This is a genomic window from Paucilactobacillus nenjiangensis (assembly GCF_005405445.1).
GTDB classification, from domain to species: domain Bacteria; phylum Bacillota; class Bacilli; order Lactobacillales; family Lactobacillaceae; genus Paucilactobacillus; species Paucilactobacillus nenjiangensis.
Genome location: NZ_BJEB01000010.1, coordinates 1 through 42,780, shown reverse-complemented (window position 1 = coordinate 42,780; position 42,780 = coordinate 1). Strand labels below are relative to the sequence as shown.

Genomic DNA, 42,780 nt, shown 5'->3' with positions numbered 1-42,780 from the left:
ACCGCCGTATACGGAACCGTACGTACGGTGGTGTGAGAGGTCGGTAGCTGAACTAATCAACTGCCTCCTACTCGATTTTAATATTAGTTAATTATTTTGTAAGTACTCGTTGATTGAACGGTTTGGGGGCGCACTCTTATCCGAAACGTGTTCCCAATTCAAACTTCTCACTTAACTCACATAAGCAAATTACCAAGTGCAGGTAATCCGCTTATGTTTTGTTAATACTCGAAGTCTGACCGAATTGGCTCACACTCTTATTTTAGCAGTGGCATCACAATATTCGTCCATGCCCAACTGATGGGCATGATAACGACCATGGCGGGAATCATATCGGCAACGGGGAACATTTTAAGATTGAGAATCCGAAAACCAGTGGCGAGAATTAAGATACCACCGACCGCCTTGAAGTCTGCAATCATGTCTGGCGTAGTCAGTGGATAAATGAAGCCGGCTAAAAGAAACAGTAAAAAGAAAATAATAAAATTAGGCACTGAAATGGAACAGACGACAAACCCGAGACTGGCCGCAAAAATCATGGCGGTAAAGAAATCGAGGGCCGATTTAGCAATCAAAATCGATGGGTCGCCAGTCATACCTTCGTACAATGAACCATAAATTCCAGTTCCACTCGCACAAAAGAGCACCAATACGGTGACAAATATTTGAATGAATTCAGCTTCACCAATTTTATTTTGACTATGAGGCATGATTTTATTCATCCCCTTTTGCATTTGCCCAGCACCCTTAGCAATCCAGTCACCAAAGTGAATAATCAGTCCAAATGCAGTCCCGATGATTAATGAAAAAATCACGGCCGGCATACTTTTCATTGGTGCGATTAAGTAAATTCCCATCGCTAATGAAGCTGAGCCGAAAATAGTTGTGAGTTGCGTTTTGAAGCTGTCGGACATTTTGCTTCCAAAAAATCCACCTAATAAGCCACCAATTAAGATGGACATTGAATTAAAAATAACACCTGTTGGCATATGATAAGTTCCTCATTTCGTAAGTTTGTTTCTAGCAGTGAATCGTTCATAGCTAATGAAAATAAAAGGCACACTTATGAATTGAAGAAGAATTAAAATTGCAATATGAATTCATACTTTCCCTCTAAACATGTAATTAATTACAGTAAACAAGATTATTATACGCTCATCAAAATAAAAAGCACGCTCAATTTTGAGGGTGCTCTTGGTCAAATTAAATTATTTTTTTTCCCACCAGTCGTTATGCATCAACATCCATCCGGCTGCCACACAAAGGACAACCATGATTAGCAGAGTTAGTTCCCAACCAATTGGCGATTTCTCGAATGGCACATGCACGTTTTGCCCAAAGAAACCAAAGACGATTGCCGGAATCGTTAAGACAATTGAATAGATGGTCAAAAACCGCATTGTGTTATTTAGTTCCATGTCCAGAACTTTGGAGTAGGAAGAAGAAACTCGAGCAGTCATATCAGAAGTCATTGTGGCCATTTCTAGGCCCTGTTGAGCTTCGACAATAACATTGTCTAACATTTCCCCTTGCGCGGGGGTTAAGTCGGTTGAGTGGCGTTTTAATTCATTTAAGAGTGAAACGTTGCCTTTGACTGAGGTTAAGATGTAAACTAATCCAGTTTCAATAATCATAAACTCATTAATTGCTTTACGATTGGTTTTTACCCTAAGTTCAGCCTGGATTTGCTGCCGTTTTCGGTCGGCCAGTCTGATTGGTTTGAAATAGGCGACTGATAAACGATACAATAGGGGCAGTACTAAACTGAATTGATTATCGATGGCGGGATTAGGGCCTAATTTTTTGAGTTGTCCCTCAAACATTTCACGCACAAATTTGGTATGATCACCGGTAAATGAAATTAAGGTACCCTTGGTCAGCATGATGCCAACGGGCACTGTTTGGGCCTCATTTTCTTCGTCACCTTCATAATAAACATCAAAAATAATTAAGGTGATATTTGAGTTTGGGTCCACTTCAACACGGGCACGTTCGTCAGGATCCAAAACGTACCCTAGCATTTCACTAGTTACACCATATTCGTTGATTAATGTGCTGATTTCCGCTTCGGAAGGCGAGAGCACATTAATCCAAGTAAATTCATCATTTAAAGCTTGCGTCGTTAACATAACTGTTTCCCCCAGGTGTAAATTCAATTTAACCATACCATTTTTCAATCTTGTTGTGTAGTTTAAGGCGCTTATAGAACGGAGGTATCAGCATGTGTACAAGCATTTATCAAGTCGCAATTGACGGCACACATGTTTTGTCACGAACGATGGACTGGCCTACTTTAGAGTCGAGTCCGGTCTTTATTCCAAGAAATTTCAAGTGGCATTCAGTCTATGATCATCACGAATATTCAAATCCATATGCATTTATCGGTGGTGGAAAAGTCACGCCGAATCGATCTGATGTCTCAGATGGGGTGAATGAATATGGATTGTGTGCGCAAAAATTAACCTTTGCCAATGGCACTCAATATAGCGAACAGCGCAATGACAGCAAAATTCAACTAGCGTCATTTGAATTTGTTTTCTGGGCGTTAGGTCATTTTAAATCAGTGCTTGATTTAGAACAAAACATCGAGCAAATTGAATTGATGACGGAAACTTTTAGTGATTTGAAATATGGTAAGCCGGAACTACACTTTGCATTTACCGATACGACCGGACGAACCATTGTACTGGAGCCAACGCAAATGCCAATGAGAATTATTGAAAATCCATTGGGAATTGTGACCAACGTGCCTCATTTTGAACGCCAAATTGAACGCTTAAAAGATTACGTCAATTTTACTGATGAATTTAATCAGGGTCAGGTGCCGTTGAATACAGCGAAAGTCACGACGGGTAATTTATCTGGGAAATCAATTCCACCGGGGTCATATTCACCTGGTGCGCGATTTATCCGGGCAGCTTATTTTAAAGAACGGGCCAATCAACCAATTGATGAAACCCAAGCGATTGTCAGCAGCTGGCACTTGTTAGATAGCGTCAGCGTACCACGGAACACGGAACATCAATCGACATATTCAGTCTATCGGGCCGCTACGGTTGCCGAATCAAAAAGTTATTATTTTCAGTCCTATCATCGAGAAGGGATTGTTAAATTAGTTTTGCGACCAGAAATGCTCTCATGGACCGAACCTAAAGTCTATGAAGTTAAAGATGAATTAGCCGTAAAAAAATTAAATTAAGTGAGAATGATATGTCAGCAAAACATTACACAATTGAAGAATCCATCACTGGCTTACAAATGCCAATGGCATTACGTGAACTGTTAGAAAAAGTTTGGTTATTGCCTAAAAAATATGTCCATTTTTTGCGCATTCGAGAAAACGTGACGGTGAATGGTAGTTATCAGACGATGAATTCCATCGTGAACAATCATGATGTGGTGCGAATGCATTTTTTAGGGGATGAATTTCGGACACCAACTTCGAATTATCAAATCGATGATCGTTTGGAGTTACCAGTTATCTTTGAAAATCGTGATTTGATGGTGGTAAATAAACCGGCAGGTATTAAGAGTCACCCGAACCAGGCGGATGAAAGGGGCACCTTAATGAATTTTGCTGCGGCATATTTAGCCCAAACCGATGAGGCACCTTTTATGGTTCATCGAATTGATCAGCAAACTAGTGGTGCAGTGATTATTGCTAAAAATCCAGTGGTCGTGCCAATTTTAGACCGACTGATTAGTAGTCATTTAATTAAACGTTCTTATTTAGCGATTGTGGATGGCCAGGTGGAACCAAAAACTGGCCTAATTAATGGCGCGATTGGTACTGATCCAATGGACGTCAGAAAAAGGAAAATTAATGGCGAAAATGCCCAAACGGCCGTGACGCATTATCATGTGCTTGCTGCCAACAAATTGCATTCCTTGGTGCGCTTAGACCTAGAAACGGGACGGACTCATCAAATACGGGTTCATTTGGCGTCAATTGGACATCCAATTGTGGGCGATCCATTGTATAATAATCAGCCACAATCTGGTGAAATGTTGTTACATGGATTTGAATTACAATTAGTAGTACCATTTAAAAATACTCAGCAAAAAATAAATGTTAAATATCCGGACTATTTTTATCGAGATATAGTACACTATAGTCTTAATTAAAACACGTAAGTGGAGGACGTAAATTGTCACTTTTAGGGAAATTATATGGGCCATTCTTTGATTTAGATAATTGGGCTCAAGTTATAACTTCGGGTCAAGATTGGTTGATAATTTTGTCATTAATCTTGATTGAATGTTTGTTGTCCGTTGATAACGCAATTGTGTTAGCAACACAGGCACGAGTTTTGCCAATCTTAAGACAACAAGAAAAAGCTTTGTTATATGGTTTGATTGGATCGTATATCTTTAGGTTCTTAATTATTGGAGTGGGTGTCTACCTAATTCATATTTGGGAAATTAAAGTTATCGGTGCGGCTTATTTGATGTATCTTGTGTATAAGTTCTTCAGCAGCAAGCTCCGTGGTAAGAAAAAAGAATCCAACGTAAAATTAAAAACCGATAGTAAACGATCACTATTTTGGACAGTCATCGCACAAATTATTTTGATGGATATCATTTTTTCAGTTGATTCCGTGTTGGCTTCACTGGCCATTTCAACTAACCCTGTGATTGTGTTGATTGGTGGACTGGTGGGAATTCTTGCGATGCGGGGAATTGCAGTGGTCATTATGAACTTGATGCGTAAAGTGCCAGAATTGGAACCCATGGCATACGTCTTGATTGCCTTAATCGCGGTCAAATTATTCTTAACGATTCCAATGATTGATATCGAAATTTCATCAGGGGTATTTGGAGCCTTCGTGCTAGTCATGTTCCTGATTACGTTTATCATTCATTTCATTCGCCAACGTGCTAAAGGAGACGATTCAGATGGCAACGATAGCAACTAAAGAAAATTTTAGCGAAGTAACCGCCGGCCCAATTACCATTGTTGACTTTTGGGCTCCTTGGTGTGGACCTTGTAAAATGGTTGATCCAATTTTAGAACAATTAGAGCCCCAATTTGCCGACAAAATTAATTTTGTTAAAATGAATGTCGATGACAATCAAGAATTGGCTGAGCAGTTCAAAGTAATGAGTATCCCCAGCTTAGTCGTGTTTAAAAACGGCGTGGCTAAAGAAAAAATTACTGGTGTTTTCCCCAAAGAAAAACTAGAAAGATACTTTGAAAAGAAAATTGAAGAATAAATTCAGAGCGTGAAACTTCCCGGGAGATCACGAGCACTAACGTGGCTACGAGCAATTGCGAAAAGCAATTGGAGTAGGTAAGTTAGGCGTAATGAGGTGGGAAGATGAGCGTATTTAGACCAGAGCGCGAAGCTTCCCGGGAGCTCACGAGCACTAACATTGCTACGAGCAATTGCTAAAAGCAATTGGAGTAGGTAAGTTAGGTGTAATGAGGTGGGAAGATGAGCGTATTTAAATCAGAGCGTGAAACTTCCCGGGAGCTCACGAGCACTAACAATTTAAATATATTAATTTTGAGAGAATAGCTGACATGTTATTCTCTTTTATTATGTGGTCGGTCCAATTTTAAATAATTATAATTAAATCCGGAAATGATAGATATTTATCGTTAATAATTTATAAAATAATATGAAAATATTAACAAATTAATTATATTTTTTATCCATAATCCTTGATTTTAGGTTAACGATTGCCGTAAAATCAGATAAAATAATGAAATCAGGGATGGATTATGTTAAATTATCGGCAACAAGATAAATGGGACAACGGCAATGAAGGATTCCAATCACCAATCAGTCTAATTTACGATGATGTAATTAATAATCAAACTGATTGGCAGTTCGACATCAAAAGTCCGATTCTGGGGCAGTTGATTGAAGATTCAAATAATACGTTTAGAATTACTGGTACAGGCAATGTGACAATCAATCAAATCAATTTTCAATTTCAAGAATTGCATTTTCATGCGCCATCAGAACATTTAATTGATAAACAACAGTATCCAATGGAATGGCATTTTGTCTTTAAAACCAATGCTATGCAAACGATGGTGATTGGTAAAATGGCAACGGAAGGTAAAAGCAGTCCCGTTTTTGACATTATTTTGGACGAGTATGTCTCTGGTGAGCAAACTAAATTATCCAAACATATCGATTTAACTCCTTTCCTACAAGGATTAGACCATGTTTACCATTATCAAGGTTCACTGACTACACCACCACTCACTCAAGGAGTAGAATGGTATGTAGATAAAGATCCGTTTTCCTTATCAGAATTGCAAATTGAACGTTACCAGGATATATTTGCTTTACCAAATAACCGAAAAATACAGCCGATGAAGCACCGGCCGGTCAGTTTCGGAAAAATGTAAGGAGTTTTTCAAATGAAAATTGGATTCGTAGGCACGGGCGTAATGGGAACAGGGATTGTTAATAACTTTCTGAAGGCTGGGCATGAAGTGACGGTTTACAGCCGGACAAAGTCAAAGGCACAACCTTTAATTGATAACGGCGCCAGTTGGGGTGATACTCCAGCAGCCGTTACGAGTGGACAAGATTTTGTCTTTACTATGGTTGGATACCCGAAAGATGTTGAAGATGTTTATATGGGTGAAAATGGCATCTTTTCCACCGCTACACCAGATCAAGTGCTGATTGAAATGACGACTAGCACACCTAGCTTGGCTATTAAATTGGGCCACTATGCGGACGAACACAATTTAAAAATTATCGATGCTCCTGTTTCCGGTGGGGATGTCGGTGCTAAAAATGCCACATTAACAATTATGGTTGGTGGGACTGATGCTGCTTTCCAGCAGGCACTTCCAGTGTTGAAACAAATTGGGCAGCAAGTGAAACGCTTTGGTGATTATGGTAGTGGACAGCATACGAAGATGGCTAATCAAATTATGATTGCAGGCACGATGACTGGATTAACAGAAATGCTGGTCTACGCGAAAGCTGCTAAGTTAGACTTATCCGAAGTTTTGGATACACTTAGTTCTGGTGCAGCCGACAATTGGAGTATGGATAATTATGTCCCTCGAATTTTAAAACAGGATTATACGCCAGGGTTCTTTGCCAAACATTTTTTAAAGGATTTACGAATTGCTTTGGATGAAGCCAACAAGATGGATATTCCGTTGCCTGCCACTGAAAAAGCTAAAGAACTCTATGAACAACTCGTTGATGAAGAAAAATTAGGTAATGATGGGACTCAAGCACTCGTAAAACTGTGGTGGAGTTAATAATTATTTAAGAGACAGCAGCTGTTAATTCAGGGCTGTTTTTGTTTTGTAAGGATTAATTAAAATTGGAGCAAACCAGTTTACGTTTGAAAGATTATATATTAATATAAGTCGATTAAGAGTAACTATGGAATTAAGGGGAATGGATTGAAACATAAATCAAGTCTAATGTGGCTCGCAGTTGTTTTAGGATTCATTTTTCTGCCAACCATAGATAATGACAATACAACTTTGGGAAAAACTGTTGAAAAATGGAATTCAGAAATTAATACCATTTTCACAGATATTAATGCTCGATTTAGTTCGACGGGCGTGATTAATCAAAATTCAGTTTCATCGAGTAAAGATTCATCGAGTGATGAAACGCCAATTGAAACAAATGTTCAAGGAAAGACGTTATCGAATACGTATTATTACCACTACGATAAAAACGTGTCTCAAGCGGTTAAGGACCAGTTCAATCAAGCTGTGAAAATTTACAATCGAACTGGGATTGTTAAGCTGGTTAAGGGTGATGGTACCGATGAACAAAATCAGATTGAATTTTCGGTCTATCAAAAGACAATGGAAACTTCAGCTCTTCAAAATTCAATCGAGCTTGGTCATGGTGGGCCGGCCATTATTCAGCGAACTGGATGGGGTGCTTATACTGCCAACCATGCAATTGCAAGTTTGAATATTAAATATGCCAACTCAATTAAGCTATCAGTGGCAGTCCATGAGTTGGGCCATGCCTTAGGTTTGGATCATTCTAAGGATATTCAATCAGTCATGTACCCAACTGACCAAGGACGAACTACTTTGACGAATGCTGATATAAATGGGCTCAAAGCAATCTACGCAAAATCATAGAATGAAGGTGGATCTAGATGGAAATTTTATTAACGCCACTTGCCATGTCTGACGGTGCTAAATTTGGTATCGCAGCTGGTGTAATAGTGTTTATTTTGTTGTTTATTAAATTGATAATTGGATTCATAAAATTTTGTTTTCGGCATCCAATTTTGTTCGTCTTACTATTAATATTCGGTGGGCTTGGGATTGCCTTTAACGTGTTACTGGCAGGAATATTAATCGTGGCAGTAATTGCCGGTTTTGGGGTTCTGTCGTTGTTTAATGTATTCAATTTATAACAAATATCAAAAGGAGATTAGACAATTTTGCCTAATCCCCTTTTCTAATCGAGTTCAAATGATAAATCTAGTGGTATGACGTGATTGGTTAAATAACCTAATGAGATAAAATTTGCGCCGCAATGAGCATATGTTGCCAAATTATCTAACGTAATCCCGCCAGAAACTTCAATTTTAATGCTGTCGGGTACGCTTTGTTTCCATTCGCTGACGGTGGCTGGAGTTTGATTATCAAACATAATGATATCAACTCGGCTTTCAACAGCTAATTGTAATTCTGCTAGTGTTTCAACTTCGACTTCAATCGTTTTCGTTGGGCCAATTTCAGTACGAATTTGTCGAACCGTTGTGGGCAAATCGTTGATTAATTTCCAATGATTATCTTTGATCATCACCGAATCGTATAGTCCCATCCGATGATTGATGCCTCCGCCAGTGTGAACGGCGATTTTATCAAAGTACCGCAAACCAGGTGCGGTCTTTCGAGTGTCTAAGATTCCGATCGAAGAATCGTTTAATGTGTCAATTGCGTGTGAAGTGGCGGTTGCAATGCCGCTCATTCGTTGCATTAAATTTAGAATTAAACGTTCAGAGGTCAATAATGTATGTGCAGGTCCACTCACTTTTCCAAATACGTCACCAGAATTTAACCTTGTGCCATCGGTGAGAAGTGGCGTGTACTCAACATCGTCGGAGAGTAGTTGGTAAATTGTACTTGGCAAAAATTGACCGGCTAAAATTCCGTTTGACTTAGCAATGAAGTACCCAGAGACAATCGGGTTTGGAAGTGAAACTACTGATAAGTCGCCGGCACCAATATCTTCTTGGAGAAAGTTCAGTAAGATGCTTGTTTCATATGATGAATTATTTTGCATTCGCCAAGTCCTTTGCATAGGCATCGTCTTCTTTTGAAATTCCGGTCACTAGGATTAGAACTCCTACAATTAAAATTGCCACAAAACCTAACCAGATACTGGTAATGGAGAAATTAAATTCAAGTGCCATCCCCACGAGAAATGGGCCAACCACGGCACCAACCCGGCCAACAGCTTGGGCAGTGCCCATACCAGTTCCCCGAATTTCTTGAGGAAATTGACTTGGTGTTAAGGCAATCAATGTTCCCCAGGTACCGAGCATGAAGAATGAAAGGAACGCACCACAGACTAATACCATGGTATTGCTGACGGCAACACCAAATGCCAGGGCACTAACAATGGTACCAAGTAAGTAAATAAACAGCACTCGTTTGCGACTTAATTTATCCAGCAGGTAAACAGCAAAGAAATAGCCAGGCAATTGCGCGAAACTAATTAAGAGCGTGTAACCAAAGCTATTGACGATTGGCAATCCACGCAAGACGAGCACACTAGGCAACCAGAGAAACATGCCATAATAACTGAGCATGACGACGAACCAAAGTGCACCTAACACAATTAATGGACGATGATGTTCTGAGCGCCAGAGTGAACGCAGTGTTTGTTTTGATTTTTGAGGTTTAAGTGGCTCATCGGATAAATGACGCCGCATAATAAAGGCAAAGATAACAGTGATTGAAGCGACGATGATGGTATAGCGCCAACCAATTTTGGGCATGACGAAGAAGGATAGTAGGGCCGCGATAATCCAACCAATCGCCCAAAAACTGTCAGCAACGACCAACATCTTAGCTTGCTTTTTCCCTTGAAAACGGTCGGCGACAGCGGTTGCGGCGACGGGTAATTCTCCGCCTAACCCAATCCCAGTGATAAAGCGAATCGCGATGAAGGCGGAGACATTTTGAGTTAAGGTCAGCAAGATATTGCTCAATGAAAATAGGATCAGCGTGCCAATTAACACGTTTTTACGACCATACTTATCAGCCAGCAAGCCACACAATGGGGCACCAACAACCATCCCCAGTGAAGTTGAAGCACTGACTAAGCCTAGTTGACCAGCAGTTAAGGACCATTCGACCTTTAACAGCGGCATGATAAATGATAATAAGGCAACATCCATGGCATCAAATAACCAGGCAGTACCGATGATAGCCATGAAGTAACGACTTGAACGTGACATTGAAATTCCTCCTATGATTGCTCTTTCTCTTAATAAAAGTAAAAAATACTTTTATTTGAATAAATAAAAAAGTACAATGTACTTTTATTGAATACACCATACCACTGTCAATCTGAGGAATCAAGCTGGAAGATAAGCTAATTGATATTTACGTGCGGGCCGCCCGGGACGATTACTAGTCGTGATGCCCACTTCAACAAATAAATGTTTATGATTTTTTTTGAAATTTGAATTATCAATTTGGTTGACATCTTTTTTCAAAAAAGCCGCATATACGCGCCGCGCTGATTTTAGTGTAAAACTGGTCCCCAGCATTAAGAGAATATTGGGTTGATAGTCCAGCTTATTTTTAATCCGGTCACATGCCACCTTTAAAATCCACGAATGATCAAAGGCTAATTGATTGTCCGCAAGTTGATGCGCATCTAATTTGGCATAATATGCATCATGGTTTGTGTCAGCAGCGGTCGCAAATTGTTGGTCACCGTTTGAAAAAAGATACTGACTCTCGTTGGATGACATCGCAAACCAACGGGCGTCGGTGGTGCCATAACCAGGATCCAATTTGGGCATATCAGGTAAGAAGGTCATGTAAGAAAGTGATAGTGACCGACTACCCGGATAACGTGTCTGATGCGTGAAGGTGGCTAATTGTTCAGTATGAAAATCAGCTAACTCTAGTCCAATTTTTTCTTTAACGAGCCTTAACGCAGATTCGTCAGCATCTTCATTTGACCTTAAAAAAGTATCTGGCAAGGCCCAGCGATTTTCAAAGGGCCACTCTGACCGTTTGACTAGTAGCAAATTGACGCAATTTGAATCGTGGTCGAAGCTCCAGATTAAGTTAGTAATATTAATATATGGTCGTTCATTGACGGAAGTTTCTGTTGCCAAGTTATATGTCCACTTCTTTCGAGTATGATAAATTAATTGTAGCACATCAAAAATGGAAATCTGCGTTGAAATTAACATTTGGATTAACGGCCATAGACGTATGTTATCATACGTTGCAAGGAGGAGTTCTTAATGACTAAAAAATTGAGTTCTTATATCAACGCCTATCAACAACAATTAATGCAAGGAGATATTGAAGTGGCTTACGTGGCCTTACAGAAATATATCCGCTCGTTAAAAACTAATTTGGCAAAAGCATTATCGTCAGAGTATCAATTCGGTAATATTTCGCCGGGTAATTTAGATTATACTTATTTTCCATTTTTCACTCATCAGATGCGCGCGGATAAATTACGATTTGGACTGGTGTTGAATCATCAAGCCATGCAATTTGAGCTGTGGCTGATGGGTCAAAATGAACAAGTCCATCTGCAGTATTGGGACCTTTTAAAAGCTACTCCATGGAATGCCGAGCGCACTAGCATGCCGCGGTACTCGGTCCTAGAAGTGACTGTCAGTGAACAGCCTAATTTTGATGACTTAGAAACATTAACGACAGAAATTATTAATCATACTGTCAGTAATAGTGAGAAAATTTTAGCAACCCTCAACGAAATCAACCATGCCAAATGAAAAAGCTAATCATTCAAAATTTGAATGGTTAGCTTTTTGCGTTGAGCCGTGAAGCTCAGTTATTTATGAAAACATCTTTTTAGTGGCACGAGCTAAAACTCTTGGATCCTTGTCAAAGCGAGGGTTCTTGACGAGTTTTTCCATTGGCACCCCAGCGAAATGGTATGCGCCAATTTCACCAGAACGGACGGCACTTTGTTCAGTGAAGATCATTTGGTAAGGTTGTTCAACAAATTCACCAGTGAATGCTAGGTTAGTGGAGTGACGGGGAATCACTTCAGGACGATCAGTCTTCGCACGATTATTGAAGAGCGCCGAAGCATATGGCATGTAAACGGGAATGTTATTAATTACACTGTCAAAAATTTCTGTTTTCTTTTCCAAAATGTTGTGTGGACCTGGATCAACCTTTGCTAGTTGACCAACTAATTCTTCTAGCATTTCTTTACCAGTCATTTTGATGTACTGCTTGTCGACAAACTCACCGGTCCGGCGAGGATAAAGGAAGTATCCCCAGATAACCGTTTCGTTTGGTTTTTGAGTCGTGAAGTGGGGTTGATGGTGAACCACAATCGACATATTGATGTCTTCATGACCTAAGGAAGTGATTGGAGTGGTCGAAAGGAATGAATTTAAGGCATTTCCGGGTACTTGAGTGGTAATGCGTGTAACTTCATTTAATAAAATGTGGTTATTGGTCGTTAAGGTAAAGCTGACCCATTCGCTGGCATCTCTGTCGGCAAAAAACTTGTCAGGATTACCAAGGTTGTAGAAACGTTCGGCTGCTTTCTTCCACAAACCGGATGCAGCACCATAATCCATATTTTCACTGACAGGCGTGTTGTAATCACCCATGGTAGCAGAATCCGTAATTGAACCATTTGTGAAGAAGACGGCTGTGTCTGGGTCAACTTCAATGGATTCATTTTCATCAGTTTCAGTGTTAACTATTTCTAAACCAGTCACTGTAATCTCATCTTGCATTTGGGTGTCTAAGAAATCAAAATCAGTGACGCGCCGATTCAAAACAATCTTGCAGCCTTGGTCTTTCAGATAGTTGATAATTGGGAGCATGATACTTTCGTATTGATTGTAACGAGTCCGGTTGACCCCAACTAAGTGCTCAATTTGAGTAAATTCGTAAATCATTTGATGCATGTAGCGCCGTAATTCCTGAACGGAACTCTTGGTTCTAAATGCAAAGGTGGTTTCCCACATGTACCAGAAGTTAGTTTGGAACATATGAGGATCATTCTTAAAATATTCCGCGATGGTAATGTTATCTAATTTTTCTTCGTCCTTGTCGGGCATCATGACTAATTTTGATAACAAGACCCGGTCTTTGTTATTTAAACCTAAATGACCACCATTGATGATACCTTTGCCACCTTGTAATAAACGTGCTTTATCAAACGTCCGGTGTTTACCATCAAAATCAAGGGTATCTTCGGCCGCGGTCATCCCATCCTCAGTTGCAGAAGGAATCCGTTGAAGTAAGTCCATCAAATCAACGTAGGTTCTGTAGTTGAGCATCCGACCACCACGAGCGACATAGCCCGTCGTATTAGCCATTTCTTGATTCTTGTTCCAATATTCGTCAGTTGTTTCGTCGGTAGGGGCACCGTCATTTGAACCGTGATCATCAAGTGAATAAAAGGTGATATTCTCTCCAGACCAGTGACCTTCTTGAATCAGATAAACCGCTGCAGACATGTTTGCGAGACCTGCGCCAATCATTATTGCTTTATGTTTAATCATGATATTGACCTCCTGAATATGAAATTGAATTCGGGTTTAGTATAAAACACGCATTTGTTAATTGCAATCATTATGTACATCAACCATTTCATGCAGTTAATCATTTACAAGGGTTTAACATCAACCTTTGGCACTGGTGAAACGAGATAGCTACCACCAACATTACAAATAAAGAAACTACCCAACTAGTGGTTTAGTTAGGTAGCCATGTTTTATTCTTCGAAGTACGAATATAATTTTTCCGAGGTGAGAGCTGCTTTGTCATTCCCGGTTAAATCGGCGACAATTTTGCCATCGGTTAGCACAATCAAGCGATTACCGTAAGTCAAGGCATCTTCTAAGTGATGCGTAATCATTAAGGCGGTCAGATGATCTTCGCGGATTCGTTCATCCGTCGTGATTAACAGTTGACGGCTGGTTTTAGGATCAAGCGCAGCCGTATGTTCGTCCAATAGTAGAATATCTGGTTTTTTCAACGTTGCCATCAAAAAACTTAAGGATTGGCGTTGCCCACCAGATAGATTGCCGGTGGCGGTATTCATCCGTTTTTCCAGGCCGTTTTTCATTTTACCTGCAAATTCAGTGAGTTCAGGCAGTTGTTGTTTTAACTTACGAGAACGAAGACCGTGTGAATCACCACGCTTTTTGGCGAGCAATAAGTTTTCGGCGACGGTCATTCGGGGTGCGGTGCCTAGTTTAGGATCTTGGAAAACGCGACTCAAAAAGCGAGTGCGAGACTCTTCGGATTCCTTTGAGATATCCTGCCCGTGCAATAAGATTTGACCACTATCAAGCGACAAGTTACCACCAATGATATTAAAGAGGGTGGATTTACCGGCACCGTTAGCACCGACGATTGTAATAAAATCACCTTCGTTAATTGTTAGATTTAAAGCTTTTAAAATTTGTGTTTCAGAAGAAGTCCCTTTGTTGACCACGGTGGTGGCATTTTTAATTTCTAAAATTGGCTTAGTCATTCACTTTTACCCCCTTTGATATAACCGTATCAAGATGGAGTGCTTTGCTCAATTGTGGTAACATCATGCAAATTGCGAGCACGATAGATGATAGGAGGTTCAAATCGTTGGCGCTGAATCCAATTTGGAGGACGGCCAGTAATAAGAGCCGATAAATGATACTACCAAGGGTCACAGCGACTAACCGTTGCGTTAAAGTTAATTCGCCAAACACCACTTCACCAATAATGATGGAAGCTAAGGCAATGACGATGGTCCCAATCCCCATATTGATATCAGCGTAACCATTACTTTGAGCAATGAGAGCACCACAACCGCCGACCATGGCGTTGGACACCATTAGTCCCATGATTTTCATGTTATCGGTGTGAATCCCTAATGATTTTGCCATTTTTTCATTATCACCAGTGGCAATGAAGGCTTGGCCTAAATCGGTTTGGAGGAAAAAGACTAGCAATAAGGTGATGACCGCAATCACGACCATCCCCAACACTACACTGTCATAGTAAGTTGGTAAACTCTTTAAAAAGTCAGTTTTCAACAGCGTGTCATGTCCCAAAAGGGAGGTGTTTGATTTACCCATGATCCGTAAGTTGACCGAATAGGCAGCGGTCATGACTAAGATTCCGGCGAGTAAAATTGGAATCCGGCCTTTGGTATATAGTAAGCCGGTAATTAATCCAGCAGCCATGCCTGCCAACATAGCTAATAAGGTCGCCACGATGGGTGACATTCCGTTAACAATCGCAGTTACTCCAACGGCGGCACCGAGTGGAAAGGTTCCTTCAACCGTCATATCCGCAATATCCAGTATTCTAAATGTTAAAAATAATCCGAGTCCTAAGATAGCCCATAACAGGCCTTGCCCAATGGCAGATACAATTAATCCCATTATTTGAAGACCTCCCCATCAGTTTGTGCTTCTTTCAAGAATTTAGCAGGAACAGTAATTCCTAATTTCTTGGCTTGTTTCAAATTTACCGTGGCATCCCCATGACGAATATAGTCAATCGGGGTGTCTTTAGTGGTAATCTTACCCTTTAAAATTTGGCCGGCAATTTTACCACCACGAACGCCTAATTTATATTGGTTAATACTATAGGTTGCTAAGCCACCGTCTTTAACCATCGTATCGACGGTTGGAAAGATTGGTTTCTTGGCTGCATTAGCGTTGTTGACCAGGGTTTGCATGGCGCCGGCAATTGTATTGTCAGTGGGGACAAAGACCGCATCCACTTCAGTCAACATTTGTTGGGACACCTGATTTAAATCATTACTATTGGAAATTGAATAAGTTTTGACATTGACATTTTCTGCTTTACAAATGGCGACAAACTTCTTTTCCTCCGTCACTGCGGAACTATCACTCGAAGTATAGATGACGCCAAGAGTTTGCATATTGGGCATGAAATCTTTAATCAGTTGTAATTGTTCTTTCAAAGGTGCTTGATCAGAAATCCCAGTGATATTTCCACCTGGCCTCTTGTTGTTTTTGACTAGTCCGGCATCTTTAGGGTCGGTCACGGCACCAAGGACAATAGGAATCTTACTGGTAGCATTGGCAAGGGCTTGAGCCGCCGGGGTCGTGATTCCAATTAAAATATCTGAATTTTCGTTGACCAGTTTTGAACTCATCGTCTTTAAGTTACTTTGATCACCTTGGGCATTTTGATAATCAATTTTAATGTTTTTGCCATCGGTGTAGCCTTCGTCTTTTAAGCCCGCGACTACTCCTTTATGAATTTGGTCGAGCGCAGGATGATGCATTAAGGTCAAGATGCCGACCTTAGGTGTTTTATTCGTGGCAAAACCACCACCTTGAAAATAACCAATTCCAAGTAAAACAAGAATAATAGCAATAAAACCGTACATTCTTTTCATTAGTTACGTTTCCTCCATTATATAAATAGTGTGTGACAACATCCGGGAAACACCGAGCATTAGCGAAAAAATATAGAAGCTTCGGTAAGGAAGCGAGATATTTAAAGTTAAGAGAGGTGGTTGGATGGTGGAGCATGATTCAAAATAGTGTGTGACAACATCCGATAAGCACCGAGCATTAACGAAAAAATATAATTGCCTAAGACAGTAGAAAAGCCTACCGGTTAACCCGAGGTAGGCACATGAATTATTAGTAGGAACATTAGCAATTTTAATGTTGTCTTAATCAATTTAATTATAAGGAATGAAAGAGAGAGTGTCAATTTGGTATCTTTCAGATTATAATTTATATAATAATACGTTATAAAAATAATTATATTGGTTAAAATGGCTGCTAAAGTAGAATTTTATTGTGTTTTAATAACAATATAAAAATTATAAATATATTTATGAAATTAATTTTATGTAAGTCAAACGTTGACCTGATAGGGATATTGAGCCTTTTTTGCAAAAAATCGCCAATCTGCAGATTGCAATAATTTGTCACCCCAGTATGATAGTAACAAATCAATTAAGACAGGAGAACGAGAATGACAGTTTATAACTTTTCAGCCGGCCCTGGCGTAATGCCAATAGAAGTAATTAATCAAATTCGGGAAGATTTACCTTCGTATAAAAATAGTGGAATGAGTGTGATGGAAATTAGTCATCGTTCTCCACTGTATGAAGATTTAGAACTTGAAGCGGAACAAGATTTACGTGATTTAATGCATATTGGTGATGATTATGCGGTTCTTTTCCTACAAGGTGGAGGAACCTTACAATTCACGAGTGTGCCACTAAACTTAGCCACCCATTACCACAAGGTGAGGTACGCGAATTCAGGCTATTTTTCAAAAAAATCGATTGAAGCAGCAAAACGAATCCAAGGCTTAGATGTGCAAGTAATTGAAAATGATGAAGTGGGTAGCAAATTACCAACCATTCCAACCACCATTGATGATCAGTTAGATTATTTATATTTGACGACCAACAATACTATCGAAGGAACCACTTATCATCAAGCACCCAACGTCAACCAACCATTAGCAGTTGATATGTCATCTAATATTTTGGCGGAACCATACAATGTAAATGATTTTGATTTAATCTTTGCCGGCGCGCAAAAAAATATTGGGCCAGCGGGGATGACCGTCGTCATTGTGAAGCGAGAAAAACTTGTTGAACAACAATTACTCTCTGATGTGATGGATTATCGGATTGAGGATGCTAAGCATTCATCATTTAATACGCCACCTGTTTTTAATACTTATGCGGCAGGACTTACGTTTAAGTGGTTGAAGAAGTTTGGCGGGGTAGATGCCATTTATCAACAAAATTTAGATCAAGCAGCTATGTTGTACGACTTTTTAGATAATTCAAAAGTCTTTCATAACGATGTACCAGTGGCGGAACGTTCAATTACTAATCCGGTCTTTAAAACGGATAGTAAGGCATTGGATCAAGAATTTATTGCGCAAGCTAAGGAACATGGGTTAGTTAACTTAGGCGGTCATCGAATTATCGGTGGGATGCGGACAAGTTTATATAATGCCATGCCAACTGCTGGTGTAAAGAAATTAATTGAAGAATTAAAACAATTTGAATTGACTCATGGGGGAAAATAGAATGTATCAGATTAAAACTTATAACGTAATTTCAAATGTTGGATTAGCTGTCTTTCCTAAAGATAAATATGAAATTAATGGGGTTGCTGAACCAGATGCCCTCTTGATTAGAAGCCAAAATCTACATCGTGGGGTCTTTCCAGTCAGTTTGTTAGCGATTGGGCGTGCCGGCGCGGGTGTTAATAACATTCCGCTGGATAAAGCCAGTGAAAATGGAGTGGTGGTCTTTAATGCTCCTGGTGCAAACTCTAATGCAGTGAAGGAACTAATCATTGCAGTGCTGATCATGGCTGCCCGGCCAATTATTCCAGCGATTAATTGGGTCAGCACCTTAAATTCAGGTGAAGATGCTGACGTGACTTTGCAAGCTGAATCTGGCAAAAACCATTTTCGCGGAACTGAACTGGCTGGCAAAAAGTTGGGCGTGATTGGCTTAGGTGCGGTTGGCTCAAAGGTGGCCGATACGGCTCAACAACTGGGGATGGACGTGATTGGTTATGATCCTTACATTTCGGTTGAACATGCATGGCAAGTTTCAAGCGACATTCCTCGGGCCAGTTCTATTGAAGATGTGCTTAAAGATAGTGATTATGTGACGATCCATATCCCATATACTGAAAAAAATAAGGATTTAATTAGCGCAAAAGAATTGTTAACGATGAAAAAAGGTGCTGTCTTATTAAATTATTCTCGAGATGGCATTGTTGAAGAAGCACCTGTCTTGGCAGCCTTAGAATCTGGCCAAATTAGTCAGTATTGGACTGATTTTGCTTCAGATGCACTCGTTGCTCACGAAAAAGTTGTGGTTACTCCCCATCTGGGTGGAACCACACAAGAAGCTGAAGATAATTGTGCGGAGATGGTGGCACATACTTTACGGAAGTATTTGGAGACTGGAGAAATTGAACATTCAGTCAACTTCCCCGCAGTTTATATGCCATTTAACTCTCCATATCGATTAACTTTGTTACATCAAAATGTACCAAGCATGGTTGGTAAAATTACAACCGTTTTGGCTGAATTAAATATTAATATTGCCAACATGATTAACTCTTCAAAAGGTGATTATGCCTACACGATGATTGATGTTGACGCGATGGATGAAGGCCTATATGCAGATTTTGAACAAAAATGTTTAGATATCGATGCCATCATTAGGGTCCGTGGATTGAAAAAAACGGTTAACGATTAAAAACAAATGAAAAAATGGCGTTGACATTTTAATAAAGCATTAGGTATAATGTAGTCATTGATTTAATAGATGAACGCATTGATGGATGGAATAGTTAGTAGTGAATTTTTTAGAAAGCATCGTTGCTGAAAAGATGTAAATTCCTGTCTACGAAAGATTTATCGATTTCTTAATCTTTTTCGAGAGATTATGGGAAGACACCCATTATAAAGTCAGAAATTTATTGCTTACTGATAGATCTTGATAAGTTGGTACATGTGAATGTGCCAAAAACATGGGTGGTAACACGCGAAAGCGTCCTTGTCGTATTTATACGATGAGGACGCTTTTTTATTAAATCAACATAGCAAAATGAAAACACATAATAACAACACATATTTAGTAAACATACATAGCATCAAACATAGGAGTACCATATTCAGCACACATATTTAATTTAAAACAAAGGGGATAATTCAATGACATATAAAACAACAAACGTAAATTGGCCCCATTTAATGGTGCTGTTTGAAACATCACAACAATTCGTGTTATTGTAATTTATGAGAAGATATAGCTGGTAGATATTATTCTGCCAGCTTTTTTTGTAGTAAAAAGTTAAATTAGTTTAGTGAAATTAATGATTTAAACAAAACCGAGATACTTTATGCAATAATAACAAAATAGACATACCAAAATTAGAAATCAAAAATCAAAGGAAATGAGCTGGATAAAATGGTTGAATCAATTAACACAAAAGTTGAACTTGTCGAAAAAGCCACATCCTATTTGGGTGCGGGTACGTATGGCCAATTGATGGTTGGTGACAAAGGATTTGAATTTTTTAACGATAAAAATGTGCGGGACTACATCCAAATTCCTTGGGAAGAAGTTGATTCAGTTATCGCTTCGGTCATTTTTGGTGGGAAGACAATCCCACGCTTCGCTATTAAGACCAAGGCCAACGGAACATATACCTTCTCTTCAAAGGATGCGAAGGCCACATTACGTGCCATTCGAAATCATATGGACCCAAATAAAATGGTACGCTCACTGAGTTTTTGGGACGTAGTCAAACGCTCCGTAAGTAATATATTTCACAAGAAAAATAAGAACAAATAAATGAACATAAAATTAAAAAATGATCAGATTGACAAACAACACGTACGACTGTAAAATGAAAGCGTATTCAAAAATACCAACAATTTGCGAGTTTACTAAAATTATTTTATTCTTATCGCAAAAATAAGCATTTTATATGTTTACCATGCGGTTTCGTAGCTCGTTTCTTGTTGAAGCTGTCAATTTGAAAAGGAGGTTAGTAAGGATGGTTGGAATAATCATTACAAGTCATGGCGCTTTTGCAGAAGGGATTCTTCAATCTGGAAATATGATTTTCGGAGAACAAGAAAATGTTAAAGCAGTTACACTGCAACCCAGTGAAGGCCCAGATGATTTTAAAAAGAAGCTTGAAGATGCTATCAAAAGTTTGGATAACACAGATCAAATTCTTTTCTTAGTTGATTTATGGGGTGGCACTCCATTTAATCAAGTTAACAACCTATTTGAAGCCCACAAAGATACTTGGGCTGTTGTCACAGGTTTGAATTTGCCATTATTAGTTGAAGCATACGGTGCTCGTATGTCTTCTGAGAGCAGTCACGACATTGCTGCTCAAATTGCCCCAGTGGGACAAGATGGTGTTAAAGTTCGTCCTGAGGAATTACAGAAGGCTCGGACTGCTGCACCACAAGCTGTATCAACAGCTAATGCAGGTGCACCAGGGAAGATGTCTTATGTCTTAGCACGAATTGACACCCGGTTGTTACACGGTCAAATTGCCACAGCTTGGACGAAAGCAGTTAATCCAACACGGATTATTGTTGTTTCAGATGCAGTTGCGAAAGATGACTTGCGGAAGAATTTGATTCAACAGGCTGCACCAGTTGGCGTGCATGCACACGTTGTGCCAATCGACCACATGATTGAGTTGGCTAAAGATGATAAGCACTTCGGTAACGAACGTGTGATGTTACTCTTTGAAACACCTCAAGATGCTTTGAGAGCAGTTGAGGGTGGAGTTGATGTTGGAACAATTAACGTTGGTTCAATGGCTCACGCAGTTGGTAAAGTTCAACCAAATAAAGTGCTTGCTTTTGATCAAGACGACATTGATACTTTTGGAAAACTAGCCAAAGACGGCATCAAGTTTGATGTTCGTAAAGTGCCTGGTGACTCAAAAGATAATATGGATGAAATCTTGAAGAAGGCACAAAACGAATTAAATAATGAGAAAAAATAGGAGAAAAGAAGGAGGTTCAACATTATGAGTTTGAATTTTATTCAAATTATTTTAGTAATATTTGTATCTTTCTTAGCTGGTATGGAAGGTATTCTGGATGAATTCCATTTCCATCAACCAGTTATTGCCTGTACATTAATTGGATTAGTTACTGGACAATTATTACCATGTTTGATTTTAGGTGGTACCTTGCAACTAATCGCTCTTGGTTGGGCAAATATTGGGGCCGCTGTTGCTCCCGATGCTGCTTTGGCCGCTGTTGCATCCGCAATTATTTTAGTTTTGGGTGGCCAAGGAAAAGCCGGAGTTAACTCAGCTATCGCTATTGCCGTTCCTTTGGCTGTTGCTGGTTTACTTCTTACAATCATCGTTCGTACGATTGCTACTGCGATTGTGCATTTGATGGATAAAGCTGCTGAAAATGCAAACTTCAGAGTAATTGAATTTTGGCACATTTTTGCCATCTGTCTACAAGGACTTCGTATTGCTATCCCAGCCAGCTTAATCTTAGCTGTTGGTGCTGGCCCAGTGAAATCAATGCTAAATGCTATGCCTGGTTGGTTAACTGATGGTCTTGCCGTTGGTGGTGGTATGGTTGTTGCTGTTGGTTACGCAATGGTTATCAACATGATGGCAACCAAAGAAGTTTGGCCATTCTTTGCAATTGGTTTCGTATTTGCCACAATCACTGATTTAACATTGATTGCTTTAGGTACAATCGGATTAGCCGTTGCATTAATTTATCTGACACTTTCTAAAACTGGTGGTAGCAGCAATGGAGGCGGCGGTGCAAATACCGGCGATCCGTTAGGCGATATCATCGATAAATATTAAAAAAATCGAAAGGAGGAATAACAACATGGCTGATAACAAAATTAAATTAACAAAAAGTGATCGTCTTCACGTATGGTGGAGATCAACATTTATTCAAGGATCATGGAACTACGAACGTATGCAAAACGGTGGTTGGACTTATGCAATGATTCCAGCAATCAAGAAATTATATACTTCCAAAGAAGATCGTGCTGCTGCTTTGAAACGGCATCTAGAATTCTTTAATACTCATCCATACATTGCATCTCCAATTATTGGGGTTACCTTGGCTCTTGAAGAAGAAAGATCAAACGGAGCTCCTGTTGATGATGTAACTATTCAAGGGGTTAAAGTTGGTATGATGGGTCCTCTTGCTGGTATTGGTGATCCAGTGTTCTGGTTCACGGTTAAGCCTATCTTAGGTGCCTTAGCCGCAACATTAGCAATGAGTGGAAACATTCTTGGACCAATCATTTACTTCGTTGTTTGGAATTTGATTCGTATGGGATTCATGTGGTATACACAAGAATTCGGATACAAAGCTGGTTCAAAGATTTCAGAAGATTTGTCTGGTGGTTTACTTCGTGATGTTACCAAAGGTGCTTCAATTCTAGGTATGTTTATCTTAGGATCGCTGGTTAACCGGTGGGTAACAATTACTTGGACTCCAGTTGTTTCTGAAACTAAGCTCTCAAAAGGTGCTTATATTGACTGGAACAGTCTTCCATCTGGTGCCAAAGGTATTCAAAAAGCCTTGGAAGGCAAAGATGCAGGTCTTGCATTGAGCGCAACAAAGACTACTACGTTACAAGATAACTTAGATAGTTTGATTCCTGGATTATCTGCACTTCTATTGACACTCCTATGTATGTGGTTATTGAAGAAGAAAGTTTCTCCAATCATCATCATCCTTGGTTTGTTCGTAGTCGGTGTTGTATTCCACTTAATCCACTTAATGTAATTATTGCTTTAACAACAAAGCTCTCAGCAAATTTGCTGAGAGCTTTTTGAGTGGAAATTAAAAATGTTCTCATGGCAGATTTGTAAGTCAAAATCTAGGAATCAAAAAAAGATTGAGCAAATAGTTCACTCAATCTTGAAGGTAATTATTATTTAGTTGCAGCTAATGATTGTAATGAAGCATCAATTTTTTCAGCACACATACGTCCTTCGAGAATGCCCCAAATAACAAGACTTGGACCACGATGAGCATCTCCGGCAACGTAGAGTTGTTCATCATTGGTAGCATATTTAGCAGTGACGTCAGTGATTCCTAATTCATCAAATAACCATTGTTCAGCACCTGTAAAGCCCATGGCTAGTAAAACTAAATCAGCTTTAACACGTTTTTCGGTTTCTGGAATGGCTTTGAAATTTTTCACATCGCTGATATCAACTTCAGAAACATGTCCGTCAGTTCCGTAAAATGTGGTGACGGTGGAATCATATTTAGTCACGTTATTACCAAACAACGCTTTGGCTTCTTTTTGTCCGTAGCCATTTTTTAAAACATTGGGCCATTCCGGCCATTGGTTGTCAGCAGAGCGTTCCTCAGGTAATGCGGAGGCAATTTCTAATTGCGTGATGCTAGCACATCCTTGTCGAATTGCGGTACCAATACAATCATTACCAGTATCTCCACCGCCCAGTACCAAAACATGTTTTCCGGCTAATGCATTGGTAGCCGCTGTACCATTTTCTAAAACGGACTTAGTCGCTTCAGTTAAATAGTCGACGGCTTGGTAAATTCCGCTTAAATTACGGCCAGGAGCCTCTAAATCACGCGCAACTCGCGAACCAGAGCAAACAACGATACGATCATACTGTTCTTTTAGCTCTTCACCTGAAATGTCTTTACCAACTTCCGTGTTCGCGATTAATTCAATACCAACTTCACGCATCGCATTGATTCTGCGTTCAACAATTGATTTATCGAGTTTCATATTTGGAATACCATACATCAAAAAACCGCCAAACCTGTCGGCACGCTCATAAACAGTCACTGTGTGTCCAAGCTGATTTAGACGCCAAGCTGCAGAAAGACCAGCAGGGCCGCTACCAATGACGGCAATTTTTTTGCCAGTGCGGCTGATTGGTTTACCTGATTCTACAACCCAACCATTTTTAAAAGCAGTTTCGATAATGTATTTTTCGTTGTCACGAATGGTAATTCCTGGTCCGTTTAGATTGTTTGAACAAGAGGCTTCACAAGGGGCGGGACAAACACGGCCTGTCATGTCTGGTAAATAATTTGTCCGTGTTAAACGTTCAAATGCTCGTTTCATTTGTCCTTGATAAATGGCATCGTTCCATTCAGGGATTAGGTTATCATTTGGACAACCACTCACGCCCCGCTTGCCGCCATAGAAAACACCATGATGACAAAATGGAATACCACAATCCATACATCGTGCAGCTTGTTCCTGTCGATCTTGTTCGCCCAAATCGAGTTCCATCACGTTAAAATCTTTCACACGTCGCATGACCGGACGAGTCGGATTATTTTTTCTCGCGTATTTAAGATATCCTTCTGGATCTGACATGTGGATGCTCCTTTCTTGAGTTACATAGTTATTTATTATTTGTTAGTCATTGAAAGCATTCGTGGTTTTCAGCACTCTGATTTGAAACGTGCTTTTTTAACCAATTTGTTCCGTCTAACTCAATAATTCTGATTACTAAGTACGTAATCACTCATTATTTTGTTAGTACTCACAAATAATTCGGTTAAAGCCGCACTCTATTTTGAAACGTGCTTTCAACCACCGCTTTCTGCGTTTAACTCGATTATCACGTAAGCAAACTCACTTACGTTAGATAATCTTTGTTAATCCTCAAAAGCATTCGTGGTTTTCAGCACTCTGTTTTAGTGTGCCGTTGCTTTATAAAATGCTTTTTCAATTGCTTGATCTTCGGGGGTACCAGCTTCACGGAACTCGGAAATCAAGTCACGCATACGGTGGTAATCGCGAGGATAGACTTTGACGAAGTTTTTCTTAGCGGTTTTCCAATTGTCTAAAATATTTTTTGCAGCTTCAGAGCTGGTAAAGTAATAGTGCTTTTCAAGCAAGTCTTTCAAAACGCTATCGTCGCCAGCTTCATCTAATTTAAACAAGTCAACTAATTCGGGGTTAACTTGATGTTTGAAGTTGTGATCAACGTCATAAACATAGGCGATACCACCAGACATCCCAGCGGCAAAATTACGGCCAGTCGAACCAAGAATGACAGCAACTCCACCAGTCATGTATTCGCAACCGTTATTGCCGACGCCTTCTGCAACCAAATGCGCACCAGAGTTTCGAACGCAGAAACGTTCTCCAGCACGACCGTTAAAGTATGCTTCGCCAGCTGTAGCACCAAAGCAGGCAACGTTGCCGACAATTGGCGTTTGCGTGTAAATTTGACGAGCGGTCTCTGGTGCAGAAACAATCAAACGTCCACCAGATAAGCCTTTACCGACATAATCATTGGCTTCACCATTTAATTTTAGTTCCAAGCCTTGGGTGGCAAATGCTCCAAAACTTTGACCGGCGACGCCAGTATAGTTAAATTTCAGCAAACCAGGTTTTATACCGTCATTACCAAATTTCGTGGCAATCCAGCCACCCATTCTGGCACCAACAGTACGTTGTACGTTATTAATAGGCAGGTTGACGGAAATTGGATTTCCATTTTCCAAACTAGTTTGCGCAAAAGTATCCAAGTCTGGCCAATCATATTTTGCTTTAAATGGATCGGTGACTTTACGTTCAATGGTAATAGTTTTACCAATCATGCGATCGTAACTTAAGGTCTTAGCTTTTCCAGCTGGGACATAACGAGGAGTTAAATGTTCGCCGTGGCCCACCATTTCATCAATGGTACGGTAACCTAATTCTGCCATTTGTTCGCGTAAGTCTTGAGCTAAAAATTCCATCATATTAATTACGTGTTCTGGTTTTCCAGCATACAATTTACGTAATTCTGGATTTTGGGTGGCAATTCCTATTGGGCATGTATTCAAATTACACTTGCGCATCATAATGCAGCCAATTGACACCATCGTCAGCGTGGCAAAACTGAATTCTTCACCACCAAGCATAATGGCAACTGCTAAATCGCGGCCAGTCATCAATTTACCATCAACTTCAATGGTAGTTCGTTGACGTAAACGGTTCAGTGCCAAGGTTTGGTGGGCATCAGCTAAGCCCATTTCCCAAGGTAAACCACTATCTCTGGTTGAGTTTCGTGGAGCAGCACCTGTTCCGCCATCGTAACCTGCGATTACGACTTTATTCGCTCCCGCTTTGACAACTCCGGCTGCAATCGTACCAACACCAGTTGAGGAAACTAATTTGACGTTAATAGCTGCATAGGGATTGACTTGCTTTAAATCGTAAATGAGTTGAGCTAAATCTTCGATTGAGTAGATATCATGATGAGGTGGTGGGGAAATGAGTTGCACCCCGGCAATTGAACCGCGAATATCGGCAACCCATGGATAGGCCTTTCCAGCAGGTAACTGGCCACCTTCACCAGGCTTGGCACCTTGGGCCATTTTGATTTGCAATTCTTCAGCACTCATTAAATATTCGGTATTTACACCAAAACGGGCAGTAGAAACTTGTTTGATTTTACTATTTCGATTGTCACCATTGGCATCTGGTGAAAAGCGGCGACGATCTTCGCCACCTTCACCAGTGTTACTTTTAGCACCAATCCGGTTCATAGCAATCGCGATTGTTTCGTGAGCTTCTTGCGAAAGTGAGCCAAAACTCATCGCCCCAGTTTTAAAGCGTTTAACGATTGAACTGACCGGTTCAATCTCGCTAATATCGACTGGTTCGTTGTTGCCAGCATGAATTTCCCACATTGAACGAAGGGTAGTGGGGTTATCCAGTGCATCGTCATTCATTTGGTTAGCATATTTTTTATATTCTTCATAATCGCCACTTCGGACAGCTTTTTGAAATTGATAAATGGAAGTCGGATTGTAAAGATGGTGTTCACCGTCAACTTTGTACTGATAGCTACCACTAGAAGGAATATCGTCAATGGCATGATTACTATATGCCAGTTCATAACGTTCATGGTATTCATTTTCAATTTGTTCTAATGAAATACCACCAATTCTAGTTGGCGTTCCAGTGAAGTATTGCGAAACGACGTCGTCAGCGAGACCGACTGCTTCAAATAGTTGGGCACCATGATACCCAGCAACGGTTGAAATTCCCATCCGGCTCATAATTTTGACAATTCCCTTAGTAGCTGCTTTACAAAAGCTATCTAAGTCGGCCGCTAATCCACGTTCCGCTAGTGTCGCGAAGGCACCATATGGGTGAATGGCGGCAGCTCCGTAACCGACTAAGCAGGCAAAATGATGAATCTCACAGGCTTCAGCCGTATCAGCTACGATTGAAGCCGAGGTTCCTTTACCTTGACTGACGAGGTAATTATGCAAGCCTGCAACAGCTAATAAAATTGGAATCGCCATTTGTCCTTGTTGTGGATTACGATCACTGAGAATGATAATTGAAGCACCATCATCGATGGCATTTTCAGCTTGCTTAAAGACATTTTCTAAGGCGTGTCCGAGCCGATTAGGGGTGTCGTCCAAATCATAGACAATGGAGACTGTTTCAGCTTTCAACGTTGGCACCGCCATTACGGCCAATTTAGCAAAATCTTTATCGCTGAGGATGGGGCTAGCAATTTTTAATTTAGCGCAGTTACCAGCGATATCTTGCGTAATATTGTCATCCCGGCCTAAAAATAAGGTCGTGTCAATGACCACTTTTTCGTGTAAGGGATCAATTGGTGGGTTAGTAACTTGTGCAAATGATTGCTTAAAATAGGTAAATAAAGATTGCGCTTTGTGACTTAAGACGGCTAATGGTGAGTCAAAACCCATGGCAATGACCGGTTCACCGCCATTTTTGGCCATGGGGACTAACGCGGTTTCAATCACTTCATGAGTATAGCCATTTCGACGCCATAACTTTTGTAAATTATCACCATTGATTCTGACATCAGTTTTAATTTCAGGTAATTCACTCAAGGTTTGACGATTGACGGCCAACCATTGTTGATAAGGATGAGAATCAGCATAACGGTCCCGCAACTCATCAGATTTAGTGATGGTCCCGTTACTGGTATCAACGAGCAGCATTTCAGCAGGTTTCAAAATTCCTCGTTCGACGACATCAGCAGGATCGATATCGACAATCCCGGATTCTGAACCTACTACTAACACGTTATCTTTAGTCAATGTAAACCGAGAAGGACGCAACCCATTACGATCAAGAAACGCACCAACTTGGATACCATCAGTAAAACAAAGTGCAGCTGGGCCATCCCATGGAGCCATAAAACTGGAATTATATTCGTCAAAGGCACGCTGTTGATCAGATAAGTCTGCATCTTCACCCCAAGCCTCGGGGACCATCATCATGAGGGATTGTGGAATTGACCGACCATGTCGATATAAGTATTCCATACAGTTTTCGAGCTTGGCAGAATCAGAATCGTCTTCATCGTAAATTTCAATGCCATGACTCGTCATCCAGTTTTCCGCACCCTTAAGAGTATTAATTTCGCCATTATGGGCTAAAAAGCGAAATGGTTGAGCCCGTTCCCAACTAGGAAAGGTATTAGTGGAAAAGCGTGAATGAATCAGGCAAATGGCACTTTGCATACTTTCACGATGTAAGTCAGCATAAAATAAACCAACTTGATATGCGTGTAACATTCCCTTGTAGACGATAGTTTGACTCGATAGGGAGCAAATTGAAAAAGATTGGTGACCAAATGTTTTCTCTAATTGACGTCTGAGACTATATAAACTGTCTTCAAATGGACGACCAGCTTTGACGTCAAAGGGTCGTTTAATAATAATTTGTGTAAAACCTGGCATGGATTTTTGAGCAGCAGGTCCACAGCTTTCATAAATGAAAGGCACGGCACGAGTGGCCAAAACTGGGAAACCAGCATTGCTGATTTCGTCGACAATTACCTTCAACATGGCTTCTTTTTCAGCGCGGTCATGTGGTAAAAATAATTGAGCCACTGCATAATTACCTGCTTTAGGTAAAGCGAAGTCATTGTCTTGCATATATTCTCGGAAAAATTTATCTGGCATGGCCATTAAAATACCGGCCCCATCACCAGTATCTGGTTCAGCGCCTGTTCCACCACGATGATTCATGCGTTGCAACATAGTGAGAGCTTTTTCAACTAAATCATGACTAGCAATGCCATCAACTTGCGTGATAAAACCCATCCCACATGCATCCTTTTCGAATTCAGGGGAGTACATTAATTTTCCAGTGGGCATTTGTGAACTCATTTAATCACCTACATCCTTTTTTTTATAGTTCAGAAATCACTCTGAATTTTAATCTATCAAAGTGCGTGTAACTCAAGCACTACATAACTTTATAAAAATAACGGCTAATAAAAGTCAATTTATCATTATTAATATCTCATCTTATTTTAATTTATATTACAAAGCAATGTTAGATTTTATAAAAAATGTCAATGCACTTGGTTACTATGCACAAACAACTTCACATAGTGATGGTACACACGGGTGAATTATAAACAGTTTAGAACCATTCTAAAGTAGAAAAATAAGGCCAAGAAAGTCAAGGATATCAACGAACTAGCGCTATTTATAATCCCGGTTGAAACTATCCAATTTATCGGTTAAGATTAGTTGGTAAATTTGTGAAACATGGGTTATAATTTAATCCAATTTTAATTCTTAATATTGTCAGGCATTTCTCGAGGGCAGTCGAAAATTATGGTGGTTAATATATATGCGTTCATTACATATTCATATGCACAGACTGGCAATTTACTAACATAGAGGAGGTTGACGTTCATATGTCAACATTAGAAGTTAAAGATCTGCACGTTGCAATTCATGATGAAGAAGAAAAAACCACCCGAGAAATTTTGACAGGGGTTAATTTAACGGTCAATACTGGGGAAACCCATGCCATTATGGGACCTAACGGAACGGGTAAATCGACACTCTCCGAAACTATCATGGGTAATCCAGCCTACGAGGTGACTCAAGGCGATGTTTTACTAGATGGTAAAAGTATCTTAAGCGATACAGTCGATACGCGGGCTCGTGCAGGGTTATTTTTAGCAATGCAATATCCTGCTGAAATCAAAGGAATCACCAATGCTGAATTCATGCGTGCCGCAGTCAATGCGCGCCGCGGTGATGATGATCCAATTTCAGTTCGTGCGTTCTTAAAAGAATTAGATAAAAATCTGGAAACATTAAACATGTCTGAAGAAATGTCAGAACGGTACTTAAACGAAGGCTTTTCTGGCGGTGAAAAAAAACGGAACGAAATTTTACAATTGATGATGATTAAACCTAAATTTGCAATCTTAGACGAAATTGATTCAGGCCTTGATATTGATGCTTTACAAGTGGTTGCTAAAGGTGTAAATGAAATGGCCAGTCCAGATTTTGGCACGTTAATGATTACTCATTATCAACGCTTGTTAGACTATATTGTGCCTGACCAGGTCCACATTATGATGGGCGGTCGCATTGTTAAAACTGGGGATGCTTCATTAGCTAAAAAGCTGGAAGCAGAAGGTTATTCTGCACTTCGTGATGAATTTGGCTTAGATGTTGAATTAGTTGACGAAGGTGTCGCTGGCAGAAACGGAGATGAATAAGTATGGCAATCCGTTCAAAAACTTTGCAATTAAATGAAACAATTGTGCAAAACGCGCAATTTAACAATGAACCGGAATGGTTTAACGCTCTCCGACAAAAAGCGGCAGACTTGGTTCCTACACTGGAGTTACCAACCATTGATAAGGTTGATTTTCATCGCTGGCCTTTGTTTGATTTTGCTGAAAATGAAGTTGAAACAACTGAAATTCCAACTGAAGTTCAAGACGAATTAGTTAATTATCAATTCGCCAGTGTCGGTTACCAAACATTGAAAAGTGAATTACCTGATGAAATGACTGCGCAAGGAGTGGTGGTGACTGATTTTCAAACTGCGTTAGATGAACACGCTGATCTGGTACGCGATTATTTTATGACTAAAGCCATCCAATTAGATGAAGATCAATTGACGGCGGTTAATACGGCGTTAGTTAGTAGTGGAGCGGTGGTTTATGTACCCAAAAATGTGCATTTAAAAACGCCAATTCAATTATTACAAGTCCAAGATAGTCGCAGCAAACAAAACTTTGTTAACCATACATTAGTCATTGCAGAAGAAAATTGTAGCTTTCAATTGTTGCAACGAACTTTTACGGTTGGTGAAGAACAAAATCCAGCTCACGTCACGGTGGAAGTGATTGCTAATCCAGGTAGCCATGTGCGTTTTTCGTCGTTGGATTCAATGAGCGAAAAAACGAATAGCTACTTTAATCGCCGCGGTAATTTAAGTCGGGATGCACAAATTGATTGGACGTTAGGCGTTTTGAATCATGGAAACACTGTGGCGGATTTTGATAGTGATTTGAATGGTAACGGTTCGCACGCAGAAGTACAATCGGTGGCCATTTCTACTGGTAAGCAAGTTCAAGGAATTGATACTCGTGTCACCAACCGAGGAAAACATTCGGAAGGTAACATTTTGCAACGTGGGGTGATTTTAGATAAAGCCACCTTGGTCTTTAATGGGATTGGAAAAATTATCCATGGTGCTCACGGTGCCAAGGCACAGCAAGAGAATCGTATTTTGATGCTGTCTGATGAAGCACGTGGGGATGCTAACCCAATTTTGTTGATTGACGAAAATGATGTTATTGCCGGGCACGCAGCTAGTGTGGGCCGGATTAATCAACAACAACTTTACTATTTAATGAGTCGAGGATTACCTAAAGAAGTTGCACAACGTTTAGTGATTCGTGGCTTCTTGGGAGTGATTTTACGCGAAATTCCTAGTGAAAATGTGCGTCAACAAATGGTAGATATGATTGAAAGGAAGCTTATTGATGGACAACGGACTAAATAATACACGCAAAGATTTTAAGATCTTAGACCAAATCGTCAATGACGAACCTTTCGTTTATCTTGATAATGCTGCAACCACGCAAAAGCCAGCAGCTGTTTTACAATCAATCATTAATTATTATGAACACGATAACGCCAACGTTCATCGTGGTGTACATACGTTAGCTGAACGAGCTACGGCAGATTTTGAAGCTGCTCGTGACAAGGTGGCCGCGTTTATTAATGCGCCTTCACGTAAAACAATTGTTTATACGCGTTCAACTACTGAAAGCTTAAATTGGATTGCCTCAAGTTTTGGGAATATGGTTGTCGAGGCGGGTGACGAAATTGTCATTTCCCAAATGGAACATCATAGTAACGTGGTGCCTTGGCAACAAATTGCAGCTAAAAAACATGCGGTGTTAAAATATATCGATTTGACCGCTGATGGCGAATTAGATATGGACCACGCTCGCCAACAAATCACGCCTAAAACTAAAATTGTCTCAATTGCCCATGCTTCAAACGTGATGGGAGTGGTTAATCCAATTAAAGAATTAGCCAAATTGGCCCATGCCAATGGTGCCTATATGATTGGTGATGGTGCGCAAAGTACACCGCATCTACCCGTCGATGTCCAAGATTTAGATGTTGATTTCTATGCACTGTCAGGACATAAAATGCTTGCTCCAACTGGAATTGGTGTATTATATGGCAAACAAGAGTTACTTGAAGCCATGCCCCCCGTTCAATTCGGCGGTGAGATGATTGATTTTGTTCATCATCAAAATGCTTCATGGAAAGAATTACCATGGAAGTTTGAAGCGGGAACACCAAACATTAGTGGGGCAATTGCACTGGGAAGTGCGATTGATTACTTGAATGATCTAGGCATGCAAAATATTCATGCGTACGAACAAGAGTTAGTCAACTATACCCTTCCCAAATTGCTCGACATTGAAGGCTTAACGGTTTATGGACCACATGATCCAGCTAAACATACTGGTGTGCTTGCCTTTAATCTGGATGATTTACATCCCCATGACGTAGCTTCCGGCCTTGATATGGAAGGCATTGCCGTTCGTGCCGGTCATCACTGCGCACAACCATTAATGGAATATTTGGATGTTGCCGCTACCGCCCGCGCCAGTTTTTATTTCTACAATACTAAAGAAGATGCAGACCGTTTGGTGAATTCAATTCAAGCGGTGAAGGAGTTCTTCGCTAATGGGACTATCTAAATTAAATTTATTATATAAAGAAACTGTGTTGGATCATTCTCAACACCCACGACATCACGGTCAATTACCTGATGCGACTGCTCACTTAGAGTTACGGAACCCGACTTGTGGGGATGTCATTGACGTGCAAGCGCAAATTGAGGACGACAAAATTATCGATTTATCATTCGACGGCGTTGGTTGTACAATTTCTCAAGCTTCTGCCAGCATGATGACGGTCGCTTTGATTGGTCAATCAGTGAAACGAGCTCGCGAATTAATTACTGATTTTTCGAAACTGACGATTGGTGACGAAATTTCTGATCAAGCAGATGAAGAACTTGGAGATGCCGCAATTTTAGGTACAGTTGCCCAATTTCCAGCACGCATAAAATGTGCTGCACTGCCTTGGCATGCCTTAGATGAATTACTTGAAAAAAGGGAGGTCGAAAAAAATGACTGATATTAATGATGTCTTAGATGATAAAGAATATGAATTCGGCTTCCACGATGATGTTAAGCCGGTGTTTACCACTGGCCGTGGATTAACGGAAGATGTTGTCCGTCAAATTTCAGCGGAAAAAGAAGAACCTGAATGGATGCTGGAATATCGTTTGTCTGCCTACCATGCATATTTAAAAATGGAAGATCCAGAATTTGGTCCAGACCTCAGTGGTTTAGATTTAGATCACATGAATTATTATCAAAAGGTGACGGATAAAAAATACCGCGACTGGAATGATGTGCCGGAAGAAATTAAAGACACGTTTGATCGACTGGGGGTACCAGAAGCTGAACGTAAGTATTTGGCAGGTTCTTCGGCCCAGTATGAATCCGAAGTGGTTTACCATAACATGCGTGAAGACTTTGAAAAGCTCGGCATCGTGTTTACCGACACAGATACCGCCTTGAAAGAATATCCTGAACTATTTAAAGAATGGTTCGGTAAATTAGTCAAACCGACTAATAATAAATTTGCTGCCCTCAATAGTGCTGTTTGGTCAGGTGGGAGTTTCATTTACGTACCTAAAGGAGTCACGTTAACGACGCCAATCCAATCCTATTTCCGATTGAATAATGAAAATACAGGTCAATTTGAACGAACTTTGATTATTGTGGATGAAGGGGCCCATGTGGAGTATGTGGAAGGCTGTACTGCACCTTCTTATGACTCAGACAGTTTGCATGCGGCCGTTGTTGAAGTCAACGTGCTCAAAGATGCATATTGTCGCTATACGACGATTCAAAACTGGTCAAACAATGTCTACAGTTTGGAAACTAAGCGTGCGCAAGCCTTAGAAAACGGTGTTATGGAATGGGTCGATGGTAATTTAGGTTCTAAAATCACGATGAAATATCCGTCAGTTTATCTGAATGGTGAAGGTGCTCGTGGGACGATGCTGTCGATTGCCGTTGCCGGTAAAAATATTGATGCCGACACTGGTGCCCAAATGATTCACAATGCTAAAAATACGTCTTCATCGATTGTTTCTAAGTCCATTGCTAAAGATGGTGGGGCGGTCGATTATCGTGGGAAAATTCGGTTTGGTCGTCATTCTGATGGCTCCTTTGCTCACGTAGAATGTGACACAATCATTATGGATGATGAATCTTCTAGTGATACGATTCCATATAATGAAATTTTGAATAGCAATGTTTCGATGGAACATGAAGCTAAAGTCTCAAAAATTTCTGAAGAACAACTCTATTATTTAATGAGTCGCGGAATCAGTGAAGCAAAAGCGACCGAAATGATTATCATGAGTTTCGTTGAACCTTTTACCAAAGAACTTCCAATGGAATACGCTGTCGAACTAAATCGTTTGATTAGTTTTGAAATGGAAGGAAGTATAGGTTAAAGAAGTGCGACGATACTCGGTAGGCATCGTAGTATAAGACGGAATATTGTATTTACGTAGTTTGTAAATAAATATTTTGGTTTATACAATAGATGGCTGAGTATAGGAGCACGCCACCAAAATCATGCTATAATTAGACGAAATACAATTAGGAGGCCAACCATGGCAAATCAAGTAGCATTCAACGAACGTGTCTTAGGGGCATTAGAAAATGTGATTGATCCTGAACTTGGGATTGATATTGTGAATCTTGGACTCATTTATGGAGTCGACATGGATGAAACAACTGGAGTTTGCACGGTCACAATGACGTTAACAATTGCAGGTTGTCCTTTATCAGATTACTTAAATGATGCGATCGAACAAGAAGTCAGTGGATTCGACGAAGTTAATGAAGTTAAAATCAACCTAGTTTGGGAACCCGCTTGGTCAATTGAAAAAATGTCTCGTGAAGCCCGAATTGAATTGGGTATTCACTAATAACAGTGTGCGACTCTCCACGGGAGCAATCGCGTACTAACAAAATTAACCGGCTAATCTGATTTATGGATTGGGCGGTTAATTAGTTAGATAAGATTGTTGTGGAGATGAGCATGATTAAAACAGTGTGCGACTCTCCACGGGAGCAATCGCGTACGACAAAAATAACCACTAATTTCAGTTTGAACTGAAGTTAGTGGTTATTTTTGTGATAACATGGAATCATTAAATTTAATTATGTAAGAGGATAAATGAATGTCTAAAAAATTACAAGATCCTGATATTGAAGCCTTAGCTAAGAAAAATATTTTTGACAAAGTCGCTGATGGAGATTGGTATAAGTACTCGCAAGAGCCAGAAATTCAAGCAATTGTTAAACACAGTGCTCAGGTAGTGCAACAAATTAATGATGTGGCAAAAACTGATTTGGATAAAGCAACTCTCATGTTACGTGATTTCTTGCCAAATGCCAGTCAATCTGCGGATATCTACTTTCCGTTAACTTCAATTGAACATCCAGCCAAGCTGTTTGTCGGCGAAGAAACTTTTATCAATGCAAACTTACAAATTTTGAGTGCTGGCAAAGTTACGATTGGTGCACATTGTTTTATCGGTCCTAACTGTCAACTGTATACTCCGAATCATCATCCATCTAATAAAGAATTAAGACGCCAAGGATGGCAGTATGATGGACCAATTACGATTGGGGATGACTGCTGGTTTGGCGGATCTGTCATTGTTTTACCTAACGTAACCATCGGTGATAATGTTGTGATTGGAGCCGGAAGTGTCGTTACTAAAGATATTCCTAGCAATACGGTTGCGGCAGGCAATCCAGCACGAGTTATTAAGCATAACGATTAGTATTTTAAAAACCTGACTGCAATTAAGCGTCAGGTTTTTCATTTATTATTCAGTTAAATAATGATGCCGTTACAATGGTCAATTTCGTGTTGAATAATTTGAGCTGTAAAGTCAGAAAAATCACTTTGTTGCGGATGGAAGTTGCGGTCCAGGTATTGGACTGTAATATCTTCAAATCGTTGTGTGGGTCGTTCGCCTTCTAATGAAAGACAACCTTCTTGAGTTTGATAAGGTCCTTTTTTACGAAGGATGACTGGATTGATCATGGGGACAGCAATCATCCCCAGCTGTACAATAATAATCCGTTTGAATTCGCCAATCATATTAGCTGCCATGCCGACGGTCGTTTGGCTATGATGTTGCAAGGTATCGGCTAAATCGGTGATGAGTTGTTTATCAGCAACTGTCGCTGGTTTTGATTTTTTACTGAGTGATTGTTGATCACGATTGATTTCTTTAAGCATTAATTTCTCCTAACAGTACTATCTGACTCAATTATATCGTAAAATGAAAAGGACGAACGATAAATCTAAACTACAGGAGAGAATGTATGGCAAATTTATTTTTTGATTTTGATGGGACAATTGCTGATTCAGAACCAGGGATTGTGAATAGCCTCAAATATGCGGTTTCCGAATTGGAAATGAAGGAACTGACTGAGTCGGAGTATCGCACTTTTATTGGTCCTCCCATTTACGACAGTGTGAATTTACATTATCCAGAATTAAATGATGATCAAGTTCAAGAGGCTGTCCAGGTATATCACGAAAGATATGTCACCGTTGGTAAATTTGATTTGAGAATTTTTGACGAGTTAGAAAGTACACTGCAAGAATTGAAAACGATGGGCAATAAGTTATATACTGCCTCGGCCAAGCCTGTGGATGTCCTCACAGAAATCTTAGAACATTTCAATTTAGCTCAATATTTTGACGGTATCTACGGAGCCACGGACGAGTTTCCCGCTAAAACAGAAATTTTAAAGCACGCGATGGAGATGACAGGGTCGACTAAATCCGATAGTGTTTTAATCGGTGATACGATGAATGATATTAATGGTGGCCAAAATAATGGTGTTAAAACGATCGGGGTGACTTATGGTTTTGGCGAAGTGAACGGTGCCACCATGATTGTTAACTCGCCATCAGAAATTATTTCAGCTGTGAGAGAAATGTTTTAATCCAATTTTTGTCGGTAAGTTCATCAGCTAAATCCTTGGTATTAATGGAGTTAGTCGTAATGCAAAGCTAACAATTAATGTGACGTATTGAACAAAAATGAGAATTTTTTAATAAAAGTCCTTGCAATTTTTAATAATCGGATTTATATTAATTACATCAAATAAACAGGGAGGTACACAGCATGACTAAATCAAATCAAGCAATTAATCATACCAGCAACAACAGTACCTCTCTTCTAGCCTTATTATTATGCTGACGGACTCTGACAGATAAATTGTCGAGTCCTGTTTGCGTTATGGAATGGGGCTCGAGCAAGAGCACTCCATTCCTGGAGTGCTCTTTTTTATTTCTTGCTCAACCAAAAATATATCTTACGGAGGATGATCATTATGACAAAACAAATTCAATTTTTTGATACAACATTGCGTGACGGTGAACAAACAATCGGGGTTAATTTTAGTATTGAGCAAAAGGTCGCAATTGCCAAGCGCTTGGAAGCTTGGGGCATCGATGTAATTGAAGCTGGTTTTCCCGCTGCCTCACAAGGTGATTTTGATGCCGTCTCAGCCGTAGCTAATGCATTGACGACGACTCGAGTGACGGGCTTGGCTAGAGCTAAAAAAAGTGATATCGATGCTTGCGTGGCTTCAACTTCACAAGCCAAACATAATCAAATTCATGTGTTCATCGCAACGAGCCCTGTGCACCGTGAATCTAAACTACATATGACGAAGGAACAAGTCATCGATTCGATTTATGAAAATGTTTCTTATGCCCATCAATTCTTTGACATCGTCGAATTTTCATCAGAAGATGCTACACGGACCGAATATGACTTCTTATGTGAAGCTATTAATACCGCTATCGATGCGGGTGCAACGGTCATCAACATTCCCGACACTGTGGGTTATACGAACCCAGTTGAATTCACCAAATTATTTGAATATATGCAAGTACATATTCCCAACTTTAATGATGTAACTTTCTCCGTTCATTGTCATGACGACCTAGGGATGGCGGTAGCGAATAGCTTGGCAGCAATCGAAGCAGGCGCTACTCGGATTGAAGGAACTATCAATGGTATTGGGGAACGGGCCGGCAATGCTGCTCTTGAAGAAGTAGCGGCTGCCTTGATGGTTCGTCATGATTTCTATGACACAACCGACAATATCAATTTGAAAGAAACTAAGGAAACCAGCGATATGATTAGTTCATATGCCAAAATGGCGGTTCCTCGTAACAAAGCAGTCGTCGGTGATAATGCGTTTGCTCACGAATCCGGAATCCATCAAGATGGAATGTTGAAAAATCCTAATACATACGAAATTTTAACCCCCGAATCAGTGGGCGCCAAAGGAACTTCACTTCCTCTAGGGAAACTTTCAGGTTCACATGCCGTGATGGTTAAACTAAACGAAATGGGATATCACGTTGATAAAGCGCAAATGAAACACATCTTCCCAGCCTTTAAAGCTATTGCAGATGAACAACCAATTGTTCATGAAGCAGATTTACACAAAATTATGAAAAATGTCAGTGAGGTTGCCTAATCAATGAAAAATCAAATCGCGCAAATCACCGCATTAGCTGGTGACTATATCGGACCGGAAATCATGGCTGCAGGACAAAAAGTGTTAGCCACGGTCGCAAAAAATCAAAATTTTGACTATCAAATTACAGATATGCCTTTTGGTGGGGATGCTATCGACAAAACTGGTGATCCATTACCTCAGGAAACAATTGATGCCAGCAAGAATGCTGATGCAATTTTATTAGCCGCAATTGGTGGCCCTAAGTGGGATAAAGCACCACGTCGACCAGAACAAGGACTGCTACAGATTCGGCAAGAATTAAACCTATTTGCTAATATTCGGCCCACTAAAATCACGCCGGCCATGATGAAGTTTTCTCCATTGAAACAAGAAAAGCCAGTTGATTTCGTGATTGTGCGCGAATTGACGAGTGGAATTTACTTTGGCACACCTCGCGAAAAACATGACGAATATGCCTTAGATACGATGCGCTATACACGAACTGAAATTGAACGAATTGCTCGTTTAGCTTTTGAAATGGCAAGCAAGCGTCGTAACCATGTCACCTTAGTTGATAAAGCCAACGTGTTGGATACCAGCAAGTTTTGGCGTGAAATTACGGCAGAAGTTGCGCAAGAATTTCCAAATGTGACTTATGATCAAAGTTATGTTGATGCAGCTTCAATGAAAATTATTGCTTCACCAGAACAATTCGATGTCATTTTAACGGAAAACCTGTTTGGCGATATTTTAAGTGATGAAGCCGCACAAACAACCGGGTCATTAGGGACGATTCCATCAATGAGTAAAGGAATTGACGGACCAGCTCTTTATGAACCAATTCATGGTTCAGCCCCAGATATCGCGGGGAAAGGTATTGCGAATCCATTTTCAATGGTTAAATCAGTGGCAATGATGTTAGCCAATTCATTTGACCGCCAAGATTTAGCAGATCAAATTATGACCGGGATTGATGTGGCAGTAGAACGTGGAATCGTTACACCAGATTTAGGCGGCACCGCCACAACCTATGAGGTTACCGCAACAATTATTGATGCAATTAACGAAAGAAGGAACAGTTATGCAACGGACAATGTTTGATAAAATTTGGGATCGACACGTGATTACTGGGGAAACGGGAGCACCTCAATTAATTTACGTTGATTTACAACTCGTCCATGAAGTTACATCTCCACAGGCTTTTGAGGGGCTGCGTGAAAATAACCGGCAAGTGAGACGTACCGATAAAACATTTGCCACGATGGATCATAATGTGCCAACCAAGGACATATTTAATATTAAAGACCAAATTGCCCGGAAACAAATTGATACTTTAGGACACAATGCAAAAGAATTTGGTGTTCGCTTGGCCGGCATGGGGGATGTTGACCAAGGAATTGTCCACGTAATTGGGCCACAATTAGGACTGACCCAACCGGGGATGGTAATTGTTTGTGGCGATTCACATACTGCCACCCACGGAGCGTTTGGATCAATTGCATTTGGAATTGGAACAAGTGAAGTAGAACACGTGATGGCGACTCAAACTATTTGGCAAACTAAACCGAAGACTACTGGGATTCACGTCCATGGCAAAATGCCCAAGGGTGTTTACGCTAAAGACATTATCATGGGTATTATTGCTCGTGAAGGTGTGGCATTTGGAACCGGCCAAGCCGTTGAATTTTACGGTGATACCATCGAAAATATGAGTATGGAAGAACGGATGACGCTTTGTAATATGGCCATTGAAGGTGGTGCCAAAATGGGTAACGTCCAACCTGATCAAACGACTTTTGATTATGTGGCAGGCCGCAAGTACGCTCCTAAAAATATGGACAAGGCAACCGAATATTGGAGTCAATTTTACACTGACTCACCGGAAGCCTTTGATCGAATTATTGATTTTGATGTTACGCAACTTGCGCCATATATTACTTGGGGAACTAATCCTGGGATGGCCGTTCCAGTTGATGGCCAGTTTCCAGCAATCAATAATGATGACGATCAAAAAGCTTATGATTATGTCGGGATGACACCAGGCGATAAACCGAGCGATATTAAGATTGAATTTGCCTTCTTTGGTTCATGTACGAATGGTCGTTTGTCAGATATGAAAATCGCGGCTGAGGCCTTGAAGGGTCATCATATTGCTGAAGGCGTTACGGCCTTAGTTGTGCCAGGATCTAGGACAATTAAAGAAGAAGCTGAAAAAATTGGATTGGATAAAATTTTTAAGGACGCAGGTTGTGATTGGCGTGACCCAGGCTGTTCCGCTTGCCTGGGGATGAATCCAGACCAAGTACCTGCAGGGGTACATTGTGCGTCAACCTCAAATCGTAATTTTGAAGGACGGCAAGGTGCTGGTTCGCGGACACATTTAGCTAGTCCAGCAATGGTGGCTGCCGCCGCAATTAATGGACATTTCATTGATATCAGAAAGGAAACTGCCTAATGGAACCTATTACAATCGTTACAAATAAAAGCGTTCCATTGATGAACGATAATATTGATACAGATCAACTCATTCCTAAGCAATTTTTGAAAAATATTTTAAAAGTTGGTTTTGGTAAAAATCTATTTTATGATTGGCGTTATTTGGCACCTAATAAGCCCAATCCAGATTTTATCTTGAATCATGATGAACGGAAGGATGCTCGAATTTTAATTACGGGAGAAAACTTTGGTTGTGGATCATCTCGTGAACACGCAGTGTGGGCACTGAAAGATTATGGGTTCCGAGTTGTGATTGCCGGAGGATATTCAGATATCTTCTATATGAATAGTACTAAAAACGGCTTGCTAGCGATTGTGCTACCTAAAGAGCAACGTGATATTTTGGCTAAAGCCGGAGCAGATGAAGAAGTCGTGGTGGATTTACCCAATCAAGAAGTTAGATATCGTGATGATCACTTTAAATTTGATATTGATCCACTTTGGAAGAACAAGTTTATTAATGGCCTAGATGATATTGCGATTACAATGCAATACGAAGATAAAATTAGAGAATATGAAGCGAAGATTCCCAATTTCGATTAACCATTAGTAATGCAAACATAGAACTGGTCCCCTGTCAATAAAGTAGACAATTTAAATAGAGACTTTTTTGTCCTATGCCACGACTAAATTTTGAATTTGAGTTTGATACTCATCTTCAAG

General features: G+C 40.2%; 39 protein-coding genes. 27 read left to right on the top strand and 12 right to left on the bottom strand.

From position 1 onward, the window contains the following. Nucleotides 1-257: 257 nt before the first annotated feature. Together FFM59_RS02675 and FFM59_RS02670 are read right to left on the bottom strand one after the other, a co-directional pair. Nucleotides 258-989 carry a DUF554 domain-containing protein gene (locus tag FFM59_RS02675; protein WP_137601525.1) on the bottom strand — a complete coding sequence of 244 codons (732 nt, stop codon included), beginning with the start codon at nucleotides 987-989 and terminating at the stop codon, nucleotides 258-260. A gap of 219 nt (nucleotides 990-1,208) precedes the next feature. Beyond that, a complete protein-coding gene (locus FFM59_RS02670; protein WP_137601524.1) occupies nucleotides 1,209-2,129 on the bottom strand; it encodes a magnesium transporter CorA family protein in 921 nt (306 codons plus the stop codon). 92 nt (nucleotides 2,130-2,221) lie between these two features. Between FFM59_RS02670 and FFM59_RS02665 the strand changes: the two genes are divergently transcribed. From FFM59_RS02665 to FFM59_RS02630, 8 genes are all read left to right on the top strand, one after another. Further along, entirely contained in the window at nucleotides 2,222-3,199 is a 978-nt protein-coding gene (locus FFM59_RS02665; protein ID WP_137601523.1) for a choloylglycine hydrolase family protein, read from the top strand. Nucleotides 3,200-3,210: 11 nt separating this feature from the next. Then, nucleotides 3,211-4,125, top strand: a complete 915-nt coding sequence (locus FFM59_RS02660; protein ID WP_137601522.1) for an RluA family pseudouridine synthase — start codon at nucleotides 3,211-3,213, stop codon at nucleotides 4,123-4,125. Between the two features lie 23 nt (nucleotides 4,126-4,148). After that, on the top strand, nucleotides 4,149-4,916 hold the full coding sequence (locus tag FFM59_RS02655; RefSeq protein ID WP_137601521.1) for a TerC family protein: 768 nt from the start codon (nucleotides 4,149-4,151) through the stop codon (nucleotides 4,914-4,916). Further along, nucleotides 4,897-5,214, top strand: a complete 318-nt coding sequence (gene trxA, locus FFM59_RS02650; RefSeq protein WP_137601520.1) for a thioredoxin — start codon at nucleotides 4,897-4,899, stop codon at nucleotides 5,212-5,214. Before FFM59_RS02655 ends, trxA begins: the two co-directional genes overlap by 20 nt. A gap of 511 nt (nucleotides 5,215-5,725) precedes the next feature. Next, nucleotides 5,726-6,364: a carbonic anhydrase family protein gene (locus tag FFM59_RS02645; RefSeq protein ID WP_137601519.1), complete on the top strand. Its 639-nt coding sequence runs from the start codon at nucleotides 5,726-5,728 to the stop codon at nucleotides 6,362-6,364. Nucleotides 6,365-6,376: 12 nt separating this feature from the next. Continuing rightward, the gene (locus tag FFM59_RS02640; protein ID WP_137601518.1) at nucleotides 6,377-7,240 is read left to right on the top strand and encodes an NAD(P)-dependent oxidoreductase; all 864 of its coding nucleotides are present in this window, start codon (nucleotides 6,377-6,379) and stop codon (nucleotides 7,238-7,240) included. 147 nt (nucleotides 7,241-7,387) lie between these two features. Next, nucleotides 7,388-8,092 (top strand): matrixin family metalloprotease, encoded by a 705-nt coding sequence (locus FFM59_RS02635; protein ID WP_225420274.1) that lies wholly within the window; start codon nucleotides 7,388-7,390, stop codon nucleotides 8,090-8,092. Nucleotides 8,093-8,109: 17 nt separating this feature from the next. Further along, nucleotides 8,110-8,373 (top strand): hypothetical protein, encoded by a 264-nt coding sequence (locus FFM59_RS02630; RefSeq protein ID WP_137601517.1) that lies wholly within the window; start codon nucleotides 8,110-8,112, stop codon nucleotides 8,371-8,373. A 44-nt stretch (nucleotides 8,374-8,417) separates the two neighbouring features. On the opposite strand, the gene nadC is transcribed toward FFM59_RS02630, so the two are convergent. The 3 genes from nadC to FFM59_RS02615 form a co-directional block, all read right to left on the bottom strand. Then, the gene (gene nadC, locus FFM59_RS02625) at nucleotides 8,418-9,266 is read right to left on the bottom strand and encodes a carboxylating nicotinate-nucleotide diphosphorylase (protein WP_225420273.1); all 849 of its coding nucleotides are present in this window, start codon (nucleotides 9,264-9,266) and stop codon (nucleotides 8,418-8,420) included. Then, the gene (locus FFM59_RS02620) at nucleotides 9,238-10,428 is read right to left on the bottom strand and encodes an MFS transporter (protein ID WP_137601515.1); all 1,191 of its coding nucleotides are present in this window, start codon (nucleotides 10,426-10,428) and stop codon (nucleotides 9,238-9,240) included. Before FFM59_RS02620 ends, nadC begins: the two co-directional genes overlap by 29 nt. Before the next feature lie 120 nt (nucleotides 10,429-10,548). Continuing rightward, entirely contained in the window at nucleotides 10,549-11,322 is a 774-nt protein-coding gene (locus tag FFM59_RS02615; protein ID WP_225420272.1) for an NrtR DNA-binding winged helix domain-containing protein, read from the bottom strand. A gap of 132 nt (nucleotides 11,323-11,454) precedes the next feature. Between FFM59_RS02615 and FFM59_RS02610 the strand changes: the two genes are divergently transcribed. Continuing rightward, on the top strand, nucleotides 11,455-11,955 hold the full coding sequence (locus FFM59_RS02610) for a DUF7000 family protein (protein ID WP_137601513.1): 501 nt from the start codon (nucleotides 11,455-11,457) through the stop codon (nucleotides 11,953-11,955). Between the two features lie 63 nt (nucleotides 11,956-12,018). Here FFM59_RS02610 and FFM59_RS02605 read toward each other — a convergent pair whose 3' ends face one another. The 4 genes from FFM59_RS02605 to trpX form a co-directional block, all read right to left on the bottom strand. After that, entirely contained in the window at nucleotides 12,019-13,713 is a 1,695-nt protein-coding gene (locus tag FFM59_RS02605) for an oleate hydratase (RefSeq protein ID WP_137601512.1), read from the bottom strand. Nucleotides 13,714-13,925: 212 nt separating this feature from the next. Next, nucleotides 13,926-14,690 carry an ABC transporter ATP-binding protein gene (locus FFM59_RS02600; protein ID WP_137601511.1) on the bottom strand — a complete coding sequence of 255 codons (765 nt, stop codon included), beginning with the start codon at nucleotides 14,688-14,690 and terminating at the stop codon, nucleotides 13,926-13,928. Then, the gene (locus FFM59_RS02595) at nucleotides 14,683-15,582 is read right to left on the bottom strand and encodes an ABC transporter permease (RefSeq protein ID WP_137601510.1); all 900 of its coding nucleotides are present in this window, start codon (nucleotides 15,580-15,582) and stop codon (nucleotides 14,683-14,685) included. Before FFM59_RS02595 ends, FFM59_RS02600 begins: the two co-directional genes overlap by 8 nt. Then, nucleotides 15,582-16,571, bottom strand: coding sequence for a tryptophan ABC transporter substrate-binding protein (trpX, locus tag FFM59_RS02590; protein ID WP_137601509.1), 990 nt, complete (start codon nucleotides 16,569-16,571; stop codon nucleotides 15,582-15,584). The genes FFM59_RS02595 and trpX overlap by 1 nt, the downstream gene beginning before the upstream one ends. A 590-nt stretch (nucleotides 16,572-17,161) precedes the next feature. Here trpX and serC point away from each other — a divergent pair. The 6 genes from serC to FFM59_RS02560 all read left to right on the top strand — a co-directional run bounded on the left by serC (nucleotide 17,162) and on the right by FFM59_RS02560 (nucleotide 23,485). Further along, nucleotides 17,162-18,238, top strand: coding sequence for a 3-phosphoserine/phosphohydroxythreonine transaminase (serC, locus tag FFM59_RS02585; RefSeq protein ID WP_137601508.1), 1,077 nt, complete (start codon nucleotides 17,162-17,164; stop codon nucleotides 18,236-18,238). A 1-nt stretch (nucleotide 18,239) separates the two neighbouring features. Beyond that, entirely contained in the window at nucleotides 18,240-19,430 is a 1,191-nt protein-coding gene (locus FFM59_RS02580) for a phosphoglycerate dehydrogenase (protein ID WP_137601507.1), read from the top strand. Nucleotides 19,431-20,144: 714 nt separating this feature from the next. Continuing rightward, entirely contained in the window at nucleotides 20,145-20,531 is a 387-nt protein-coding gene (locus tag FFM59_RS02575) for a DUF956 family protein (RefSeq protein WP_137601506.1), read from the top strand. A 205-nt stretch (nucleotides 20,532-20,736) separates the two neighbouring features. Next, on the top strand, nucleotides 20,737-21,711 hold the full coding sequence (locus FFM59_RS02570; protein ID WP_137601505.1) for a mannose/fructose/sorbose PTS transporter subunit IIA: 975 nt from the start codon (nucleotides 20,737-20,739) through the stop codon (nucleotides 21,709-21,711). Nucleotides 21,712-21,735: 24 nt separating this feature from the next. Next, nucleotides 21,736-22,545, top strand: coding sequence for a PTS mannose/fructose/sorbose transporter subunit IIC (locus tag FFM59_RS02565; RefSeq protein WP_137601504.1), 810 nt, complete (start codon nucleotides 21,736-21,738; stop codon nucleotides 22,543-22,545). A gap of 25 nt (nucleotides 22,546-22,570) precedes the next feature. After that, nucleotides 22,571-23,485: a PTS system mannose/fructose/sorbose family transporter subunit IID gene (locus FFM59_RS02560; RefSeq protein ID WP_137601503.1), complete on the top strand. Its 915-nt coding sequence runs from the start codon at nucleotides 22,571-22,573 to the stop codon at nucleotides 23,483-23,485. A gap of 148 nt (nucleotides 23,486-23,633) precedes the next feature. Here the strand turns inward: FFM59_RS02560 and FFM59_RS02555 are convergent, their stop codons facing one another. Beyond that, nucleotides 23,634-25,067: a glutamate synthase subunit beta gene (locus FFM59_RS02555; RefSeq protein WP_137601502.1), complete on the bottom strand. Its 1,434-nt coding sequence runs from the start codon at nucleotides 25,065-25,067 to the stop codon at nucleotides 23,634-23,636. 323 nt (nucleotides 25,068-25,390) lie between these two features. Continuing rightward, nucleotides 25,391-29,851 carry a glutamate synthase large subunit gene (gene gltB, locus FFM59_RS02550; RefSeq protein ID WP_137601501.1) on the bottom strand — a complete coding sequence of 1,487 codons (4,461 nt, stop codon included), beginning with the start codon at nucleotides 29,849-29,851 and terminating at the stop codon, nucleotides 25,391-25,393. A 539-nt stretch (nucleotides 29,852-30,390) separates the two neighbouring features. On the opposite strand from gltB, the gene sufC reads away from it, so the two are divergent. The 7 genes from sufC (at nucleotide 30,391) to FFM59_RS02515 (ending at nucleotide 36,908) form a co-directional block, all read left to right on the top strand. Next, complete coding sequence (sufC, locus tag FFM59_RS02545; RefSeq protein WP_137601500.1) at nucleotides 30,391-31,209, top strand: Fe-S cluster assembly ATPase SufC; 819 nt, start codon at nucleotides 30,391-30,393, stop codon at nucleotides 31,207-31,209. A 2-nt stretch (nucleotides 31,210-31,211) separates the two neighbouring features. Next, nucleotides 31,212-32,507 carry a Fe-S cluster assembly protein SufD gene (gene sufD / locus FFM59_RS02540; protein ID WP_137601499.1) on the top strand — a complete coding sequence of 432 codons (1,296 nt, stop codon included), beginning with the start codon at nucleotides 31,212-31,214 and terminating at the stop codon, nucleotides 32,505-32,507. Next, nucleotides 32,488-33,726 (top strand): cysteine desulfurase, encoded by a 1,239-nt coding sequence (locus FFM59_RS02535; protein ID WP_137601498.1) that lies wholly within the window; start codon nucleotides 32,488-32,490, stop codon nucleotides 33,724-33,726. The genes sufD and FFM59_RS02535 overlap by 20 nt, the downstream gene beginning before the upstream one ends. Continuing rightward, a complete protein-coding gene (gene sufU, locus FFM59_RS02530; protein ID WP_137601497.1) occupies nucleotides 33,713-34,168 on the top strand; it encodes a Fe-S cluster assembly sulfur transfer protein SufU in 456 nt (151 codons plus the stop codon). Before FFM59_RS02535 ends, sufU begins: the two co-directional genes overlap by 14 nt. Continuing rightward, the gene (gene sufB, locus FFM59_RS02525) at nucleotides 34,161-35,564 is read left to right on the top strand and encodes a Fe-S cluster assembly protein SufB (protein WP_137601496.1); all 1,404 of its coding nucleotides are present in this window, start codon (nucleotides 34,161-34,163) and stop codon (nucleotides 35,562-35,564) included. The genes sufU and sufB overlap by 8 nt, the downstream gene beginning before the upstream one ends. A 162-nt stretch (nucleotides 35,565-35,726) precedes the next feature. Then, complete coding sequence (locus tag FFM59_RS02520) at nucleotides 35,727-36,044, top strand: metal-sulfur cluster assembly factor (RefSeq protein ID WP_137601495.1); 318 nt, start codon at nucleotides 35,727-35,729, stop codon at nucleotides 36,042-36,044. Nucleotides 36,045-36,299: 255 nt separating this feature from the next. Further along, the gene (locus FFM59_RS02515; protein WP_137601494.1) at nucleotides 36,300-36,908 is read left to right on the top strand and encodes a sugar O-acetyltransferase; all 609 of its coding nucleotides are present in this window, start codon (nucleotides 36,300-36,302) and stop codon (nucleotides 36,906-36,908) included. A gap of 53 nt (nucleotides 36,909-36,961) precedes the next feature. Here FFM59_RS02515 and FFM59_RS02510 read toward each other — a convergent pair whose 3' ends face one another. Beyond that, nucleotides 36,962-37,372: a peptide deformylase gene (locus FFM59_RS02510; RefSeq protein ID WP_137601493.1), complete on the bottom strand. Its 411-nt coding sequence runs from the start codon at nucleotides 37,370-37,372 to the stop codon at nucleotides 36,962-36,964. A gap of 86 nt (nucleotides 37,373-37,458) precedes the next feature. Here FFM59_RS02510 and FFM59_RS02505 point away from each other — a divergent pair, with 86 nt between their 5' ends. The 5 genes from FFM59_RS02505 (at nucleotide 37,459) to leuD (ending at nucleotide 42,660) form a co-directional block, all read left to right on the top strand. After that, the gene (locus FFM59_RS02505) at nucleotides 37,459-38,088 is read left to right on the top strand and encodes an HAD hydrolase-like protein (RefSeq protein WP_137601492.1); all 630 of its coding nucleotides are present in this window, start codon (nucleotides 37,459-37,461) and stop codon (nucleotides 38,086-38,088) included. A 390-nt stretch (nucleotides 38,089-38,478) separates the two neighbouring features. Next, nucleotides 38,479-39,639, top strand: coding sequence for a 2-isopropylmalate synthase (locus tag FFM59_RS02500; protein ID WP_137601491.1), 1,161 nt, complete (start codon nucleotides 38,479-38,481; stop codon nucleotides 39,637-39,639). Nucleotides 39,640-39,642: 3 nt separating this feature from the next. Next, entirely contained in the window at nucleotides 39,643-40,722 is a 1,080-nt protein-coding gene (gene leuB, locus FFM59_RS02495) for a 3-isopropylmalate dehydrogenase (RefSeq protein WP_137601490.1), read from the top strand. After that, nucleotides 40,703-42,076 carry a 3-isopropylmalate dehydratase large subunit gene (gene leuC / locus FFM59_RS02490; protein WP_137601489.1) on the top strand — a complete coding sequence of 458 codons (1,374 nt, stop codon included), beginning with the start codon at nucleotides 40,703-40,705 and terminating at the stop codon, nucleotides 42,074-42,076. Before leuB ends, leuC begins: the two co-directional genes overlap by 20 nt. Then, a complete protein-coding gene (leuD, locus tag FFM59_RS02485) occupies nucleotides 42,076-42,660 on the top strand; it encodes a 3-isopropylmalate dehydratase small subunit (RefSeq protein ID WP_137601488.1) in 585 nt (194 codons plus the stop codon). The genes leuC and leuD overlap by 1 nt, the downstream gene beginning before the upstream one ends. Nucleotides 42,661-42,780 lie beyond the last annotated feature (120 nt).

Excerpts from the sequence above, each read along its gene's own strand:
- FFM59_RS02675 (WP_137601525.1), bottom strand. The coding sequence starts at position 989 with ATGCCAACAGGTGTTATTTTTAATTCAATGTCCATCTTAATTGGTGGC.
- FFM59_RS02670 (WP_137601524.1), bottom strand. The coding sequence starts at position 2,129 with ATGTTAACGACGCAAGCTTTAAATGATGAATTTACTTGGATTAATGTG.
- FFM59_RS02665 (WP_137601523.1), top strand. The coding sequence starts at position 2,222 with ATGTGTACAAGCATTTATCAAGTCGCAATTGACGGCACACATGTTTTG.
- FFM59_RS02660 (WP_137601522.1), top strand. The coding sequence starts at position 3,211 with ATGTCAGCAAAACATTACACAATTGAAGAATCCATCACTGGCTTACAA.
- trxA (WP_137601520.1), top strand. The coding sequence starts at position 4,897 with ATGGCAACGATAGCAACTAAAGAAAATTTTAGCGAAGTAACCGCCGGC.
- FFM59_RS02645 (WP_137601519.1), top strand. The coding sequence starts at position 5,726 with ATGTTAAATTATCGGCAACAAGATAAATGGGACAACGGCAATGAAGGA.
- FFM59_RS02640 (WP_137601518.1), top strand. The coding sequence starts at position 6,377 with ATGAAAATTGGATTCGTAGGCACGGGCGTAATGGGAACAGGGATTGTT.
- FFM59_RS02630 (WP_137601517.1), top strand. The coding sequence starts at position 8,110 with ATGGAAATTTTATTAACGCCACTTGCCATGTCTGACGGTGCTAAATTT.
- nadC (WP_225420273.1), bottom strand. The coding sequence starts at position 9,266 with ATGCAAAGGACTTGGCGAATGCAAAATAATTCATCATATGAAACAAGC.
- FFM59_RS02620 (WP_137601515.1), bottom strand. The coding sequence starts at position 10,428 with ATGTCACGTTCAAGTCGTTACTTCATGGCTATCATCGGTACTGCCTGG.
- FFM59_RS02610 (WP_137601513.1), top strand. The coding sequence starts at position 11,455 with ATGACTAAAAAATTGAGTTCTTATATCAACGCCTATCAACAACAATTA.
- FFM59_RS02605 (WP_137601512.1), bottom strand. The coding sequence starts at position 13,713 with ATGATTAAACATAAAGCAATAATGATTGGCGCAGGTCTCGCAAACATG.
- FFM59_RS02600 (WP_137601511.1), bottom strand. The coding sequence starts at position 14,690 with ATGACTAAGCCAATTTTAGAAATTAAAAATGCCACCACCGTGGTCAAC.
- FFM59_RS02595 (WP_137601510.1), bottom strand. The coding sequence starts at position 15,582 with ATGGGATTAATTGTATCTGCCATTGGGCAAGGCCTGTTATGGGCTATC.
- trpX (WP_137601509.1), bottom strand. The coding sequence starts at position 16,571 with ATGAAAAGAATGTACGGTTTTATTGCTATTATTCTTGTTTTACTTGGA.
- serC (WP_137601508.1), top strand. The coding sequence starts at position 17,162 with ATGACAGTTTATAACTTTTCAGCCGGCCCTGGCGTAATGCCAATAGAA.
- FFM59_RS02580 (WP_137601507.1), top strand. The coding sequence starts at position 18,240 with ATGTATCAGATTAAAACTTATAACGTAATTTCAAATGTTGGATTAGCT.
- FFM59_RS02575 (WP_137601506.1), top strand. The coding sequence starts at position 20,145 with ATGGTTGAATCAATTAACACAAAAGTTGAACTTGTCGAAAAAGCCACA.
- FFM59_RS02570 (WP_137601505.1), top strand. The coding sequence starts at position 20,737 with ATGGTTGGAATAATCATTACAAGTCATGGCGCTTTTGCAGAAGGGATT.
- FFM59_RS02565 (WP_137601504.1), top strand. The coding sequence starts at position 21,736 with ATGAGTTTGAATTTTATTCAAATTATTTTAGTAATATTTGTATCTTTC.
- FFM59_RS02560 (WP_137601503.1), top strand. The coding sequence starts at position 22,571 with ATGGCTGATAACAAAATTAAATTAACAAAAAGTGATCGTCTTCACGTA.
- FFM59_RS02555 (WP_137601502.1), bottom strand. The coding sequence starts at position 25,067 with ATGTCAGATCCAGAAGGATATCTTAAATACGCGAGAAAAAATAATCCG.
- gltB (WP_137601501.1), bottom strand. The coding sequence starts at position 29,851 with ATGAGTTCACAAATGCCCACTGGAAAATTAATGTACTCCCCTGAATTC.
- sufC (WP_137601500.1), top strand. The coding sequence starts at position 30,391 with ATGTCAACATTAGAAGTTAAAGATCTGCACGTTGCAATTCATGATGAA.
- sufD (WP_137601499.1), top strand. The coding sequence starts at position 31,212 with ATGGCAATCCGTTCAAAAACTTTGCAATTAAATGAAACAATTGTGCAA.
- FFM59_RS02535 (WP_137601498.1), top strand. The coding sequence starts at position 32,488 with ATGGACAACGGACTAAATAATACACGCAAAGATTTTAAGATCTTAGAC.
- sufU (WP_137601497.1), top strand. The coding sequence starts at position 33,713 with ATGGGACTATCTAAATTAAATTTATTATATAAAGAAACTGTGTTGGAT.
- sufB (WP_137601496.1), top strand. The coding sequence starts at position 34,161 with ATGACTGATATTAATGATGTCTTAGATGATAAAGAATATGAATTCGGC.
- FFM59_RS02520 (WP_137601495.1), top strand. The coding sequence starts at position 35,727 with ATGGCAAATCAAGTAGCATTCAACGAACGTGTCTTAGGGGCATTAGAA.
- FFM59_RS02515 (WP_137601494.1), top strand. The coding sequence starts at position 36,300 with ATGTCTAAAAAATTACAAGATCCTGATATTGAAGCCTTAGCTAAGAAA.
- FFM59_RS02510 (WP_137601493.1), bottom strand. The coding sequence starts at position 37,372 with ATGCTTAAAGAAATCAATCGTGATCAACAATCACTCAGTAAAAAATCA.
- FFM59_RS02505 (WP_137601492.1), top strand. The coding sequence starts at position 37,459 with ATGGCAAATTTATTTTTTGATTTTGATGGGACAATTGCTGATTCAGAA.
- FFM59_RS02500 (WP_137601491.1), top strand. The coding sequence starts at position 38,479 with ATGACAAAACAAATTCAATTTTTTGATACAACATTGCGTGACGGTGAA.
- leuB (WP_137601490.1), top strand. The coding sequence starts at position 39,643 with ATGAAAAATCAAATCGCGCAAATCACCGCATTAGCTGGTGACTATATC.
- leuC (WP_137601489.1), top strand. The coding sequence starts at position 40,703 with ATGCAACGGACAATGTTTGATAAAATTTGGGATCGACACGTGATTACT.
- leuD (WP_137601488.1), top strand. The coding sequence starts at position 42,076 with ATGGAACCTATTACAATCGTTACAAATAAAAGCGTTCCATTGATGAAC.